Origin of the sequence: Thermobifida alba (genome assembly GCF_023208015.1) — a bacterium.
GTDB lineage: Bacteria > Actinomycetota > Actinomycetes > Streptosporangiales > Streptosporangiaceae > Thermobifida > Thermobifida alba.
This window is the reverse complement of record NZ_CP051627.1, coordinates 2,341,643-2,398,561: the sequence shown is the minus strand read 5'-3', so window position 1 is coordinate 2,398,561 and position 56,919 is coordinate 2,341,643. Positions and strand designations below refer to the sequence as shown.

At 72.4% G+C, this 56,919-nt stretch carries 53 protein-coding genes and 7 tRNA genes (2 of these 60 only partly in view); 40 read left to right on the top strand and 20 right to left on the bottom strand.

Going from position 1 to position 56,919, the window contains the following annotated elements; all coding sequences use genetic code 11:
* The 4 genes from FOF52_RS10650 to FOF52_RS10635 all read left to right on the top strand — a co-directional run.
* Positions 1-2,065: the 3' portion of a bifunctional acetate--CoA ligase family protein/GNAT family N-acetyltransferase gene (locus tag FOF52_RS10650; RefSeq protein WP_248593653.1), read on the top strand. Its footprint begins 659 nt before the window's first position; 2,065 of the gene's 2,724 nt are visible here — the last part of the coding sequence; its start codon lies off the left edge, out of view; its stop codon occupies positions 2,063-2,065.
* A gap of 337 nt (positions 2,066-2,402) precedes the next feature.
* Positions 2,403-2,978, top strand: coding sequence for a DUF5998 family protein (locus FOF52_RS10645; protein ID WP_248593652.1), 576 nt, complete (start codon positions 2,403-2,405; stop codon positions 2,976-2,978).
* The gene (locus tag FOF52_RS10640; protein ID WP_248593651.1) at positions 2,975-4,153 is read left to right on the top strand and encodes an alkaline phosphatase family protein; all 1,179 of its coding nucleotides are present in this window, start codon (positions 2,975-2,977) and stop codon (positions 4,151-4,153) included. Before FOF52_RS10645 ends, FOF52_RS10640 begins: the two co-directional genes overlap by 4 nt.
* A gap of 58 nt (positions 4,154-4,211) precedes the next feature.
* Positions 4,212-4,865, top strand: a complete 654-nt coding sequence (locus FOF52_RS10635) for an MBL fold metallo-hydrolase (RefSeq protein ID WP_248593650.1) — start codon at positions 4,212-4,214, stop codon at positions 4,863-4,865.
* A 10-nt stretch (positions 4,866-4,875) separates the two neighbouring features.
* Here FOF52_RS10635 and FOF52_RS10630 read toward each other — a convergent pair whose 3' ends face one another.
* The 4 genes from FOF52_RS10630 to FOF52_RS10615 form a co-directional block, all read right to left on the bottom strand.
* Entirely contained in the window at positions 4,876-5,376 is a 501-nt protein-coding gene (locus FOF52_RS10630) for a DUF5709 domain-containing protein (protein ID WP_248593649.1), read from the bottom strand.
* 56 nt (positions 5,377-5,432) lie between these two features.
* Entirely contained in the window at positions 5,433-7,694 is a 2,262-nt protein-coding gene (locus FOF52_RS10625) for a CHAT domain-containing protein (RefSeq protein WP_248593648.1), read from the bottom strand.
* A 260-nt stretch (positions 7,695-7,954) separates the two neighbouring features.
* Positions 7,955-8,383, bottom strand: coding sequence for a hypothetical protein (locus FOF52_RS10620; protein ID WP_248593647.1), 429 nt, complete (start codon positions 8,381-8,383; stop codon positions 7,955-7,957).
* A complete protein-coding gene (locus tag FOF52_RS10615) occupies positions 8,380-8,949 on the bottom strand; it encodes an RNA polymerase sigma factor (RefSeq protein ID WP_248593646.1) in 570 nt (189 codons plus the stop codon). Before FOF52_RS10615 ends, FOF52_RS10620 begins: the two co-directional genes overlap by 4 nt.
* Before the next feature lie 215 nt (positions 8,950-9,164).
* On the opposite strand from FOF52_RS10615, the gene FOF52_RS10610 reads away from it, so the two are divergent.
* Positions 9,165-9,659, top strand: a complete 495-nt coding sequence (locus FOF52_RS10610; RefSeq protein WP_248593645.1) for a DUF3145 domain-containing protein — start codon at positions 9,165-9,167, stop codon at positions 9,657-9,659.
* A gap of 9 nt (positions 9,660-9,668) precedes the next feature.
* On the opposite strand, the gene FOF52_RS10605 is transcribed toward FOF52_RS10610, so the two are convergent.
* The 7 genes from FOF52_RS10605 to FOF52_RS10575 form a co-directional block, all read right to left on the bottom strand.
* A complete protein-coding gene (locus FOF52_RS10605) occupies positions 9,669-10,142 on the bottom strand; it encodes a DUF1707 SHOCT-like domain-containing protein (RefSeq protein WP_248593644.1) in 474 nt (157 codons plus the stop codon).
* A 147-nt stretch (positions 10,143-10,289) separates the two neighbouring features.
* The gene (locus tag FOF52_RS10600; RefSeq protein ID WP_248593643.1) at positions 10,290-10,745 is read right to left on the bottom strand and encodes a DUF1707 SHOCT-like domain-containing protein; all 456 of its coding nucleotides are present in this window, start codon (positions 10,743-10,745) and stop codon (positions 10,290-10,292) included.
* Positions 10,746-10,911: 166 nt separating this feature from the next.
* Entirely contained in the window at positions 10,912-11,541 is a 630-nt protein-coding gene (locus tag FOF52_RS10595; protein WP_248593642.1) for an HAD family hydrolase, read from the bottom strand.
* Between the two features lie 108 nt (positions 11,542-11,649).
* On the bottom strand, positions 11,650-12,186 hold the full coding sequence (locus FOF52_RS10590; protein WP_248593641.1) for a YbhB/YbcL family Raf kinase inhibitor-like protein: 537 nt from the start codon (positions 12,184-12,186) through the stop codon (positions 11,650-11,652).
* Between the two features lie 204 nt (positions 12,187-12,390).
* Positions 12,391-12,465, bottom strand: a tRNA-Val gene (locus FOF52_RS10585).
* Positions 12,466-12,481: 16 nt separating this feature from the next.
* Positions 12,482-12,552 (bottom strand) — tRNA-Cys (locus FOF52_RS10580).
* Positions 12,553-12,593: 41 nt separating this feature from the next.
* Positions 12,594-12,666: transfer RNA gene (locus tag FOF52_RS10575), tRNA-Gly, on the bottom strand.
* A gap of 179 nt (positions 12,667-12,845) precedes the next feature.
* Here FOF52_RS10575 and FOF52_RS10570 point away from each other — a divergent pair.
* A complete protein-coding gene (locus FOF52_RS10570; RefSeq protein WP_248593640.1) occupies positions 12,846-14,072 on the top strand; it encodes a molybdopterin molybdotransferase MoeA in 1,227 nt (408 codons plus the stop codon).
* 14 nt (positions 14,073-14,086) lie between these two features.
* Here the strand turns inward: FOF52_RS10570 and FOF52_RS10565 are convergent, their stop codons facing one another.
* On the bottom strand, positions 14,087-14,599 hold the full coding sequence (locus FOF52_RS10565) for a gluconokinase (protein ID WP_248593639.1): 513 nt from the start codon (positions 14,597-14,599) through the stop codon (positions 14,087-14,089).
* A gap of 171 nt (positions 14,600-14,770) precedes the next feature.
* Here FOF52_RS10565 and FOF52_RS10560 point away from each other — a divergent pair, with 171 nt between their 5' ends.
* Positions 14,771-15,145 carry an FKBP-type peptidyl-prolyl cis-trans isomerase gene (locus FOF52_RS10560; RefSeq protein WP_248593638.1) on the top strand — a complete coding sequence of 125 codons (375 nt, stop codon included), beginning with the start codon at positions 14,771-14,773 and terminating at the stop codon, positions 15,143-15,145.
* A gap of 214 nt (positions 15,146-15,359) precedes the next feature.
* Here FOF52_RS10560 and FOF52_RS10555 read toward each other — a convergent pair.
* The 4 genes from FOF52_RS10555 to FOF52_RS10540 form a co-directional block, all read right to left on the bottom strand.
* A tRNA-Val gene (locus FOF52_RS10555) sits at positions 15,360-15,434 on the bottom strand.
* A 26-nt stretch (positions 15,435-15,460) separates the two neighbouring features.
* A tRNA-Gly gene (locus FOF52_RS10550) sits at positions 15,461-15,533 on the bottom strand.
* Positions 15,534-15,567: 34 nt separating this feature from the next.
* A tRNA-Gly gene (locus FOF52_RS10545) sits at positions 15,568-15,640 on the bottom strand.
* A 158-nt stretch (positions 15,641-15,798) separates the two neighbouring features.
* On the bottom strand, positions 15,799-16,230 hold the full coding sequence (locus FOF52_RS10540) for a roadblock/LC7 domain-containing protein (protein ID WP_248593637.1): 432 nt from the start codon (positions 16,228-16,230) through the stop codon (positions 15,799-15,801).
* Between the two features lie 331 nt (positions 16,231-16,561).
* On the opposite strand from FOF52_RS10540, the gene FOF52_RS10535 reads away from it, so the two are divergent.
* On the top strand, positions 16,562-17,404 hold the full coding sequence (locus FOF52_RS10535) for an aminotransferase class IV (RefSeq protein ID WP_248593636.1): 843 nt from the start codon (positions 16,562-16,564) through the stop codon (positions 17,402-17,404).
* Between the two features lie 190 nt (positions 17,405-17,594).
* Here FOF52_RS10535 and FOF52_RS10530 read toward each other — a convergent pair whose 3' ends face one another.
* A complete protein-coding gene (locus tag FOF52_RS10530) occupies positions 17,595-18,011 on the bottom strand; it encodes an SsgA family sporulation/cell division regulator (RefSeq protein ID WP_248593635.1) in 417 nt (138 codons plus the stop codon).
* Between the two features lie 455 nt (positions 18,012-18,466).
* On the opposite strand from FOF52_RS10530, the gene FOF52_RS10525 reads away from it, so the two are divergent.
* Positions 18,467-18,540: transfer RNA gene (locus FOF52_RS10525), tRNA-Val, on the top strand.
* An 18-nt stretch (positions 18,541-18,558) separates the two neighbouring features.
* Here the strand turns inward: FOF52_RS10525 and FOF52_RS10520 are convergent.
* Both FOF52_RS10520 and FOF52_RS10515 read right to left on the bottom strand, forming a co-directional pair.
* Entirely contained in the window at positions 18,559-18,897 is a 339-nt protein-coding gene (locus FOF52_RS10520; protein ID WP_248593634.1) for a PGPGW domain-containing protein, read from the bottom strand.
* Positions 18,898-19,101: 204 nt separating this feature from the next.
* Positions 19,102-20,193: an FAD-dependent oxidoreductase gene (locus FOF52_RS10515; protein ID WP_248593633.1), complete on the bottom strand. Its 1,092-nt coding sequence runs from the start codon at positions 20,191-20,193 to the stop codon at positions 19,102-19,104.
* Between the two features lie 184 nt (positions 20,194-20,377).
* On the opposite strand from FOF52_RS10515, the gene thrS reads away from it, so the two are divergent.
* From thrS to FOF52_RS10420, 19 genes are all read left to right on the top strand, one after another.
* A complete protein-coding gene (gene thrS, locus FOF52_RS10510; protein WP_248593632.1) occupies positions 20,378-22,357 on the top strand; it encodes a threonine--tRNA ligase in 1,980 nt (659 codons plus the stop codon).
* Positions 22,358-22,819: 462 nt separating this feature from the next.
* A complete protein-coding gene (locus tag FOF52_RS10505) occupies positions 22,820-24,487 on the top strand; it encodes a DUF885 domain-containing protein (protein WP_248593824.1) in 1,668 nt (555 codons plus the stop codon).
* 99 nt (positions 24,488-24,586) lie between these two features.
* Positions 24,587-25,369, top strand: coding sequence for a TerC family protein (locus FOF52_RS10500; RefSeq protein ID WP_282574028.1), 783 nt, complete (start codon positions 24,587-24,589; stop codon positions 25,367-25,369).
* A gap of 95 nt (positions 25,370-25,464) precedes the next feature.
* Positions 25,465-26,022, top strand: coding sequence for an HIT family protein (locus tag FOF52_RS10495; protein ID WP_248593823.1), 558 nt, complete (start codon positions 25,465-25,467; stop codon positions 26,020-26,022).
* Entirely contained in the window at positions 26,019-26,393 is a 375-nt protein-coding gene (locus FOF52_RS10490) for a thiol-disulfide oxidoreductase DCC family protein (protein WP_248593631.1), read from the top strand. The genes FOF52_RS10495 and FOF52_RS10490 overlap by 4 nt, the downstream gene beginning before the upstream one ends.
* A gap of 61 nt (positions 26,394-26,454) precedes the next feature.
* Positions 26,455-27,096: a phosphatidylinositol phosphate synthase gene (gene pgsA / locus FOF52_RS10485; protein WP_248593630.1), complete on the top strand. Its 642-nt coding sequence runs from the start codon at positions 26,455-26,457 to the stop codon at positions 27,094-27,096.
* Positions 27,097-27,098: 2 nt separating this feature from the next.
* Positions 27,099-28,022 carry a phosphatidylinositol mannoside acyltransferase gene (locus FOF52_RS10480; RefSeq protein ID WP_248593629.1) on the top strand — a complete coding sequence of 308 codons (924 nt, stop codon included), beginning with the start codon at positions 27,099-27,101 and terminating at the stop codon, positions 28,020-28,022.
* Positions 28,019-29,158, top strand: coding sequence for a glycosyltransferase family 4 protein (locus FOF52_RS10475; protein WP_248593628.1), 1,140 nt, complete (start codon positions 28,019-28,021; stop codon positions 29,156-29,158). Before FOF52_RS10480 ends, FOF52_RS10475 begins: the two co-directional genes overlap by 4 nt.
* Entirely contained in the window at positions 29,155-29,718 is a 564-nt protein-coding gene (locus FOF52_RS10470) for a hypothetical protein (RefSeq protein WP_248593627.1), read from the top strand. The genes FOF52_RS10475 and FOF52_RS10470 overlap by 4 nt, the downstream gene beginning before the upstream one ends.
* A gap of 206 nt (positions 29,719-29,924) precedes the next feature.
* Complete coding sequence (gene pdxS, locus FOF52_RS10465) at positions 29,925-30,836, top strand: pyridoxal 5'-phosphate synthase lyase subunit PdxS (RefSeq protein ID WP_248593822.1); 912 nt, start codon at positions 29,925-29,927, stop codon at positions 30,834-30,836.
* Positions 30,837-31,095: 259 nt separating this feature from the next.
* Complete coding sequence (gene pdxT, locus FOF52_RS10460; protein ID WP_248593626.1) at positions 31,096-31,701, top strand: pyridoxal 5'-phosphate synthase glutaminase subunit PdxT; 606 nt, start codon at positions 31,096-31,098, stop codon at positions 31,699-31,701.
* Between the two features lie 2 nt (positions 31,702-31,703).
* Positions 31,704-32,453, top strand: coding sequence for a YebC/PmpR family DNA-binding transcriptional regulator (locus tag FOF52_RS10455; protein WP_248593625.1), 750 nt, complete (start codon positions 31,704-31,706; stop codon positions 32,451-32,453).
* 116 nt (positions 32,454-32,569) lie between these two features.
* Positions 32,570-33,118, top strand: a complete 549-nt coding sequence (ruvC, locus tag FOF52_RS10450) for a crossover junction endodeoxyribonuclease RuvC (RefSeq protein WP_248593624.1) — start codon at positions 32,570-32,572, stop codon at positions 33,116-33,118.
* A 31-nt stretch (positions 33,119-33,149) separates the two neighbouring features.
* Complete coding sequence (ruvA, locus tag FOF52_RS10445) at positions 33,150-33,761, top strand: Holliday junction branch migration protein RuvA (RefSeq protein ID WP_248593623.1); 612 nt, start codon at positions 33,150-33,152, stop codon at positions 33,759-33,761.
* A 14-nt stretch (positions 33,762-33,775) separates the two neighbouring features.
* Positions 33,776-34,831 carry a Holliday junction branch migration DNA helicase RuvB gene (gene ruvB / locus FOF52_RS10440; protein WP_248593622.1) on the top strand — a complete coding sequence of 352 codons (1,056 nt, stop codon included), beginning with the start codon at positions 33,776-33,778 and terminating at the stop codon, positions 34,829-34,831.
* 139 nt (positions 34,832-34,970) lie between these two features.
* Positions 34,971-35,345: a preprotein translocase subunit YajC gene (gene yajC / locus FOF52_RS10435; protein WP_282574027.1), complete on the top strand. Its 375-nt coding sequence runs from the start codon at positions 34,971-34,973 to the stop codon at positions 35,343-35,345.
* A gap of 90 nt (positions 35,346-35,435) precedes the next feature.
* Entirely contained in the window at positions 35,436-35,966 is a 531-nt protein-coding gene (locus tag FOF52_RS10430; RefSeq protein ID WP_248593621.1) for an adenine phosphoribosyltransferase, read from the top strand.
* Positions 35,967-36,466: 500 nt separating this feature from the next.
* Positions 36,467-38,635, top strand: coding sequence for a RelA/SpoT family protein (locus FOF52_RS10425; RefSeq protein WP_282574025.1), 2,169 nt, complete (start codon positions 36,467-36,469; stop codon positions 38,633-38,635).
* Positions 38,636-38,683: 48 nt separating this feature from the next.
* Complete coding sequence (locus FOF52_RS10420; RefSeq protein WP_248593619.1) at positions 38,684-39,067, top strand: cupin domain-containing protein; 384 nt, start codon at positions 38,684-38,686, stop codon at positions 39,065-39,067.
* 75 nt (positions 39,068-39,142) lie between these two features.
* Here the strand turns inward: FOF52_RS10420 and FOF52_RS10415 are convergent, their stop codons facing one another.
* The gene (locus tag FOF52_RS10415; protein ID WP_248593618.1) at positions 39,143-40,375 is read right to left on the bottom strand and encodes a DUF349 domain-containing protein; all 1,233 of its coding nucleotides are present in this window, start codon (positions 40,373-40,375) and stop codon (positions 39,143-39,145) included.
* A 437-nt stretch (positions 40,376-40,812) separates the two neighbouring features.
* Between FOF52_RS10415 and FOF52_RS10410 the strand changes: the two genes are divergently transcribed.
* From FOF52_RS10410 to FOF52_RS21915, 12 genes are all read left to right on the top strand, one after another.
* Positions 40,813-41,487 (top strand): MBL fold metallo-hydrolase, encoded by a 675-nt coding sequence (locus FOF52_RS10410; protein WP_248593617.1) that lies wholly within the window; start codon positions 40,813-40,815, stop codon positions 41,485-41,487.
* Positions 41,488-41,682: 195 nt separating this feature from the next.
* Positions 41,683-43,422 (top strand): aspartate--tRNA ligase, encoded by a 1,740-nt coding sequence (gene aspS / locus FOF52_RS10405; RefSeq protein WP_248593616.1) that lies wholly within the window; start codon positions 41,683-41,685, stop codon positions 43,420-43,422.
* Positions 43,423-43,574: 152 nt separating this feature from the next.
* Positions 43,575-43,853 (top strand): hypothetical protein, encoded by a 279-nt coding sequence (locus tag FOF52_RS10400; protein ID WP_248593615.1) that lies wholly within the window; start codon positions 43,575-43,577, stop codon positions 43,851-43,853.
* Between the two features lie 41 nt (positions 43,854-43,894).
* Positions 43,895-44,620: a HesA/MoeB/ThiF family protein gene (locus FOF52_RS10395; RefSeq protein ID WP_248593614.1), complete on the top strand. Its 726-nt coding sequence runs from the start codon at positions 43,895-43,897 to the stop codon at positions 44,618-44,620.
* Positions 44,621-45,164: 544 nt separating this feature from the next.
* Positions 45,165-45,620, top strand: coding sequence for an SSI family serine proteinase inhibitor (locus FOF52_RS10390; protein WP_248593613.1), 456 nt, complete (start codon positions 45,165-45,167; stop codon positions 45,618-45,620).
* A 368-nt stretch (positions 45,621-45,988) separates the two neighbouring features.
* Positions 45,989-46,537 (top strand): septum formation family protein, encoded by a 549-nt coding sequence (locus FOF52_RS10385; protein WP_248593612.1) that lies wholly within the window; start codon positions 45,989-45,991, stop codon positions 46,535-46,537.
* Positions 46,538-47,011: 474 nt separating this feature from the next.
* Positions 47,012-48,958, top strand: coding sequence for a SpoIIE family protein phosphatase (locus FOF52_RS10380; protein WP_248593611.1), 1,947 nt, complete (start codon positions 47,012-47,014; stop codon positions 48,956-48,958).
* 5 nt (positions 48,959-48,963) lie between these two features.
* Positions 48,964-49,644, top strand: coding sequence for a phosphatase PAP2 family protein (locus tag FOF52_RS10375; RefSeq protein WP_248593610.1), 681 nt, complete (start codon positions 48,964-48,966; stop codon positions 49,642-49,644).
* Between the two features lie 9 nt (positions 49,645-49,653).
* Complete coding sequence (locus FOF52_RS10370; RefSeq protein WP_248593609.1) at positions 49,654-50,979, top strand: replication-associated recombination protein A; 1,326 nt, start codon at positions 49,654-49,656, stop codon at positions 50,977-50,979.
* 512 nt (positions 50,980-51,491) lie between these two features.
* The gene (locus tag FOF52_RS10365) at positions 51,492-52,556 is read left to right on the top strand and encodes a hypothetical protein (protein WP_248593608.1); all 1,065 of its coding nucleotides are present in this window, start codon (positions 51,492-51,494) and stop codon (positions 52,554-52,556) included.
* Entirely contained in the window at positions 52,556-54,001 is a 1,446-nt protein-coding gene (locus tag FOF52_RS10360) for a hypothetical protein (RefSeq protein WP_248593607.1), read from the top strand. Before FOF52_RS10365 ends, FOF52_RS10360 begins: the two co-directional genes overlap by 1 nt.
* An 11-nt stretch (positions 54,002-54,012) precedes the next feature.
* A protein-coding gene (locus tag FOF52_RS21915; protein ID WP_282574023.1) for a hypothetical protein crosses the window boundary here: on the top strand, positions 54,013-56,919 show its 5' portion. The gene runs 27 nt beyond the window's last position; the window shows 2,907 of its 2,934 coding nt (coding positions 1-2,907); the start codon lies at positions 54,013-54,015; its stop codon lies off the right edge, out of view.

The window sequence follows — 56,919 nt, the reverse complement described above, 5'->3', positions numbered from 1 at the left end:
CCTCAACGGCGACTTCCGCGGCCCCGTCTTCCCTGTCCACCCCGAGGCCAGGGCCGTGGCCGGGGTGCGGGCCTACCCCAGCGTCCTGGACATCCCCGACCCGGTCGACCTCGCCGTCGTCGCGGTCCGCGCCGACATGGTCGCCGAGGTGGTCGACCAGTGCGCGCGCAAGGGCGTGCACGGACTCGTCGTGGTCAGCTCCGGCTTCGGCGAGGCCGGCCCCGAGGGCAGGGAACGCCAGGAGCAGCTGGTGCTCGCCGCGCGCGCCGCCGGAATGCGCGTGGTCGGCCCCAACTGCCTGGGCGTGGCCAACACCGACCCGAGGGTCTCCCTCAACGCCACCCTCTCCCCGCACCTGCCCCCGCGCGGACGGATCGGCTTCTTCTCCCAGTCCGGCGCGCTGGGACGGGCCATCCTCGAACGCGTCACCCAGCGCGGCATGGGGCTGTCCACCTTCGTCTCCGCGGGCAACCGCGCCGACGTCTCCGGCAACGACCTGCTGCAGTACTGGGAGGAGGACCCGGCCACCGAGGTCGTCCTGCAGTACCTGGAGTCCCTGGGCAACCCCCGCAAGTTCACCCGGCTGGCCCGCCGCCTGGCCCGGCACAAGCCGGTGGTCGTGGTCCGCAGCGGAGGCACCGTGCGCGGCGTCCCGGTGGGCCACGCCGCGGGCACGCCCGCCCTGCCCGACTACGCGGTCACCTCCCTGTTCGAACAGTCCGGGGTGGTGCGGGTGGAGGACATCACCCAGATGTTCGACGTGGCGCAGCTGTTCGCCTACCAGCCCCTGCCCCGGGGCCCCCGGGTCGGCATCATCGGCAACTCCGCCTCCCTGGCGCTGCTCGTCAAGGACGCCTGCGTGCGCGCGGGACTGCGGCCGAACGAACCGGTGGACCTCGGACCCAACGCCACCGACCAGGACTTCGCCGACGCGCTCGACGCCACCCTGGCCGACGACTCGGTGGACTCGCTGGTCGTGGTGTTCATCCCCGCCCTGGCCCCCATCTCCAGCGGCGTGGCCGAGGTGCTGCGCGAACGCTCGGCGCGCTCCGCCAAACCGATCGTCACCGCCTACCTGGGCCACCAGGGCATCCCCGAGGAACTGCGGCTGGTCGGGGAGGACGGCGAGACCCTGCGCGGCTCCGTGCCGTCCTACCCCGCGCCCGAGGACGCCGTGCGCGCGCTGGCGCACGCCACCCGCTACGCCAGGTGGCGGCAGCGCTCCCACGGACGCCACCCCGAACTCTCCGACATCGACAGCGCCCGGGCCCGTGCCCTGATCACCAAGGCCCTCGCCGACGCCGAGGCGGCCGGGACCGCCGAGCACTCGGTCTGGTTCACCAGCGAACCCGTCCACAACGAGGAGGCCGCGGTCCCCGTCGAGACCGCACGGGAACTGCTCGGCTGCTACGGCATCCACGTCGAGCCGTACCTCCCGGTCGGCTCCGAGGAGGAGGCGGCGGCCGCGGCCGAGCAGCTCGGCTACCCGGTCGTCGTCAAGGCCAACTCCCCGGACCTGCGCCTGCGGGCGGGCGGCCGCGGCATCCGCCTGGAACTGCACTCCGCGGAGGACGTGCGCACCGCCTACACCGCGCTGCACGAGCGGCTCGGCGACGACGCGATGCTCGTGGTGCAGCGCATGGTCGCCCCCGGCGTGCCCACCCTCGTCCGCGCGGGCGAGAACCCCTCGTTCGGCCCGGTCATCGCCTTCGGGCTGGCCGACGTCACCGCCGAACTGCTCGACGACCGCGCCTACCGGCTCGCGCCGCTGACCGACGCCGACGCCGCCGACCTGGTCCGCGCGGTGCGCTCCTCCCCGCTGCTGTTCGGCCTGCCCGCGGGCACCTCGTCCCTGGCCGAACAGCCCGACGTGGACGCGCTGGAAGAGGTGCTGGTCCGGGTCTCCCGCCTGGTCGACGCGCTCCCCGACGTCGCCTACGTCGACCTCGACCCGGTCATCGTCAACTCCACCGGGGCCCACGTCATGGGGGCGCGGGTGTGGCTGCGCGAGGCCCCCGAGATGCGGCCCGACGCCGGCCCCCGGCGGCTGCGCGTACCGTTCTGAGCCGCAAGGCGCCCGTCACACCGGGTCGGGGCCGGGCTCCGGGTTCGGCACCGGACGCTCCGGAGGGACCGGCCCCGGAGCGGGCGGCTCCGGCACGGGCATCGGCGGCTCCGGAGGAAGCGGAGCGGGCCCGGGACGCTCCGGCTCCGGCGGCACGGGCCCGGGCGGCCTGGGGCCGGGTCCCGGCGGTTCCGGGACCGGCGGAATCGTGGCGTCCATACCACCGCACTGCCCCGTCGTGCCCCGGGTACACGCCTGCGCCCCCGGTCAAGAGCGGACCGAGGTGCGTGTGACCAGTCCGAGAGGGCAGGATGGACACATGAGGAAAACGCGTGCAGTGTCCACCGACTGGCGCCTGGAGATCGAGCGCAGCGGATACTACCCCGGGCTCGTGACCGACGCCGTGGCCACCGCCCTCGGCAGCGAGACCGCCGAAGCCTTCGTGGTGCACCACGAAGCCACCTTCGACCCGGGAATGGAGGTGCGGCGACACATCAGCGTGCTGCTGCTCACCTCCACCCGGCTCATCGTCTGCCACACCGACGAACATCCCCCCGAGGCCCCCGACGGTCGACCGCACGCCTCCACCACCACCGACTCCGTCCGCCTGGACAGCATCCACTCCGTCGCACTCACCCGCGTCGTCCCCGACCCCGCCGCCTACGTTCCCGGTACCCTGCCCAGCGAGGCCGTCCTCAGCATCAGCCTCACCGTGAACTGGGGGTCCATCGCCCGCATCGACCTCGAACCCGCCGCGTGCGCCGACGAGTCCTGCGAACTCGACCACGGCTACACCGGAGGGGTCACCGCCGAGCCCCTCACCCTGCGGGTGAGCCAGGCCGCGGACGGCCCGGACGCGGTCGCCAACCTGCTCGACTTCGCCCAAGCCCTGTCGGAGGCCACCGCCCGATGACCACCGCCCAGCCCCCCGCCGGCCCGCCCCTGGAGACGCCCCGCTACGGCACGGCCTCGCTGGCCGACCTGGGCCCCTCCGTCCTCGCCTCGTTGGGGGTGGCGGGCGAACCCAACATCCTCGGACTGCCCGACACCCGCCGCGCCTGCGTCCTGCTGGTCGACGGCCTGGGCTGGCAGGCGCTGCTCGCCAACCGCGCCCACGCCCCCTTCCTGGCCTCCCTCGTGGAGGCGTCGACCCCCATCACCGCCGGGTTCCCCAGCACCACCGCGACCTCCCTGACCACGGTGGGCACCGGCGCCGCCCCCGGCCGCCACGGCGTCTTCGGCTACCAGGTGGCCCTGCCCGGCGACGGCGCCGTCTTCAACCACCTGCGCTGGACGGCCGACATCGACCCGCTCACCTGGCAGCCGTGCCGCACCACCTACGAGCGGGCCGAGGCCGCGGGGGTGGCCACCGCCTACATCGCGGCCTCGGCCTACGAGGGGGGCGGTTTCACCCGGGCCTCCGCGCGCGGCAGCCGCTACGTCCCCGCCGACACCACCACCGAGCTGGTGGTCCGCGCGGAAGCCGCCCTCACCGCCGCCGACCGCGCCTACCTCCTCGTCTACCACTCCGAGCTCGACCTGCTCGGACACCTGCACGGCGTGGACTCCCCGCACTGGCGGCACCACCTCGGCCAGGTGGACCGGCTCGCCGAGCAGCTCGCCGCCGTGCTGCCCGCCGACGCCGTCCTCTACGTCACCGCCGACCACGGCATGGTCGACACCGACCCGCAGGGCCGCATCGACGTGGAGAGCGACCCGGACCTCACCGCGGGAGTGCGGGTCCTCGCCGGGGAACCCCGCGCCCGCCAGGTCTACACCAGGCCGGGCGCCGAGGCCGACGTGCTCGCCGCGTGGCGGGAACGGCTCGCCGGACACGCCACCGTGGTGAGCCGCGCCGAGGCCGTCGAAGCCGGCTGGTTCGGCCCGCCCCCCACGGTCGACCACGAGCTGCTGGTGCGGGTCGGCGACGTCCTGGCCGTCGCGCACGGCACCACCGCGCTCGTCGCACCGCGCCGCGAACGCGTCGAGTCCCAGCTCGTCGGCCACCACGGGTCGCTCACCCCGCAGGAACTGCACGTGCCCCTGCTGCGCAGCGGGCCGCTCTCCGGGCTGGGGCCCCTCGGCTGAGAACCGGCCGGGGCCGGGCGCCGTCGGGCCCCTTGCCCGCACCGGGCACAATGGGGGCGTGCCTTACACCGGAAACACGCACGTCGGAGGCCCCGCCGACGTGCGGCAGCTACCTGAACTGACCATCAGCAAACTCGCGGTCGGCCCGATGGACAACAACGCCTACCTGCTGCGCTGCACGCGCACCGGGGAGGCCGTGCTCATCGACGCCGCCGCCGAGGCCGACCGCCTGCTCGACCTGGTGGGCGGCGACGGTCTGGCCCGGGTGATCACCACCCACCGCCACCGGGACCACTGGGGCGCCCTCGCCGATGTGGTCGGGGCCACCGGGGCGAGGACCGTCGCCCATCCCGCCGACGCGCCGGAACTCCCGGTGTCCACCGACGAACCGGTGGAGCACGGCGACACCGTCCGCGTGGGCGCCTGCACGCTCTCGGTGATCCACCTGCGGGGGCACACCCCCGGCTCCATCGCCCTGTGCTACGACGACCCCGCCGGCCACACCCACCTGTTCACCGGCGACAGCCTCTTTCCCGGCGGAGTCGGAAAGACCTGGAGCGACGCGGACTTCCGCAGTCTGATCACCGACGTGGAGACCCGCCTCTTCGACCGGTTCGACGACGACACCTGGGTCTACCCGGGGCACGGCCGGGACACCACCCTGGGGGCGGAGCGCCCCAGCCTGCCCGAGTGGCACCGGCGCGGCTGGTAGCCCCCGCGCCTCACGGCTCCTCGCGCTCCCGGACGGCGCGCTCCTCGGGAGCCAGCCCGCCCCGGTCCACACCGGCGTCGTCGGCGGTCGCCTCGGCCTCCCGGTCGGGGCGCACCCCCTCGTCCTCGGCGACGAGCTCTCCCGCGGAGGGAGACGCCTCGGCCGTGCCCTCGGCCACCGGCTCTCCCTCCCGCTCCCAGACGTCGGGTTCCTCCCGGGACAGCGCCACGTCCAGCGGCTCCCCGGCCTCCTTGTCGGTTCCGGTGGTGCCGAACTCGTCCATCGCGGCGGGCCGGTCGCCGGGCAGGACGGTGTCCTCGGTGGTGTCCGCCAGCGCGGGCTGGCCGGCGTCCTCGTAGTCGGAGTCCAGCGCGTGGATCGGATCCTCGACCCGGTCGCGGCGGGTCTCCTCCTCCGACGGGGCGGTCCGCGCCTCCGGGACCACGGTGCTCTCGTCGAGGTCCTCCGCCAGCACCGGGTCCGTCCTGTGGTCGTCACGCATCTCAGCCATGCCCGCCCTCTACCCCCGGCCCGTCGATCATGCCCGCCGGGGCCGCGCTGCGGCGCTCAACCGGCGCCGAAGCACACGAAACCGCTGTCGGCCAGGTGCTCGGCGACCACGGCCGCCGGCGGCTGGCCCGCCCGCAGCGCGCCGTGGGCGCGCACCATCGCCGCGGCGGTCGCCTCGTCGGACACCGGGAGCACGCTCGCCACCACCGTGGCGCTGCCGCGGGCCAGCAGGGAGGCCACCATGCCCAGCGGAAGCCCCGACGCGGCGGGCACGGAGCGGCCCGAGCCGCACGAGGAGAGCACCACCAGGGAGGGGAGCCGACGCACCCGCTCCAGGTCGTAGGCGAACAGCGGGCCGTCGTCGAGCCACAGTCCGGTGCACATCGGGGCGCCGTCCCACTCGAACCCGTGCGCGCTGAGGTGCGCCAGGTCGGCGCGGGCGAGACCGCGCAGCACCGTACGGGAGCGGGCCTCGCCGCCGACCACCGTCCGCGCCCCCGGGTGCAGCCGGGCCACCGCGGCGATCTCGGCCTCGGCCGCGGCCAGGTGCGGCCCTGCCACCAGCAGCACCCGCGGACGCCGCCGCCGGAAGCGGAGCGCGCGTTCCCGGCAGCGCAGCCAGACCTGCCCCGACGGCACCACGCTGACCGGACGTCCCCGCAGCGCGGGCAGCAGCCCCCACGGGAGGGTCTGGGTGGCGGCGCCCGGCGCGACCACCAGGTCACGGTCGCCGATCGCGGCGGCCACCGGGGCCACCAGGAGCCGGTGCACGTTCTCGGCCCGCTCCGCCAGCAGCCGCGCGGTCTGGGCGCGCAGGGCGACCGCCTGCATCCTGGCCAGGTGCTCGAAGGCGGCCACGGCGTCGGCGACCGTCCGCGCGTCGGCCAGTTCGTGCAGTCGGACCCTGCCGTCCACCAGGGTGATCGCCACCGGCGCCGCGGCCAGGTCCGGGTAGTGCACCAGGGCCCGGGAACCGAGCTTCGCGGCCAGTCCGGTCAGCAGATCTCCGCCGTCGGGGGAGGAGGGCGCGCCGCGGCGGCAGCAGGGGTGCCACTGGTCCACGGCGAGTTCCACCTCAAGCCGGGCCAGCCGGTGGCGGGCCCGGACCACTCCCCGCGCGGCCTCGGCGTGCGCGGCGCGGTAGTGGTCCAGCAGGGCCGCCCACCTCTGGTTCCGGCAGGTGTGGGAACCGGTGGAGACGGTCCGGGTCCGTTCCAGGTGCCGCAGCGCGGCCGCGGCGTCGCCCGCCCGCAGCGCCGCGGCGGCGTCGTGCAGTGCCCGCCTGGTGCGCGGGGGGTGGGCGTGCGCGGCCAACTCCAGGTGGGGGGAGGCCGCGGGCGGAGGAGTGCCCGCCGGCTCCGGCGCGCTGCGCGCCGCTGGGACGTCCCCGAAGTCCCCGGTGATCCGTTCGGCCGTGCGCAGCCACGACGACCCGGTGCCGAAGATCCGCCGGAGCCGGTGGAGCACGGCCGCGGCCGCCGCCGTGTCGCCGCGCGCCGCAGCGAGTTTCAGCGACAGCAGTTCGGCGAGCGCCCGGTGGGCTCCGCCGCCGCGCACCGGGCCGAGGGAGCGGCGCAGGAGTCCGGCCTCGCGGAGCATGCCGGCGTCGGCGAGGGCGTGGGCGCGGTCCAGGGTGAGCGCGGGATGCCGGGTCGGCGACCCCAGCAGCGGCGCCGCCGCGTCGAAACGCTCCATGGCCAGTGCCGTGTCGCCCCGGCAGGCCGCCAGGCAGCCCAGGTTCTGGGTGATGGCGGCGCCCAACCGGGGGAGGACGTACCGTTCGGCCAGCGCCAGTCCGCGGTGCAGGACGTCCTCGGCCTCCGCCAGCCGTTCGGCGTGCAGCAGGGCCAGTCCCTGGCTGCACAGCAGCCCCGGGAGCAGACGCGGGTCGGAGGCGGTGCGGAACGCGGGTTCGGCCGCGGTGAAGGCGGCGACGGCGTCGTCGAAACGGCCGTCCTGGCAGGCGGCCACGCCCTGGGCCAGCAGCAGGATGGCCGAGCCGCGGGAGGAGTCGGGCAGCGGTGCGGGGCCGCCGCCGTGGCGGGACAGCACCCCGGTCCGGGAGGCCCGCGCCAGCGCGGCCTCGTCGGCCAGGTCGGCGCGTACCGCGACACGGACCGCCGCGGTCAGCCGTTTCCGGGCCTCCTCGACGAGGCCCAGCTCGTAGGCGGCGAGGCCGCTCACGCGCAGGGCGGAGGCCCGGGTCCGCGGATCGGCGGAGCCGGCCAGCAGCCGGTCGGCGCGCCGCCGCGCCTCGACGGGATCGCGTGCCACCAGTGAGACGGGCAGACGGCCGGAGGGCCGGTGCGGGTCCGCCATGCGTTATCGCCTTCCGTGGGGGATCGGTCGGAGGAATAACGGGGAAACGGAGCGGCGAACCGTCCGGAGAGGGGACTCGCAGACGTTCGACGCCTTTGGTGAAAACGGCACACCAAGTAATAGCAGCCCGCCTCGGAAAAGGCGAGAGAGGCGGAAGAACATCCATTTTTCTAGGGGCGTGAATTATTTTTCGTGAAATGGATGATTAGTTACCGGTGTGGTGGTGCGGGTGATTTGTGAACGATGGCGCGGCCGGCGGATCACAGCAGCGTCCACGGCACGGTCAGGCCCGGACCAGCCGAATCGACGGGAAAGCAGACGAGGCTGACCGGTCCCCGCGGTACAAAACGCGCCACGAAGGCGCCGCCCGGGTCGCTGGAGTGCGACGCCACCCCTCCGGCGTGCCGCAGCTGCACCGCGAAGCGGCCCGCGGGGACGAACTGGCCCACCAGATCGCAGGTGTCGCCCCGGGCCGTGACATGCAGGTGCAGTTCCGATTCCGCGGCGCGGAAGGCGAGCAGCCGCGGCCCCGACTCCGGTCCCCTGCGCAGCCCCGGGAGCGCATCGGCGGCGGAGTCCGCCAGTGGGGTGGCGAGCAGTGTGTCGGGGCGGCGCGACCGGTAGGCCGCCCGGGCCGCCTCCAGCACCCGCTCGGGCGGGCGCTCCGCGGGGTCCGAAGTGTCGCTCAACAATCCTCCTCAGGGCCGAGCAGTCGGTGCAGTCGGCGCCGCGCCCGGCGCCGCGCCCGCAGCAGCTCCTCCACGGACACGCCCGCCAGACGGGCCGCCTCCCTCGGCGGCAGTCCGGGACGGTACAGGTCCACCCGGGCCACCTCGCGCTCCGGGGACTCCAGCTGCGCCACCGCGGAGCGCACCCGGTCGACGTCCTCGGCCGCCAGGCTGATCGACTCGGGCGTCCGGTGGTCCGGACCGTCCAGCTCCTCGGTCGGAAACGGCCGGTCCCTGCCGCGAATCCGCAGGTGGCGGCGGCATTCGTTGTGGGTGACCGTGGCCAGCCACGCCCCCAGCCGCTCGGGGTCGCGCAGCCGGGTGAGGTGCTCGGCGAGATTGCACAGCACCGTTTGGGTGATGTCCTGCGCGTCGTGGAAGGGCAGGAGGTAGGAACGCGCGATCCCCCAGACCAACCCCGAGTACCGGTCCAGCAGGGCGTCCCAGGCCGCCTCGTCGTTGTGCGCGGCACGCCGGACGAGTTCCTTGACACAAGAAGCCTTGCGGGTCTGGCCACCCAAGGGCACCCCCAGTAAAATCACACATCCGGCCATGCCTGGAGAAACACGGTAACCGCCGGGCCTGCGGGATGTGGACCTTTTTGGCATTTTCGGTCTTCTGAACCCTGGTGCTGCTGAGGTGCATGGGACACAATGGAAAGAGGAGAAGACCCAGCAACGGACATCTCCTCTGGGGGTACGGGGGCGTCGGGGAAGCGCACTCGTTCGTATCAGGAGGTTCGGTGTCCGCACGTGGCGTCTTGTACGTCCACTCCGCGCCCGCGGCGCTGTGTCCCCACGTCGAGTGGGCGGTCGCGGGCGTTGTCGGCGTACCTGTGAAACTGGACTGGCAACCGCAGCCGGCGGCTCCCAGCACCTACCGGGCAGAACTCAACTGGCAGGGGGCGCCCGGGCTGTCCGGCGCGATCGCCTCGGCCCTGCGGGGCTGGCAGCGGCTGCGCTACGAGATCACCGAGGACGCCACGCCCGGTTGTGACGGGGTGCGCTACAGCTACACCCCCGCACTCGGCTTCTTCAGCGCGGTGACCAGCGCCTCCGGCGAGGTCCTGGTGTCGGAGGCCCGACTGCGCGACGCCATGGAGCGCGCCGCCACCCACGGACTCGACCTCGCCGAGGAACTGGACAAACTGCTGGGCCGCGCCTGGGACGAGGAGTTGGAGCCGTTCCGCTACGCGGGTGACGGCGCCCCGGTGCGGTGGCTGCACGCCACCGGCTAGCCCGCGGCGTCAGTCCTCGCCGGCGGAGCGGTCCCGGCCCCGCCGCGGGGACGAGGATCCGGTCAGGGAGTTGGCCGCGGTGATGACCAGCATGATCCCCAGCGGCCACGTGGGCCAGAAGTACAGCAGCTCCCCGGCCATCACGCTGGTGACCGCCCAGATCCCCACCAGGATGATCGAGATCCCGGCGAAACCGCGCCACGGCTCCAGCCGGTCCCGCCACGTCGGCGCCGGGGCGTGGGCGGAGCCGACCTCGGCGAGGTCCACCGGGGCGCTTGCCGAGCCGGGGACCGGGGGCAGGTCCTCGGTCAGCCCGGCGAGCTCCCCCACGGTCTTGGCGCGCATCGCCGCGGAGAGCCGCTCGTCGTATTCGGTCAGGTCCAAACGGCCCTCCGAGAGGGCGAGGGCCAGCCGTTCGGCGGCCGCGTCCCGGTCCGAGTCCGAGGCACGCATCCGCTCCGCGGGGAGGTGGTCGTCGCTCATGTCCGCCCTCGATTCCTGTCTGCCGATCAATCTAGAGGAGTTGGGGGAACGCCGGCCCCGCCGGGGCCCCGAAGCAGCGGGCCGCGACCGGACGGCGTCTCCCGGCGCGCTCCGCGGCGCATCCGGCCCCCGCTACTCGGACGGATCTCAGCGGCGACGGGATTCATCATTCGGCCACACGGCCGCGGCGAGGAGGATCGCCGCCCAGACACCGAGCGGAATCAGCGGCCAGAACGGCAGCAGCGCCCCGCCGATGATGCTCGTGACCCCCCAGATGCTGCTCATGATGATCGCGCCGCCCAACCACCACCGCCACTCGTCGACCCACTCCTTCCACGCCGAGGAGGAGGCGGGGGCGGGCTCGCGGGAGTCGGCGGAGTCGGCGGGGACGACCTCGTCGCGAGCGGGTTCGGGAAGGTCGGCGACCAGCGGCAGCAGATCGCCGATGACCACGGCGTTCATCGCCAGGGTCAACCTGCGGTCGTACTCGGCCAGGTCGAGACGGCCCTCGGTCAGGGCGACCGCGAGGCGCTCCGCGACAGCGTCCCGATCGGCGTCCGAGGCGCGGATCCGCTTCGGCGGAACACGGTCTTCGTCCTGCATCCCCTTTTCCCCCTTCGCGTGACCGACGGGGTCTCAATCACGATACGTCGGGATGCCCGGGGAGAACAGCAGCCGACGTCCCCCGCGTCGCCCGGAGGACCGGCGGCGCCGTACGACGGGGCGGTCCGGAGACGACAGGAGCGGGGACTACCCGCCGATCGCCGGGTCAATCCCGCAGCAGCTGCTGGAGCAGCCCGGCCAGCTCGGCCACCCCGGTGTGGTGGTGGACGCGGATCCCCAACTCCGCCGCGGCGCGCACGTTCTCCTCCCGGTCGTCGACGAAGAGGGTCTCACCGGGTTCGACGCCGAGCTCCCGCAGCACGTGCTCGTACACCGCGGGATCGGGTTTGCACAGCCCGATCTCGCAGCTGAAGAAGAGGGAGTCGAAGCCGCGCAGCAGCGGCGCGCGGCGCAGCGCGCCGGCCAGGTCGTGGGGGGCGTTGGACAGCAGGGCCAACCGGGTCGGGCCGGCGGCGAGCCGGGCGACCAGGGCGGCGGCCTCCGGGTCGGGGAGCAGCCAGCCGCCCACGTCGGTCGCCCACAGTTCCTGCCGTACCGCGGGCTCCCACGACACGCCGAGCCGGGCGCCGACGCGGTCCCAGTACTCGCGGGAGTCGAGCCCGGAGTCGTAGGCGCGCCGCTCCTGCCAGTAGGCGTCCCAGAACTTCTCGGCCGCAACGGCGCTCAGCTCCTCCAGGCGGGCACGCACCGCGGGCGGCGGCGGCACCGAGAGGACCTCGCCGTAGTCGAGGACCACCGTGGTGACGGGGGAGTGCTGGTCGGGAGCCGGCGTCACGTCGCCTCCTCCGGTTCGGCGTGTTCGGGCGGCGGGCCCTTCGACGATATCCCGGTTCCCGCGGTCGGGGGAGGGCCGCTCCGCGGAGCGGCCCGGGCGCCGCACGGGTCAGGGGACCTCGTAGGTCGGCACGACCATGCCCCGTCCCAGCGTGTGGAAGAACAGGTTGAAGCCGAGGACGGCGGGAGAGGTCGAGTCGTCGAGTCCGAGGCTCTCCACGGCCACGGCGTGCACGACGAAGAAGTACCGGTGCGGACCGTGCCCCGACGGAGGGGCCGCCCCCACGTACGCCTTGCTTCCGGCGTCGTTGCGGAGCATCACCGCGCCCGGGGGCAGACCCGCGCCGCCCTCCGCGCCCGCCCCGGTGGCCAGCTCGGTGACCCCGGCGGGGATGTCGCACACCGCCCAGTGCCAGAACCCGCTGGCCGTGGGCGCGTCGGGGTCGAAGCACGTCACCGCGAAACTCCGGGTCCCCTCGGGGAAGCCGCTCCACGTCAGGTGCGGGGAGACGTCCTCGCCGCCCGCGCCCATCACCCCGCTGACCTGCGGTCGGGCCAGCGGTTGGCCGTCGGAGACGTCGTTGCTGGTGACGGTGAAGGCGGGAACCTGCGGCAGGAAGTCGTACGGAGACGGCGGTCGAGCCATGAAGAACCTCCCGAACGGTCGTTGTGCGGGCGTCTGCCCTCTGTCCAGGCCAGTATGGTCGGATCCGGCGAGATCCGCCGCGTTTCCGCGGGTGCGGCGGGCCACCGGACGCCGATGACGGGGAGGGAAGGACAGGCCGCGGAGGCCGCGAAAAACCGGACGGCCGACCCTCTGCAGAAAGGTCGGCCGTCCGGTACCGATGACTGGTGGGCGATACTGGGATTGAACCAGTGACCTCTACCGTGTCAAGGTAGCGCTCTCCCACTGAGCTAATCGCCCCGGTCAGGGGAGTCAGAGGTGGAGACGGGATTTGAACCCGTGTGGACGGCTTTGCAGGCCGCTGCCTCGCCTCTCGGCCACTCCACCGGACAAAACAACGGTGGGAAGAACCGCACCGCCGATCTCCGAGCGGACGACGGGATTCGAACCCGCGACCCTCACCTTGGCAAGGTGATGCTCTACCAACTGAGCCACGTCCGCGTGCCGTTCGGTACCGGACCGGAACACCGGCCCCGCACCCTCGTGCATTAAGAACTGTAGCGGAATCTGCCGAGACGGCAAATCGAATACGCCGCCGGTGTCTCCCGGACGGGCCCCGTGACACGGCCGGACACCGGCGCCGCACGGCCCCGCGGAGACCGAGGGGATATAAGGGAGACGTGCGACGACACGGCGACCCCGCCGCGGCGGGGACGAGAGGCGGACCGCCCGGAGCAGCCCTGCCCTGGCCGGCGGCCCGAGAGGCGGCGCGGTCCCTGGGACGGCGCTGCGGCCCCGGCGCGGCGCGCTGGGAGGCCCTGGCCGACGCCCTGGGCGGGGTGCTCGCCGAAGACCTGCGGGCCCGGATTGCCGCTCCCGCCTACGACGCGGCGGCCATGGACGGCTACGCGGTCTGCGGGAGCGGCCCCTGGACCGTTCGCGGACGTGTGCTGGCCGGCCACCCGCACGACATCGTGCTCTCCGCAGGACAGGCGGTGGAGGTCGCCACCGGAGCGCGCGTTCCGGAGGGCACCGGCGCGGTCCTGCCCTACGAGCACGCCCGGCGGGACGCCGACACGCTCACCGGGGCCGTCCGGCCCGGCCGCCACGTGCGGCGCCGCGGCGAGGAGACGGCCGAGGGCGCGACGGTGCTGCCCGCCGGGACCGTCGTCACCCCCGCGGTCCTCGGACTGGCCGCGAGCCTGGCCCACGACCGCCTCCCCGTCCACCGGCCCCGGGTGCGCGCCGTGGTCAGCGGCGACGAACTGGTCCGCGCGGGGGTTCCCGCCCCCGGAGCGGTACGCGACGCCATCGGCCCCATGCTGCCCGGCCTGGTGGCCGCGGGCGGCGGCGTGCTCACCGCGCTGCGCGGCGTCCCCGACGGCTTCGGGGCGCTGGTCTCGGCCCTCGCCGAGGGCGACGGCGAGTCGGTGGTCGTGGTGTGCGGCGCTTCCTCGGTGGGGCCGGCCGACCACCTGCGCGGCGCACTCGCCGAACTCGGGGCCGAGGTCCTGGTGGACGGTGTGCGCTGCCGTCCCGGCCATCCGCAGCTGCTCGCCCGGCTGGGCGGGGGAGCGCGCCCCGGACCGGTGGTGGTGGGACTGCCCGGCAACCCGGGCGCGGCGCTGGCGGCGGCCCTGACCCTGCTGCTCCCGCTGCTGCGCGCCATGACCGGACGGCCCGGGACCGAGCCCGGCCGCGCGGCGCGGTGCCGTCTGGACGGGGACGTGGCCGCGCACGAGCACGACACCCGCCTGGTCGCGGTCCGGGTCGTCGGGGACCGCGCTCGCCCCGTGGGGCACGACCGCCCCGCCTCGCTGCGCGGCGCCGCCGCGGCCGACGCCCTGGCCGTGCTGCCACCGCAGTGGCGCGGCGGCGACGTCGAGGTGCTCTGGCTGCCCGGCTGAGCGCTCCGCGGCCCTCAGCGCCGTTCGGCCAGGAGTCCGGCGGCGGTCCGCGCCGCCTCCGCCACCAGCTCCTCGGGAGCGGCGGCGACGTCCAGGACCACGCCCGCCTCGTCGGGGCCGAGCGGTTCCAGGGCCGCGAACTGGGAGTCCAGGAGCCCGGGAGGCATGAAGTGGCCGCGGCGGCGGCGCAGCCGCTCCCCGATCAGCTCGGCCGGGCCGTGCAGGTGGACGAAGAAGACGCCGGGGGCGCCGCCGCGCAGGATGTCGCGGTAGGAGCGGCGCAGCGCCGAACAGGCCAGGACCGAGGAGTCGCCCCGCTCCTCGTGCTCGCCGATCCAGGCCGCCAGCGACCGCAGCCAGGGGAGCCGGTCGGCGTCGGTCAGCGGGACGCCGTTGGCCATCTTGGCGACGTTGGCCTCGGGATGGAAGTCGTCGGCGTCCGCGAAGGGGATCCCCAGCCGCTGGGAGACCCCGCGCGCCACGGTGGTCTTGCCGCTCCCGGAGACCCCCATGAAGACGAAATGCATGCCCGCTCCCTCGTCGAGACCGTCCGCACCGGCGCGACTCCGCAGGCTCGCACAGCCGGAGCCGTTCCGCAAGGCGGTGGGCCCGGGGCGGAGTCCGCGGGACGGGTCGGAGCGGGGTGCGCGACCTCCTATGCTGATGACCCTGTTGCCAACCACGACAGGGGGAGCCTCATGGCGCTCGAACGTCCCGAGATCGACTACATCGACGGTCCGCCGCCGGCCGAACTGGAGGTCACCGACATCACGGTCGGGGACGGCGCGCAGGCCGGGCACGGTTCCGTGGTCACCGTCCACTACGTGGGCGTGGCCCACTCCACGGGGGAGGAGTTCGACGCCTCCTGGAACCGCGGGGAGCCGCTGCGGTTCCCCCTGGGGGCGGGACGGGTCATCGCGGGCTGGGACCAGGGCGTGCTGGGCATGCGCGTGGGCGGACGGCGCAAGCTGGTCATCCCGCCGCACCTGGGGTACGGCCCCCGGGGCGTGGGCGGGGTCATCAAGCCCAACGAGACCCTGGTCTTCGTCGTCGACCTGCTCGGGGTGGACTGAACCCGCACCGCGGTCCCGCGCGGCGGCGCCGAGTGGACGGTCCGGGGTGCGGCCGCGCGGCCCGTCCGTGCGGAGGCGGTCGGCGGCATCGTCGTCCCGCCGGCGGTTCCGGTGCGGCGGCCGCCGCACCGGAACCGTGTGGCCAGGGGCGAGCCCCTGAGGAAACGCAGAGGGGTCCCTCCCGTGACGGGAGGGACCCCTCTGCGTTCTGCTGTGGTGGGCGATACTGGGATTGAACCAGTGGCCTCTACCGTGTCAAGGTAGCGCTCTCCCACTGAGCTAATCGCCCCGGAGACCCTGTCGCGGTCTCTGCCGAGCGGACGACGGGATTCGAACCCGCGACCCTCACCTTGGCAAGGTGATGCTCTACCAACTGAGCCACGTCCGCGTGGTGCGTGAAGCTCCACATCTGCGTTACTTCGAGCGGACGACGGGATTCGAACCCGCGACCCTCACCTTGGCAAGGTGATGCTCTACCAACTGAGCCACGTCCGCGCGGAAGAGACCGTTTCCCCCTCGTGGAGGGCGTCTCTTGCTGCGCTAAGAACTGTAGCGGATTCCGGCGGTCCTACAAACTCGACAGCCTCGGCAGCGGGGAAACGGCGGGTGTGCCGTCCGGTCGGCGAGTGGGGACCGCCGACCGAACGGGCGGTTCAGCGTTCGGTCGGTCCGGGGGAGAGGGGGATGTCCGGGCGCGGCGGGGCGGCGAGGTACTGGCCGACGCGTTGGATGACCATGTTCATCTCGTAGGCGACCATGCCGACGTCGCACTCGGCGTCGGCGAGGACGGCCATGCAGGCTCCCTCGCCGGCGGCGGCGACGAAGAGGAACGCCTTGTCCATCTCGATGATGCTCTGCCGCACGTTTCCGGAGCCGAAGCGCCGGCTCGCTCCCCCGGCCAGGCTCTGCAACCCGGAGGCGATGGCGGACAGCTGCTCGGCGTCGGAACGTTCCAGCTGGCTCGACGAGGCCATCAGCAGGCCGTCGGTGGACAGCACGATCGCGTGGTGCGTGCCCTCCGCACGGGTGAGGAGGTCGTCGAGCAGCCAACTCAGTTCGCCAGGGGCGGTGCTCCGTGGGGTCATGGCTCTCTTGATCTGTGTCGTCGTGTGGAAGTGGACGGACCGAAGCCGGAGGCGGGGTCCGGTGGTCACCGGCGGTTGGTTGTCAGTGGTCCTACGAGCGTTGCCCAGATGATAGCCATTTGTGATGTGTTTGGGGATCCGGTGTGGTCGTCTTCCGGTACGGGCGGGCGAAGGAGGCGGAACGTCCCACACCGACTCGCTACCGTACTCCCGTATCCGCGGCCCCGGGGGGCTCCGGCCGGAGCCGGTCAACCTGTTGACGGTGGCGCGGGTACGCGGTCCGGAGGAGCGGGGCGTCCTCGGGACGAGAGGGACGAGGGAAGGGACGGGCATGAGGATCTGGATCGCCGGAGCCGGTTACGGCACCGGCCGTGTGGTGGACGAGAGCGAGGCGCGGATTCCCGTCCTCGACCACGGCGTCACGGTCGGCGACGGGGTTTTCGAGACGGTCAAGTCGGTGGGCGGCCAACCGTTCGCGCTCACCCGGCACCTGCGCCGACTGGCGCGGTCGGCGCGCGGCCTGGGACTGGGGGAGGTCGACCTCGACCTCATCCGCGACGGGGTGCGCCAGGCCCTGGCGGCCAACCCGGACACCGATCCCGGCCGGGTGCGCATCACCGTGACGGGGGGACCGGGACCGCTGGGCTCGGAACGCACGGGCGGGGAGCTGACCGCGGTGGTGGCCGTGGGGCCGTTCGCCCGGCCCGCGCCGACGGTGGACGTGGCCGTGGTGCCCTGGAGCCGCAACGAGAAGGGCGCGCTGAGCGGGCTGAAGACGACCTCCTACGCCGAGAACGTGCTCGCCCTCGACCACGCGCGCCGACGCGGCGCCGGTGAGGCGATCTTCGCCAACACCGCGGGCAACCTGTGCGAGGGGACGGGAAGCAACGTCTTCGTGGTCCTGGACGGCCGGCTCGTGACGCCTCCGCTGTCGGCGGGGCCGCTGGCGGGCATCACCCGCGAGCTGGTCCTGGAATGGGTGGGCGGTGTGGAGGAGGACGTGCCGATGGCGGCGCTGTCGGAGGCCACCGAGGCGTTCCTGACCTCCACCGGGCGGGACGTGCAGCCGATCCGCGCCGTCGACGGCCGGGCGCTGCCCGAGGCTCCCGGCCCCGTCACGGCCGAGGCCATGAGGGTGTTCGCCGAGCGCAGCGCGGCCGACATGGACCCCTGAGCGGTCCTCGGACGCGGAAAGCGCCGCGGTTGCGGGAACCGCGGCGCTTTCTGTGGCCTGCCGCATATCGCGGTTTAGTCGGGAGGCGGCCGGGTAAGCCCCTGATCGGGAACTTTCGGAGGGTCCCGGTCGCCGGACGCACGTGGGACAGCGGCGTCCGGGCCGGCCAGGGGCGCCGACCGCGGCCCGGTCAGCTGAGGTGCTCGGTGATCTCGGCGTCCAGGTCGATGTAGTCGCCTTCCTGGCCGGCCGGGACCAGTTCGTAGGTGCGGTGCAGGAACTCCGACAGGGGTGCCACCTGCGCGTCGAACTGCGCCTGGCCGAAGGGCGAGGACAGCGCGATGTTGACGGTGCGCTTCCCCTCTCCCTGGGAGGGCCAGACGCGGACGTCGCCCTCACCGGCCGCGCGGACGATGCCGACGGTCAGCAGTTCCCGCGCGAAGATCCACTCCACGGGCTCGTCCTCACCCACGTGGAAGGCGGCCTTGATGGCGTAGGGATCGCTCACGGAGTAGTCGAGCCGGGCGACCAGGGGCACGGGGGCGCGGTCGGGGACGATCAGTCGCAGACCGAGTTCGCAGGTGACAGAGGTGCCGCTGCTGTTCATAAGCCAAACCTTCTCTCGTCCGGTCAGATGCGTTCGGATGGCCGGGCTTCCCCAGGCGTCGGGGACTGCCATCTCGTCCGCTCGACGGGCCGGACGATCAGTGACGCGTTACCGGGGAACTTTTCGATTGGAGGTGAGGCGGCGTCGCGCCGGGACTTCCCACACTCTTCGGCCAATGTAATGAGCTGGGGAAACGAAGAATTTCCGGAGGGCCTGTGGGCCGCATCACCCTTGGGGTGGCGTGTGGGGGTCCCCGGGTCGGGGTAGGGCCCACATCGCCGGTATATGAGGGGCTTTCACATTTTGTGTGCGTTGACCTCCCCTTGCGCAAGTATTATGTGACATCGACCACACTCATTGTCGAGGGGGCGCGCGTCCGAGTGGATCACCCACCCCCGCGGATGCGCTAGAGTTTTCCTTGTCCGGTTCACCGCACGGGGAACAGGACCCAGGCAGGGCGATTAGCTCAGTTGGTTAGAGCGCGTCGTTCACACCGACGAGGTCACTGGTTCGAGTCCAGTATCGCCCACGAGCCCCAGGTTACCTACTAGTCTTTCAGTAGATCACCTGGGGCTTTGTGATGTCCAGACAGGTTCGGGACAGCATCGGGGACCACCCGCGCGCCCGCGCGGGAGGACGACCGCAGCCGGTGCTCCCGGATCTTCTCGGCCGCCTGGGACCGCACCCGGGAGGCGTAGCGGCGGGCCCGCCACAGCAGGCGGCGCGCCCACGAGAACTCGGTGGCCAGGATCGCCAGGCCCACGATGACCCCTCCGATCCCCGGACCGGGAGTCACGCACATCACCACGCCGCCCAGCAGGACGACCGAGCCGACCAGGCCGACCGTGAACCGCCAGGTCAGGTGAAGCGCCGGATGGGAGTGCATGCGCCTGCGCCACAAGCGCGCGTGGACGCGGAGCCTCCGCCATCGGCGGACTCTGCTGCGGCTGCGGAGCTGCGGTGCCGCGGGAGGCACACCGTCCGAACCGGTCGCTGGGTGGGCGGACATGGTCACCACGATAGCTGCCCCCGGGACGGCGGTCGGTGGAAAACACCACGTCGCACCCTGCCGACCCGGCGGACGGGGCGGTCAGCGGCCCTCGGTCCCGACCCCCGCGGCGCGCAGTTCGAGCAGCGAGTCCAGCCGGTCCGGGGTGAGGTCCACGGCGGGGCCGACCTGTCCCCGCCGTGCCGCCGCGTACCGCTCCAGCACCTTCTCCACCGTCGGGCCGGTGGCCGTGCGCAGCAGCCCGGCCAGCACCACGGCGTCCTCGACCGACTGGGCCAGTCCCTGCGGCAGGAACGGCAGCTCCGGATGGGCCGCGTCGCCGATGAGCGCCACCCGGCCCCGGCACCACGCGCGGGACGGGGAGTGCCGGTGCGGGGTCCACACGCCGATCCACTCCGCGGCAGCGACCAGGTCGGTGACCTCCCCGCTCCAACCGGCGAAGGCGGCGAGCAGGTCGCCGACCCGTCGGCCGGGGACCCAGGACTCCAGCCGCCCCGGTTCGCCGGGCAGGACCGCGCCGAAGCTGACGGTGCGCCCGCCCTCCACCGGGTAGCAGGCGAAGTACCGGTCCGAGCGCGGCCACACCCTGATCCGCAGAGCGTCGGCGCCCGGCACGAGCACGGCGGGCGTCCGCCCCCGGCAGATCCGCAGGGGTGAGGGGCGGGACACGGCGGGGAGCACGGCCTGGCGCACCGTCGAGTGGGCCCCGTCCGCGGCGACCACCGCCTCGGCGTGCACCCGCTTGCCGTCCGCGCAGTACAGGGTGACCACGTCGACGCCGTCCAGCACGTCGGTGACGTAGCGGCCGGTGTGCACCGTCCCGGCGGGCAGCGCGTCCAGCAGCGTCGCGTGCAGCTCCGAGCGGAGCATCGTGTAGTAGGGCGCGCCGAACCGGCGTTCGCAGTCGGGGCCCAGGGGCAGCGAGTCCAGGACGGAGCCGTCCCGCCAGTCCAGGACGTCGACTCCTGCGGGACGGACGCCGCGGCGGTCCAGGGCTCCGCCCAGGCCCAGCGCCCTGAGCCGGTGGACCACGGAGGGGGGAACCTGGATCCCGGTCCCGGGCGGAACAGGGCGGTGCGACTGCTCCAGAACGACCGGGGCGATGCCGTGGCGGCGCAGCGCGACCGCGAGAGTGAGTCCGGCGATTCCCGCCCCCACGATGACGATGCGCACCTGTTCTCTCCCTCTTCGGTGAGGTCTCGACGGAAGATCTACCCGCGAGATCCGCCGATGCACCACCGGGTCGGCGGTGCGGCGCGCGCGGCCGGAGGCCGCTAGCATCGGAACGACGGGACGACCCCGCCGCCGGACCCGCCGGTCCGGTCGACAGCCGACGAGAACTTTTCGAGGAGACACCGTGTCCGCCGTGCCTGAACTGCGTATCACCCTCGCCGGAACCGAGCGTGCGGTGGCGGCGGGCACCACGGCGGGCCAGGCGTTGGAAGCGGACGGGCGAACCGTGATCGCCGCCCTGGTCAACGGGGAGCCGCGGGACCTCGCCCACGAACTCGCCGACGGCGACGTGGTGGAGGCGATCCGCATCGACTCCGAGGAGGGGCGGGCGATCCTGCGCCACTCCTGCGCGCACGTGCTCGCCCAGGCCGTCCAGGAACTGTTCCCCGAGGCCAAGCTGGGCATCGGCCCGCCCGTGGAGAACGGCTTCTACTACGACTTCGACGTCGCCGAGCCGTTCACCCCCGAGGACCTCAAGCGCATCGAGAAGCGGATGCAGGAGATCGTCAAGCAGGGCCAGCGCTTCTCCCGGCGCGCCGTCACCGACGACGAGGCCCGGGCCGAGCTCGCCGACGAGCCCTACAAGCTGGAGCTGATCGACCTCAAGGGCGGCGCGGGCGAGGCCGCCGAGGGGGCCAGCGTCGAGGTCGGCGCGGGACAGCTCACCATCTACGACAACCTGCACCCCCGCACCGGCGAGGTGTGCTGGAAGGACCTGTGCCGCGGCCCGCACCTGCCCGACACCAGGGTCATCCCCGCGTTCCGGCTGATGCGCACCGCCGCCGCCTACTGGCGCGGCAGCGAGAAGAACCCGCAGCTGCAGCGGATCTACGGCACCGCCTGGGAGACCAGGGACGCGCTCAAGTCCTACCTCACCATGCTGGAGGAGGCGGCCAAGCGGGACCACCGCAAGCTCGGCGCCGAGCTCGACCTGTTCTCCTTCCCCGACGAGCTCGGGTCGGGCCTGGCCGTGTTCCACCCCAAGGGCGGGGTGGTGCGCAAGGAGATGGAGGAGTACTCGCGCCGCCGCCACGAGGAGGCCGGGTACCAGTTCGTCAACACCCCGCACATCTCCAAGGCCAGGCTGTTCGAGACCTCCGGCCACCTGCCGAACTACGCGGACGCCATGTTCCCGCCCATGCAGTTCGAGGGCGCCGACTACTACCTCAAGGCCATGAACTGCCCCATGCACAACCTGATCTACCGGGCACGGGGCCGTTCCTACCGCGAGCTGCCGCTGCGGCTGTTCGAGTTCGGCACCGTCTACCGGTACGAGAAGTCCGGCGTGGTGCACGGCCTGACCCGGGCGCGCGGGTTCACCCAGGACGACTCGCACATCTACTGCACCAAGGAGCAGATGCCGGCGGAGCTGGACAGCCTGCTCACCTTCGTGCTGGACCTGCTGCGCGACTACGGCCTGAGCGACTTCTACCTGGAGCTGTCCACCCGCGACGACTCCCCGAAGTTCCTGGGCGAGCCGGAGGAGTGGGAGGAGGCCACCGAGATCCTGCGGCAGGCCGCCCAGAAGCAGAACCTGGAACTGGTCATGGACCCGGGCGGGGCCGCCTACTACGGCCCGAAGATCTCCGTGCAGGCCAGGGACGCCATCGGCCGCACCTGGCAGATGTCCACCATCCAGGTCGACTTCCAGCAGCCCAAGCGCTTCGAGCTGGAGTACCAGGCCGCCGACGGCTCCCGGCAGCGCCCGGTGATGATCCACCGCGCCCTGTTCGGCTCCATCGAGCGCTTCTTCGCGGTGCTGCTGGAGCACTACGCGGGCGCCTTCCCCGCCTGGCTGGCCCCGGTGCAGGCCGTGGGCATCCCCATCGCCGGCGAGCACGTGCCCTACCTGGAGGAGGTGGCGCGCCGGCTGCGCGAGCACGGGGTGCGGGTCGAGGTGGACTCCAGCGACGACCGGATGCAGAAGAAGATCCGCAACGCCCAGAAGCAGAAGATCCCCTTCATGCTGCTGGCCGGTGACGACGACGTGAGCAAGGGCGCGGTCTCCTTCCGGTACCGCGACGGCTCGCAGAACAACGGCGTCCCCGTCGACGAGGCGGTCGCCGAGATCCTCGCCGCGATCCGGGAGCGCCGCCAGGTGTGACCGGAGCAGGCTCCCGGCGGGGCCGGAGGCGTGCAGCCTCCGGCCCCGCCGGGGTCCCGGAGGCGGGTTCGGTTCTCCAACTCACCGGGTGTCAGGCTCCTGCCGTCCGGTTGGTTGGAATTCCGACTCACGTGTTCCGCGTGCCCGGGGAGCCCCCGTGACGACGGTGGCCCCCGACCCCCGCTGAGGGCCGACCGCTCCTGGTGGTCGTGGAACGGCGTCCACGGCGGCCCGCCCGCCTCCCACAAGGGCGACCGGGTGCGCGGCCTCCGGGGGCCCGCCGGTCCGCCGGGGAGACGATCACCCTCCCCGAGCCCTTCGCATCGACCCTCGGCACCGCCGCGTTCCCCACCGAGGACTGACACTCCGCGCGATGTCCGGTCCCGGGGGTGGGGCGCTGGCAGGATGGAGACGATGACTCCGCCAGCCGAACCCCAGCGTCCCGACCCCGGCGTCAACGCCATGACCGACCGGTTCCGCGCCACCGCCGAGAAGATCCTCGACCGGCTGCTCGCCGACCACCCCGAGTGGGCCCTGCACCTCGGCGACACCCGCCGCGCCGGACAGCTCGCCGACCGGTCGCCCGGGGCCTGGCAGGACCGCGCCGACGTCCTCGCCGACGGGTTGCGCGCCCTCGACGACATCGACGACACGCTGCTGCCCGTCGCCGACCGCGTCGACCTGGAGATGCTGCGCACCCGCCTCGGTGCGGACCTGTGGCGCACCACCGAACTGCGCCCGCACACCTGGGACCCGCTGCACACGCTGCCCGGCGACGCGCTCTACGCGATCCTGCACCGCGGCCCCCTCGCCCCCGCCGAACGCCTCGGTGCGCTCACCGCCTACTGCTCGGCCCTGCCGGACGCGCTGCGCCAGTCGCGCGCCCTGCTGGCGGACGGCCCCGGCATGCCCCGCGTGCACGTCGAGACCGCCATCGGCCGTGCCCGAAGCGCCGCCGCGATGCTGGGCGCGGACGTCGACCGGCTGCTCGCCGCCCACGGGGGGCACCGCTCGGGACTGGCCGACCTGCGCGACACCGCGCACCGCGCGTTCACCGAGCACGCCGCCTGGCTGGAGTCCCGCCTCGACGGGGCCACCGCCGACCCGCGCCTGGGGGAGCGGGACTACGCCGCGCAGCTGTGGTACACCCTCGACTCCGAACTGGACCCGCAGACCCTGCTCACCCGTGCCGAGAGCGACCTGATCGCCACCGAGGAGGAGATCGCCGAGGTCGCCGCCGCCTACGAGGGCCGGCCGCGCCGCGCGGGCCAGGTCCGCGCGGCGCTGGACCGGCTCGCCGCCGAGGCGGCGTGCCCGCCCGAGGAGGTGCGGCCGCTGTGCGCACGCGCTCTCGACCACCTGGTGGCCCGCACCGCCGACCTCGGCCTGGTCACCGTCCCCGACCGGGAGGTGCGCGTCGTCGCCATGCCCGAGGTCCGCCGCGGTGTGGCCGTCGCCTACTGCGATCCGCCCGGACCGCTCGCGCCTCCCTCCGACGAGCCCACCCTGGTCGCCGTGGCCCCGCCGCCCGACGACTGGCCGAGCGGGCTGCGCGCGTCCTTCCACCGCGAGTACCACGCCTTCGCGCTGCGCAACCTGATGGCGCACGAGGCCGTGCCCGGGCACGCGCTGCAGCTCGCACACGCCGCCGCGCACCGCGGCCCCACCCGGGTGCGCTCCGTGCTGCGCAGCGGCTCCCTGATCGAGGGGTGGGCCGTCTACGCCGAGGAGGCGGTGGCCCGCGCGGGCTGGACCGGCGACGGCGGAGCCGACGACCTGGCCCTGCGCCTCGCCCAGCTGAAGATGCGGCTGCGCACCGTGCTCAACGCGATCGTGGACGTGCGGTTCCACGTCGGGGACATCGACGAGGCCGGCGTTGTGGCCTTGCTCACCGGACGCGGCCACCAGGAGGAGGGCGAGGCCGCGGGCAAGTGGCGGCGCGTCCAGCTCACCAGCGCCCAACTGGCCACCTACTATGTCGGATACCGGGAGGTCAGCGACATTCTCCGGGACCTGGCGGCGCGGCGTCCGCACACCGACCGGCGGAGCCGGCACGACGCGCTGCTCGCGCACGGCACCCCGCCGCCGCGTCACCTGCGCGCCCTGCTGGGGGTGGAGCACGATTCCTGACCGTCAGTTTTATACGAAGCTTATTTTCTCTCCCCTAGAGTCCTTCCGTTTTCTGACCGTGCCCCGTACCCGTCCTCACTCCCGGAGTCGCGCGAATCCATGACCGCTGATCTCATCGTCGGATTTCTGACGCTGACGCTGTTGGAGATCGTGCTCGGGATCGACAACCTCGTCTTCATCTCGATCCTGTCCAACAAGCTCCCCGAACACCAGCGCAGCAAGGCCCGGAAGACGGGGATCGCCCTGGCACTGATCACCCGCCTGATGCTGCTGGGCTCCATCAGCTGGATCGTCCAGCTCACCACCCCGCTCTTCGCGATCGGCTCCCTCGAATTCTCCGGCCAGTCGATCATCCTGCTCGGCGGCGGATTCTTCCTGCTGGCCAAGGGCACCTACGAGATCCACGAGAGCCTCGAAGGGGAAACCGGCCACAAGAGCGCCAAGGGAGGCGCCGTGTTCGGCGCCGTGGTGGCCCAGATCGTCGTCCTCGACATCGTCTTCTCGCTCGACTCCGTCATCACCGCGGTGGGCATGATCAACCCCGCCGGCCTCGGTATCTGGGTGATGGTCGCCGCCGTCGTCATCGCCGTCGTCGTCATGCTCTTCCTGGCCAACCCGCTGGCGGAGTTCGTCAACAGGCATCCCAGCGTCAAAATGCTCGCCCTGGCGTTCCTGCTGCTCATCGGCATGAGCCTGGTCGCCGAGGGCTTCTCCTTCCACATCGAGAAGGGCTTCATCTACGCCGCCATGGGCTTCTCGGTCTTCGTCGAGGCCCTCAACCTCCTGGCCTCCCGGCGCCGCAGGAAGAAGCGCGAGGCGGCCGCCGCACCGGTCCGGCTGCACAGCCGCTACGCCGAGGACGAGGCCCCCGGAGTCGCCTGACTCCCGAGACCGGCCGTGCCGGGCCGCCCCGACCACTCGGGGGCGGCCCGGTTCTATGCTTGCGTTGCAAGGACGAGAAAGGCGGGTCGGTGAGTATGCAGCGGGAAACCCCGGACGACGGCGAGGGCCGGCAGACGCGCGGTCCCGACGGACTCCAGCGGTTGTGGACCCCGCACCGCATGGCCTACATCAAGGGGGAGAACAAACCCAGCGGGACGGGACCGGGCGACGGCTGCCCGTTCTGCCGGGCCCCGGAACTGCCGGACGCGGAGGGACTCGTACTGGCCCGCGGCAAGACCGCCTTCGCGCTGCTCAACCTCTACCCCTACAACAGCGGACACCTCATGGTCTGCCCCTACCGGCACGTCGCCGACTACACCGAGCTCGACGAGGACGAGACCGCCGAGATCGCCGCGCTGACCCAGGCCGGCATCACCGCACTGCGCTCCGCCTACGGCGCCCACGGCTTCAACGTCGGCATGAACCTGGGCGTCGCCGCGGGCGCGGGCATCGCCGCCCACCTGCACCAGCACGTCGTCCCCCGGTGGGGCGGCGACACCAACTTCATGCCGGTGGTGGGACAGACCAAGGTGCTGCCCCAGCTGCTCGACCAGACCCGGGAACAGCTCGTCGCCCACTGGCCGAGGCCATGACCGCCCCGGTGCTCGCCTACGACGGGGACTGCGGCTTCTGCGTCTCCTGGGTGCGCGTGGCCGAACGCCGCGTCATCGACGGCAGCGGAGTGCGCACCGCGGCCTGGCAGGACCTCGGGCTCGACGGGCCGCTGCGCCGCCGCGCCCGCGAGGAGGTGCTGCTGCTGCACCCCGACGGGCGCCGCGTCTGGGGCGGGGTGGACGCCGCCGCGGTGCTCCTGCTCAACAGCGCCCACCCGTACTGGTGGCCGCTCGGCTCACTGCTGCGCCGCCCGCTCCTGCGCGACGCCGCCGGGGCCGTCTACCGCTGGATCGCCCGCAACCGCGGCAGGCTCCCGGGAGCCCCGGCAGGCTGGACGACCGGGACGTGAGCCCCGCGGCCAGGCGCTGCAGTTCCGAGACCGAGCCGAACCCCACGACGATGAAGAGACCATGCTGAGAATCCTGCGTCCCGCCACCGCCCGACTGCTCACCCCCATCGGCCGCGGCCTCGTGCGCATCGGCGTCACCCCGAACACGGTCACGCTCGTGGGGACCGCCGGCGTCGTCATCAGCTCGCTGGTGTTCTACCCCCTGGGGGAGCTCTACATCGGCACCGTCGTCATCGCCTTCTTCGCGCTGTTCGACATGCTCGACGGCGCGGTCGCCCGCGCCTCCGGGGAGACCAGCCCCTGGGGGGCGTTCCTCGACTCCACCCTGGACCGGCTCTCCGACGCGGCCGTCTTCGCGGGCCTGCTGGTATGGCTTATGGGCGGCGGACGCGACGAGGTCCTCGCCTGGCTGGCGCTGTTCTGCATGATCAGCGGCTTCGGGGTGTCCTACATCAAGGCGCGCGCCGAGTCCCTGGGCGCCAACTGCGACGTCGGCATCGCCGAGCGGACCGAACGCCTCATCCTCGTCCTGACCGCCACCGGCCTGCACGGGCTGGGGGTCCCCTACGTCCTGGCCGCCGGACTGTGGCTGCTGTCCTTCCTCAGCGCCGTCACCATCGTGCAGCGCCTGGTGGAGACCCGCATCCGGCTGACCGGCCCCGAGAACAGGACCACCGAGAAAGCAGAGACCGAGACTCCCTGACCATGCGTCCAGGCACCACGGACCGCGCCGTCGCCGCGGCCTACTCACTGGGCTGGACCCTCGTCCGGCACCTGCCCGAACGGACCGGGCAGTGGGCCTTCACCAGGATCGCCGACCACGCGTGGCGGCGGCGCCTGGGCGGGGTCCGCCAACTGGAGGCGAACCTGCGCCGCCTGTTGGGCCCCGACGCCACCCCGGCCGAACTGCGCGCCCTGTCCAGGGCCAGCATGCGCTCCTACCTGCGCTACTGGTACGAGCTGTTCCGGCTGCCCTCGATGGACCGCGACGAACTCCTCGACCGCACCCGCAGCAGCGGGATCGAGGCCCTTGAGGCCCACCTGGAGGCGGGCCGCGGCGTCGTCGCCGCCCTGCCGCACATGGGCAACTGGGACCACGCGGGCGCCTGGATCGCCCTGCGCGGCACCCCGCTGACCACGGTCGCCGAACGGCTGCGCCCCGAAAGCCTGTTCCGGCGCTTCACCGCGGTCCGCGAGCAGCTGGGCATGGAGGTCCTCCCCCTCAGCGGGGGCGCCGGCCACACGGTCGGCACCCTCGCCCGCCGGCTCCGCGCGGGCGGCCTGGTGTGCCTGCTGGCCGACCGCGACCTCACCGCCCAGGGGGTCGAGGTCACCCTCTTCGGAGAGCGCGCACGGATGCCCGCGGGCCCCGCCGCACTGGCGCTGGCCACGGGCGCGGCGCTGATGCCCGTGTCGCTGTGGTTCGACGGACCGCACTGGGGCATTCGGGTACACGAGGAGATCGCACCGCCCTCCCAGGGAGACCGCGCCGCCCGCATCCGCGCGATGACCCAGGAGCTGGCGTGCGTCTTCGAACAGGAGATCGCCGCACACCCCGAGGACTGGCACATGATGCAACCCGTGTTCACCGCCGACCTCGCCGGACCGGCAGGAGGGGCGAGCCGATGAGGGTCGGTCTGGTCTGCCCCTACTCCTGGGACGTCCCCGGCGGGGTCCAGCAGCACGTCGGCGACCTCGCCGAGGCGCTCATGGAACTGGGCCACGAGGTGTCGGTGCTGACCCCCTGCGACGCCGACACCGAACTGCCCGCCCACATCGTCTCCGCGGGCCGCGCCGTCCCGGTGCCCTACAACGGCTCGGTGGCCCGCCTCGCCTTCGGGCTGCGCACCGCCAACCGCGTCCGCCGCTGGGTCCGCGACGGCGCCTTCGACGTGCTGCACGTGCACGAACCCGCCGCGCCCAGCCTGTCCCTGCTGGCCTGCTGGGTGGCGGACGGCCCCATCGTGGCGACCTTCCACACCAGCAACCCCCGCTCCCGGGCCATGGCCGCCTCCGCCGGCATGCTGCAGACCGCGCTGGAGAAGGTCAACGGCAGCATCGCCGTCTCCGAGGCCGCCCGCAAGACCCTGGTCGAGCACCTCGGCGGAGACGCCGTGCTCATCCCCAACGGGGTGTGGACGCGCCGCTACGCCGACGCCGAGCCGCTGCCCGGATGGCCCGGAGAGGGCGGGGCGATCGGCTTCCTCGGCCGCATGGACGAGCCCCGCAAGGGCCTGGCCGTGCTCCTGGAGGCCTTCAACGACCTGGGACGCCGCCGCCGGGGCCTGCGGCTGCTGCTCGCCGGTCCCGGCGACGCCGCGGAGGTGCGCGCCCGCGTCGACCCGGACCTGCGGGACCGGGTGACCGTCCTGGGACGGGTCAGCGACACCGACAAGGCACGCGTCTACCGCTCCGTCGACGTCTTCTGCGCCCCCAACCTGGGCGGTGAGAGCTTCGGGATCGTCCTGACCGAGGCCATGTCCGCGGGCGCGACCGTCCTGGCCAGCGACATCCCCGCGTTCCGGCACGTGCTGCGCGGCGGCGCGGCCGGGGAGCTCTTCGCTGTCGGCCGGGCCCGCTCGCTCGCCGGACGGGCCGCCGCGCTGCTGGACGATCCGGCGCGGCGGGCGGAACTGTCCCGGGCGGCGCTCCGGGCGGTCCGCGCCTACGACTGGCCCGCGGTCGCCGCCGACGTGGTGCGCGTGTACGAGACGGTGCTGCCCGTCGGGGCCGGCGGACTGGTGGGGACGGGGAGCGACCGGTGACCGAGGCGCTCGCCGTCGTCTGCACCCTGCTGGTACTGCTGTCGGTCTCCTTCTACCTGTCCTGGCGGGCCAGTCGGCTGGACCGCCTGCACACCCGGTTGGAGACCGCGCAGGCCGCGCTCGACGCGGCGCTGGCCCGCCGCGGCGCGGTGGTGGGCGAAGTGGCCGCCTCCGGGGTGCTGGGGCCGGCCGCCAGCGTGCTGCTCTCCGACGCCGCGGCCCGGGCCCGGCGCGCCGGGGAGCGCGCCGACCGCGAGGTGGCGGAGAGCAACCTCTCCCGGGTCCTGCGCGCGGTCCTCGCCGAGACCGGCGCCGTGGCGGACGGCGGCGACCTGCTCGCCGAGACGTACGCCGCCGCCCGGCACGTCCACATCGCCCGCCGCTTCCACAACGACACCGTCACCGCCATCCACACCGCCCGCTCCTCCCGCCTGGTGGGCGCGCTGCACCTGGCCGGACACGCGCGGCTGCCCGCCTACTTCGAGATGGACGACGAGCCGCCCGCACCGCTCGACCAGCACTGGCCCGACCTGCCCGGGGGAGGCGGGAATGAGCGGTGACGGCGCGGTGTTGTGCCAACGGGTCGCCACTGTGGCGTACAACCGCCTCCCCTGACTCCGGAATGTCCGTAAAAGCGGACAAAACCGGATCTACCATGAAGGGGTGGAGAGGGGAGGCCGCCGTACACCGCGCCCATCCCACCCAATAAGATCCTCCTCGCATCGAGGCGATAGCCGTGTCCACCGAGAACCTGGAGTCCGAAGCCGTGACCAACACCGCCGAGAACACAACCGAAAGCACGGTCGGCACCGTCCGCGTCAAGCGCGGATTGGCCGAGCAGCTCAAGGGCGGTGTGATCATGGACGTGGTCACGCCGGAGCAGGCCAGGATCGCCGAGGACGCCGGCGCGGTCGCGGTCATGGCCCTGGAGCGGGTCCCCGCCGACATCCGCCGCGACGGCGGCGTGGCCCGCATGTCCGACCCGGACATGATCGAGGGCATCCAGAACGCCGTGGAGATCCCCGTCATGGCCAAGGTCCGCATCGGCCACTTCGTCGAGGCGCAGGTCCTCCAGGCGCTGGACGTGGACTTCATCGACGAGTCCGAGGTGCTCACCCCCGCCGACGAGGCCAACCACATCAACAAGTGGGACTTCACCGTGCCGTTCGTGTGCGGCGCCACCAACCTGGGCGAGGCGCTGCGCCGCATCGCCGAGGGCGCGGCCATGATCCGCTCCAAGGGCGAGGCCGGCACCGGCAACGTCGTCGAGGCCGTCCGCCACATGCGGCAGATCCGCGCCGAGATGCGGCGGCTCACCCAGCTCGACGACGCCGAGCTGTTCGCCGCCGCCAAGGAGCTGCGCGCCCCCTACGAGATCGTCCGGGAGGTCGCGCGCGAGGGCAGGCTGCCCGTCCCGCTGTTCTCCGCCGGAGGCGTCGCCACCCCCGCCGACGCCGCGCTCATGCGCCAGCTGGGCGCCGAGAGCGTCTTCGTCGGCTCGGGCATCTTCAAGTCCGGCGACCCGGCCAAGCGCGCCAAGGCCATCGTCGAGGCCACCACCGCCTACGACGACCCCGCCGTCATCGCCCGGGTCTCCCGCGGCCTGGGCGAGGCCATGGTCGGCATCAACCTCGACGAACTCGACGCCTCCCAGCGCTACGCGGGACGCGGCTGGTAGGCCCGTTCCCGCAGGCGGGGCGCCCGGTGCCGGCACCGGGCGCCCCGCCTGTCCGGGGCACCGCTCCCGGTGCCCCGGGAACTCCCCGGCACGGACAGCGGCGCCGCCGAATCCGACGCCGGCGACCTCCGCACGGTCCCTCCCGTCCCGCCGCACCGCCTACCCTGGAGAACGCGGGACGGCGTCTCGGGCCCGGCCCGCGCCGCCGAACTGCACGTCGGCGGACCGAGCAGCACGAGCAGCCAAGCGAGGTCGCCCCTTGTCATCCGCCCCACCCGTCATCGGAGTGCTCGCGCTCCAGGGCGGTGTCCGCGAACACGTCCGCGCCCTGGAACACGCGGGCGCCCGCGCCCGCGGCATCCGCCGCCCCGACGAACTCGACTCGGTCGACGGCCTGGTCGTCCCCGGCGGGGAGTCCACCACCATGTGGCGCCTGGCCGTCGCCTTCGACCTGCTCGAACCGCTGCGTGAACGCATCGCCTCGGGACTGCCCGCCTTCGGCACCTGCGCGGGCATGATCATGCTGGCCGACCGCATCGAGGGCGGAGTCCCCGGTCAGCAGACCATCGGCGGAATCGACATGACGGTGCGGCGCAACGCCTTCGGACGCCAGAACGCCTCCTTCGAGGCGCCGGTCGAGGTGACCGGAGTGGACGGCGGACCCGTCGAGGCGGTCTTCATCCGCGCCCCCTGGGTCGAGTCGGTCGGCCCGGCCGCCCGGGTGATCGGGCGCGTCCCCCGAGGAGACCAGGCCGATAGGATCGTTGCGGTGCGGCAGGGGAGGCTGCTGGCGACCTCGTTCCACCCCGAACTCACCGGTGACACGCGTGTCCACCGGCTCTTCGTCGACATGGTGAAAGGATAGGCATGGCCGGCCACTCCAAATGGGCCACCACCAAGCACAAGAAGGCCGTCATCGACGCGAGGCGCGGCAAGCTCTTCGCAAAGCTGATCAAGAACATCGAGGTTGCGGCGCGCACCGGCGGCGGTGACCCCGACGGCAACCCGACGCTCTACGACGCCATCCAGAAGGCCAAGAAGAACTCGGTCCCGCTGGACAACATCGAGCGCGCCCGCAAGCGCGGCGCCGGCGAGGAGGCCGGCGGCGCCGACTGGCAGACCGTCATGTACGAGGGCTACGCCCCCGGCGGTGTCGCCCTGCTGGTCGAGTGCCTCACCGACAACCGCAACCGCGCCGCCTCCGAGGTGCGCGTGGCGGTCACCCGCAACGGCGGCTCCATGGCCGACGCGGGATCGGTGTCCTACCTGTTCAACCGCAAGGGCGTGGTGATCGTCCCCAAGGAGGGCACCACCGAGGACGACGTCACCCTCGCGGTGCTCGAAGCCGGCGCCGAGGACGTCAACGACCTGGGCGAGGCGTTCGAGGTCGTCTGCGAGGCCAGCGACCTCGTCGCGGTGCGCACCGCCCTGCAGGACGCCGGGATCGAGTACGAGTCCGCCGAGGTGAGCTTCCTGCCGAGCATGGAGGTCCCCCTCGACGAGGAGGGGGCCAGGAAGGTGCTGCGCCTCGTCGACGCCCTGGAGGACTCCGACGACGTGCAGAACGTCTACACCAACGCGGACATCCCCGACGACGTCATGGCGAAGATCGCCTGATCCGCCGCCTCTCACGCGCGCCCCGGCCCGCGCCGGGGCGCGCGTGTTCCCGGGTACGCCCGAGGACGCCGCGGAGGGTAGGCTCTGCGAACGAGCGTTCGAGAAACGGGGGAACCGTGCGCGTACTGGGAATCGACCCGGGACTGACCCGGTGCGGCGTGGGCGTGGTCGACGGCGCCGTCGGCCGCGCGCTCACCATGGTCGCCGCGGGAACCGTGCGCACCCCCGCCGAGGACGAACTCCCCGCGCGGCTGCTCGGCATCGAACAGGGCATCGAGCAGTGGCTCGACGACTACCGGCCCGACGCGGTCGCCGTGGAACGGGTCTTCGCCCAGCACAACGTCAGCACCGTCATGGGCACCGCGCAGGCCGGCGCCGTCGCCGTGGTCTGCGCCGCCCGCCGCGGCCTGCCCGTCGCCCTGCACACGCCCAGCGAGGTCAAGGCCGCCATCACCGGAAGCGGGCGCGCCGACAAAGCCCAGGTGGGCGTCATGGTGGCGCGGATCCTGCGGCTGGACGGCCCGCCCCGGCCCGCCGACGCCGCCGACGCGGTGGCCCTGGCCATCTGCCACCTGTGGCGCGGCAACGCCCAGGCCCACCTCGCCCGGGCCCGCCAGGAGTTCGCCCGCAGAATCGAGACCGCCCGCCGGGCGGGCGGTCGGTGAAGCACCGCAGAGCAGCAGGGAGACCAGCACCGTGATCGCGTTCCTCAGCGGCCGGGTCGCGTCCCGCGGAGCCGGGACCGCGGTCATCGACGTGGGCGGGGTCGGCATGACCGTGCACTGCACCCCGGCCACCCTGGCCCGGTTGCACGTGGGTGAGGAGGCCACCGTCGCCACCGCACTGGTGGTCCGGGAGGACTCCCTCACCCTGTTCGGTTTCGCCGACGACGACGAACGCGACACCTTCGAGCGCCTCCAGACCGCCAGCGGGGTCGGACCGCGCCTCGCCCTGGCCATGCTCGCCGTCCACACCCCCGACGCGCTGCGCCGCGCCGTCGCCGCGGAGGATACCGCGGCGCTCACCCGGGTACCGGGTATCGGGAAGAAGGGCGCCCAGCGCATCGTCCTGGAACTGAAGGGCAAACTCGGCGAGCCCGTCGGCGGCGACGAGTCGGCCGCCGCCGGACGGCCGTCCCCGGTCGCCTCCCTGCCGTGGCGCCCGCAGGTGGTCTCCGGCCTGGTCAACCTGGGCTGGTCGACCCGTGAGGCCGAGGCCGCCGCCGACGCCGTCGCCGCGGAGGCGGGCGAGCAGACCGACGTCGCCGCGCTGCTGCGCAGCGCCCTGCGCAGACTCAGCCGGGCCTAGAGGAGGGCACGCCGATGAGCGAACACGAACGGGACCTGGTGTCGCCAGAGGCCGACCTGGACGAGCACGCCATCGAAGGCGCCCTGCGCCCCCGCACCCTCGACGAGTTCGTCGGCCAGGACCGCGTCCGCGAACAGCTCTCCCTGGTGCTGCGCAGCGCCCAGCAGCGCGGCAGGGCGCCCGACCACATCCTGATGTCGGGCGGCCCCGGACTCGGCAAGACCACCCTGGCCATGATCATCGCGGCCGAGCTGGGCGCCCCGCTGCGCATCACCTCCGGCCCCGCCATCGAACGGTCCGGGGACCTCGCCGCGGTCCTGTCCACCCTGCGCGAGGGCGAGGTGCTGTTCCTCGACGAGATCCACCGCATGGCCCGCCCTGCCGAGGAGATGCTCTACGTCGCCATGGAGGACTTCCGGGTCGACGTCGTCGTCGGCAAGGGACCGGGAGCCACCGCGATCCCCCTGGACATCGCCCCGTTCACCCTCGTCGGCGCCACCACCCGGGCCGGGATGCTGCCCGCCCCGCTGCGCGACCGGTTCGGGTTCGTCGCGCACATGGACTTCTACCGGCCCGAGGAGCTGGAGGTCATCCTGCGCCGCTCCGCCCGCCTGCTGGGAGTCCACCTGGCCGACGACGCCGCGGCCGAGATCGCCCGCCGCTCCCGCGGCACCCCCCGCATCGCCAACCGGCTGCTGCGCCGGGTCCGCGACTACGCCGAGGTCCGCGGCGACGGACGGCTGACCCTGGACAGCGCCCGCGCCGCGCTCAACCTCTACGAGGTCGACGACGAGGGGCTGGACCGCCTCGACCGCGCCGTGCTGGACGCGCTGCTGCGCCGCTTCCGGGGCGGCCCCGTGGGCCTGTCCACCCTCGCGGTGTCGGTGGGGGAGGAGCCCGAGACCGTGGAGGTCGTCGCCGAGCCCTTCCTCGTCCGCTCGGGCTTCGTCGCCCGCACCCCGCGCGGCCGGGTCGCCACCCCCCAGGCCTGGACGCACATGGGGCTCACCCCGCCGCCCGACGCCGCTTTCGGGGCGGCCGCCCTGTTCGACACCGACGAGGAGCCGTAGGCTGGCAGCACAGGCGACCGCACGCGCCCCGCTCGGAGGGGAACCTCCGGGCCGAACCGTTCGTTGACGGCGAGCGTGCCTCCGGCCGCAGCCGCGTCCACCGGTCGGCGCGGCCACGAAGACCCAGAAAGGACGCCCCGTGCAGGGCCTGATCACTCTCGCAGAACAGCAGCCGCAGAACCAGAGCGCGGGCCTGGTCAGCCAACTGCTGATGTTCGCCCTCATCATCGTCGTCTTCTACCTGCTGTTCTTCCGCCCGCAGCAGAAGCGCCGGCAGCAGGAGATGCAGATGCAGAACTCGCTGACCCCGGGGACCGAGGTGCTGACGAAGGCGGGCATCTACGCCACCGTCGTCGAGGTCCACGACGACGACGTCGAACTGGAGATCTCCCCGGGGACCCGCATCCGCATGGTCAAGGGCGGAGTGGGGGAGATCATCTCCCCCCAGGAGCCCGACGACACCACCCCGCCGGAGGACCGCCCCGACTTCGGCGGCGGCCGGGACGGCGCCTGAGCGGCCGCCCCGCACCGCAGTCCCCGGTACCGGACCGCACCCGGCGACCGGTACCGCCCACCCCCACCAGACCGAGAAAGCCGTCCACCCATGACCGCTGACGTGAAGACGCTGATCGACCGGTACGTCCGTGACGTTCCCGACTATCCGCAGCCCGGTGTGGTCTTCAAGGACATCACCCCGCTGCTCGCCCATCCCGCCGGCCTGGCCACGGTCGTCGACGCCCTCGTCGAACCGCTGCAGGGCAGGGGGATCGACCTGGTCGCCGGACTCGAAGCACGCGGTTTCATCTTCGGCGCGCCCGCGGCGGTGCGGCTGGGGGCGGGGTTCGTCCCCCTGCGCAAAGCGGGGAAACTTCCCGCGCAGACTCTCGCCGAGTCCTATGATCTGGAGTACGGTACCGCCACCGTCGAGATGCACGCCGACGCGGTCACCCCGGGAAGCCGAGTGCTCGTCGTCGACGACGTGCTCGCCACCGGAGGCACTGGACGGGCCGCGGTGGACCTGATCCGACGGGCAGGTGGTACCGTCGTGGAATTCTCGGTCCTCCTGGAACTCGGATTCCTCAAGGGACGCGAGAGACTGGCCGACGTCGACCTGCGGGTACTGGCTACGGTCTGATCCCGGCAGGGCACCGCCCACCACCTGGTGCGGGGGCCTAGACTGGGAATGACGGTACCGCGGCATCGCGTTGGAAGGACATACGGGCGCCCAGGCGCCCGCACGCTCATCGAACCGGTGCGTCGAATGGCGACAGCCACGTCCCATCGTCTCGGCCTGTACGAACCGTCCGGCGTGGTGGCGGCCTCGCCGGCTCAGCCGCGGGAGGGTGCCCAATGCGTAGTGAAACGGTATCGACCCACACCGAACCGGTGCGCCCCGAGCCTTCCGCCCCCGCGGCCCAGACGCCTGCGGGGGCGTTCCCACAGGACCGGAGGCACGGAGACGAAGGCCGAAAGGGCGCTTCCGCCCCGCAGGAGCGCCCCGCCCCTGCCGCCCCCGGCGCATCCGAGGCCCACGGCGACGCCCCGCGTCCCGCACCCGCACCCCATCCCGGACCGTCGTCCACGGTACGGGTCCGACGCAGGCTCGCCCGACTCGGCGCTCAACGGGGAACGACCATGAACCCGGTCCTCGAACCACTCGTCAAGACCGTCCGCGCCACTCACCCCAAGGCGGACATCCGGCTCATCGAACGCGCCTACGAGGTCGCCGCCCACCACCACAGGGAGCAGAGACGCAAGAGCGGCGACCCCTACATCACCCATCCCCTCGCGGTGGCCACCATCCTCGCCGAACTCGGCATGCAGGAGGCCACCATCGCCGCGGGGCTGCTGCACGACACCGTCGAGGACACCAGTTACACCCTCGACCAGCTGCGCGCCGACTTCGGCGACGAGATCGCCGAACTCGTCGACGGCGTCACCAAACTCGACAAGGTCAAGTACGGTGAGGCCACGCAGGCCGAGACCGTGCGCAAGATGGTCGTGGCGATGTCCCGCGACATCCGGGTCCTCGTCATCAAGCTCTGCGACCGCCTGCACAACATGCGTACCCTGCGCTACCTGCCGCAGGCCAAACGCGAGAAGAAAGCACGGGAGACCCTGGAGATCTACGCCCCCCTGGCCCACCGCCTGGGCATGAACACCATCAAGTGGGAACTGGAGGACCTCGGGTTCGCCACCCTGTACCCCAAACGCTTCGACGAGATCGCCCGCCTGGTCTCCGAACGCGCCCCGCGCCGCGACGTCTACCTCCAGGACGTCATCGAGGCCGTCTCCGCCGACCTGAGAGAGGCCAAGATCAAGGCCACGGTGCGCGGCCGCCCCAAGCACTACTACTCGATCTACCAGAAGATGATCGCCCGCAACGTCGGGTTCGACGAGATCTACGACCTCGTCGGCATCCGCGTCATCGTCGACAGCGTCCGCGACTGCTACGCGGCGCTGGGGACCATCCACGCGCGCTGGAATCCGGTGCCGGGACGGTTCAAGGACTACATCGCGATGCCGAAGTTCAACATGTACCAGTCCCTGCACACCACCGTGATCGGCCCCGAGGGCAGCCCGGTGGAGCTGCAGATCCGCACCCGCGCCATGCACCGGCGCGCCGAGTACGGCATCGCCGCGCACTGGAAGTACAAGGAGGACCGCAACGCCGGCGGGAGCAAGGCCAAGAGCGCCTCCACCGACATGGCCTGGCTGCGCCAGCTCATCGACTGGCAGCAGGAGACCAAGGACCCGGGCGAGTTCCTGGAGTCGCTCCGCTTCGACCTGTCGGTGCAGGAGGTCTTCGTCTTCACCCCCCGCGGCGACGTCATCTCCCTGCCGCAGGGCGCCACGCCCGTCGACTTCGCCTACGCGGTGCACACCGAGGTCGGCCACCGCACGGTGGGCGCCCGGGTCAACGGCCGCCTGGTCTCCCTCGACAGCGAACTGCACAACGGCGAGACCGTCGAGGTCATCACCGCCAAGACCGACGACGCCGGCCCCAGCCGGGACTGGCTGGAGTTCGTCAAGAGCGCCCGCGCCCGCAACAAGATCCGGCAGTGGTTCACCAAGGAGCGCCGCGAGGCCGCGATCGAGCAGGGCAAGGACGCCATCGCCAAGGTCATGCGCAAGCAGGAGCTGCCGGTCCAGCGGCTGTTCACCGGCGAGTCGCTGATCGCGCTCGCCCACGACCTGCGCTACCGCGACCTGGACGCGCTGTACGCGGCCGTCGGCGAGAACCAGATCAGCGCCCAGCGGGTCGTCGACAAGCTCGTCGAGTCCCTGGGGGCGCTGGACAACGCGGAGGACATCGCCGAGGCCACCACGCCCATCCGGGTGCCCCGCAAACGGATCACGAGCAACCCCGGAGTGGTGGTCCAGGGCGACCCGGACGTGTGGGTCCGGCTGTCCAGGTGCTGTACCCCGGTCCCCGGGGACGCCATCGTCGGCTTCGTCACCCGCGGCGCCGGTGTCTCGGTGCACCGCAGCGACTGCGTCAACGTCGACCACCTCGACCCCGACCGCATGGTCCCGGTGGAGTGGCAGCCCACCGGCAACTCCATGTTCCTGGTGGCCCTGCAGATCGAGGCGCTGGACCGCACCCGCCTGCTGTCGGACATCACCCGGGTGCTGTCCGACCAGCACGTCAACATCCTGTCGGCGACCGTGCAGACCAGCCGCGACCGGGTCGCGCTGAGCCGGTTCACCTTCGAGATGGCCGATCCCGCCCACCTGGGGCACGTCCTCCGGGCGGTCCGCGGAGTGGACGGCGTCTACGACGTGTACCGGGTCCGGAACTGAACGGAGTGTCACATTCTGTCCGGCGAGGCCATCGCGCAGACTGACGGTATGCAGAAACTCTCACTGGACGCGCTCGCCGACCACCAGCTCCGACTCGCCCTCGACTCCTCGGCGGGACGCAGCGCCAGCACCGTCTACGGGGGGCACGAGCGCTCCCTGCGCCAGACCGTGATCGCGATGCGGGAGGGAGCGGAGTTGTCCGAGCACCCCAATCCCGGGCAGAGCACCCTCCAGGTGCTGCGCGGCAGGGTGCGTCTCACCGCCGGGGACGACGCCTGGGAGGCGCGCTCCGGGGACATGATCATCGTCCCGGAGGCCCGGCACGCGGTGGCCGCGCTGGCCGACTCCGCGATCCTGCTGACCGTGGTGATGAACGACGAGCCCCCCGAGGAGGTCAGCCGCCGCCGACGCCAGGAGCAGCAGGCCACGTGACTGCGCGGCGGCGACGCGGTGGACCGCGTCCCGCCTCCGCGGACGCGGTCCACCACGGATCGTCGCGAGCGGCTCCTAGCTCATCTCCGCCAGCGCCCGCTCGGCTTCGGCCAGCCACGCCCGCCGGGCGTCCAGCGACTCCTGCGCCTGGCTCGCCCTGCGCTCGTCGCCGGCCTCCCGGGCGTCGGCCAGCTGCTTCTCCAGCGTCTCGATGGAGTCGCGCAGCTGCGCGATGGTCGCCTCGGCGCGGGCACGCGCCTCGGGATTGGTGCGCTGCCACTCCTGCTCCTCGGCCCTGCGCACCGCCTCCTCGATCCTGCGGAAGGCCCCCTCCAGGCGGTCCCGGACGTCACGCGGTGCCGGACCGGCCTCCTCCCAGCGCTCCTGGAAGTCGCGCAGCCTCACGCGGGCTTCGCGCGGGTCGGTCACCGGAAGCAGCGCCTCCCGGGCCTCCTCCAGCAGCTTCTCCTTGATCTCGGCGTTGCCGCGCAGCTCCGCGTCGCGTTCGGCGAACACCGCGTTGCGGGCCGTGAAGAAGCGGTCCTGGGCGCTCTTGAAGCGTTCCCACAGCGCGTCCTCGGTGGCGCGGTCGGCGCGGCCCGCGGACTTCCACTGCTGCATCAGCTCGCGGTAGCGGCCCGCGGTGGGGCCCCAGTCGGTGGAGTCGGCGATCGCCTCGGCCTCCGCGACGATCCGCTCCTTGACCTCGCGCACCTGCTCACGCTGCTCGTCCAGGCCGGCGAAGTACGCCTTGCGCCGCTTGGAGAAGGCGTTGCGCGCGGCGGACATGCGCTTCCACAGCGCCTGCTCGGTGGCGCGGTCGGCGCGCGGCGCGGCCTTCCACTCGTCGATGAGCTGGCGCATGCGCTCACCGCCGGTCTTCCAGTGCGTCGTCTCCTCGGCCACCCGCTCGGCCTCGGCGACGATGCGTTCCTTGATCTCGCGGGCTTGGGCGCGGGCCTCCTCCTGGGCCTGCTTCTGCTCGATCCGGCGCTGCTCGACCCGTTCGGTGAGCACGTCCAGGCGCCGGGCCAGGGAGTCCAGGTCGCCGACGGCCTTCGCCTCGGTCACGGCGTCACGCAGCTTCTGCACGCTCGCCAGCGCCTGCGCGGCGGACAGGTCGGTGGTGGCCAGACGCTTCTCCAGCAGTTCCACTTCGGTCAGCAGCGATTCGTACTTGCGCTTGAAGAAGGCGAGGGCCTCCTCGGGCGCCCCCGCCTGCCATGACCCGACGACACGTTCGCCCTCGCTCGTGCGCACATAGACCGTGCCGTCGTCGTCTACGCGGCCCCAGGGGTCCGTGGTCACCGTGTCCTCCTGATGTGATGAGCCTGATGCTCGTCAGGTCCGTATGGTCGTGGCAGCGTGCCACCAGCACTGCGGCCGAGACGTGATCTCCCGCCGGAGCGACGGCGCGTTGGCACGTGTATGGGAACGAATCTACCCGTATCCGCCGGATCGACCTGTGATGTCGCCGCCCGGGCCGGCCGTTCGGCCACACGTGGTCCGGGCAGGGACCAATATGACACCGTCACGGCGTTTGGCAAAGAGTCACGGGCAGCGTGGTGACCGAATGGTGATGAATTGGGGCAGCAGAGTGACCAGTCCTGGGTATGCCCGGCCCGCCGGTTCCGTCCCGCTCCGCGCCGACCGGCCGTACCAAGTCGCCACAACCGTCACCGCGTCGGTACGCTCATGAGGTAACCGACAGCGTCCCCGCTCTGGAAACGAGGTCAGCGCAGACCGTGCTCATCGCAGACTTCCCCGCCGGACCGCTCGCGGCGAACTGCTACGTGGTCGCCCCGGCCGCGGAAGCGGAGTGCGTCATCGTCGATCCGGGCCAGCAGGCCGCCGAGGGAGTGGCCAAACTGCTGGACGAGTACGCGCTGACCCCGGCCGCGGTCCTGCTCACCCACGGCCACTTCGACCACGTGTGGTCGGCCGCCCAGGTGTGCCGGACCCACGACGTCGCGGCGTACGCGCACGCGGCGGACCGCCCGCTGCTGAGCGATCCGGCCCGGGGCGTGGACCCGGGACTGGCCGCGCAGCTGGCGGCGCTGTTCGGCAACGAGCAGTTGCGCGAACCGGAACGGGTGGTGGAGGTCGCCGACGGACAGGTCCTGCGCCTGGCGGGCCTGGAGATCACCGTGGCGCACGCCCCCGGGCACACGCCCGGGTCGGTCGTCTATGCGCTGCCCGCGACCGGGGACACCCCCGAGGTGCTGCTCACCGGCGACCTGCTGTTCGCCGGGTCCATCGGCCGCACCGACTTCCCCGGCGGCGACCACGCGGAGATCCTGCGCAGCCTCTCCCGCGTCTGCCTGAGCCGCGCGGACGACACCGTGGTCCTTCCCGGACACGGCCCGCGCACCACCGTCGGCCGCGAACGCGCCACCAACCCCTTCCTGCGCGGACTGTAGGCACCACATCCGCCCCGCGCAGCGCAAGGACCGGAAGAACAGACCATGACCAGCAGCATCGCCTCGCATGCGGTGTCGGGAGCACAGCCGCCGCGGAGACGAGATACCGGCACCGGCTTCGCGGCCGCGAAGCCGGTCGACCGCACGCATCAGGCAACCACTGCGACATTCCGAGACCGCTGAAGGAGAACCCCGTTGATCCGCACACACGAGGCGGGCACGCTACGCGCCGAACACGTCGACGAGACCGTGGTCCTGGCGGGCTGGGTGGCCCGCCGCCGCGACCACGGCGGAGTGGTCTTCCTCGACCTGCGTGACGCCTCAGGTGTCGTCCAGGTCGTGGTCCGCGAGGACGAACTCGCCCACGACCTCCGTTCGGAGTACTGCGTCAAGGTGACCGGTACGGTCCGGGTCCGGCCCGAGGGCAACGAGAACCCCGACATCCCCACCGGCGCGATCGAGGTCGTCGCCTCCCGCATCGAGGTCCTGAGCGAGGCGGCGCCGCTGCCGTTCCCGCTCGACGGGACCCAGGAGGTCTCCGAGGAGGCCCGGCTGCGCTACCGCTACCTGGACATGCGCCGCCCGGAGACGGCCGAGGCGCTGCGCGTCCGCTCCCGGGCGACCTACATCGCCCACCAGGTCATGAACGAGAACGGTTTCGTGTACGTCGAGACGCCGTACCTGACCCGTTCCACCCCCGAGGGGGCCCGGGACTTCCTGGTGCCGGTGCGTCTGCAACCGGGGCACTGGTACGCCCTGCCGCAGTCCCCGCAGCTGTTCAAGCAGCTGCTCATGGTGGGCGGCATGGAGCGGTACTACCAGCTGACGCGCTGCTTCCGGGACGAGGACTTCCGCGCGGACCGGCAGCCGGAGTTCACCCAGATCGACATCGAGATGAGCTTCGTCGACGAGGAGGACCTCTTCGCGATCGGCGAGACGCTGTTCACCCGACTGCTGCGGGACATACGCGGCATCGAACTGCCTCGACCGTTCCGGCGCATGCCGTTCGCCGAGGCGATGGACCGTTTCGGCTCCGACAAGCCCGACCTGCGTTTCGGGCAGGAACTGACCGAGCTCACCGAGTTCTTCGCGCACACCCCCTTCCGGGTTTTCCAGGCCCCCTACGTGGGGGCGGTGGTGATGCCGGGCGGTGCGTCCCAGAGCCGCCGGGAACTGGACGCCTGGCAGGAGTGGGCACGGTCGCGTGGCGCGAAGGGACTCGCCTACGTGCTGGTGCAGCAGGACGGGACCCTGGGCGGCCCAGTCGCCAAGAACCTGACCGAGCAGGAGCGTGCCGGACTGGCCGAGCGCGTCGGTGCCGAGCCCGGGGACGCGATCTTCTTCGCCGCCGGAGAGCGGAGGGCCTCCCAGGAGCTGCTGGGCGCGGCTCGTCTGGAGATCGGCAGGCGGTGCGACCTGATCGACCAGTCTGCGTGGGAGCTGCTCTGGATCACCGACATGCCGTTGTTCGAGAAGAACGACGAAGGAGGGTGGGCGGCGGTGCACCACCCGTTCACCGCTCCGGCGGAGGAGGTCGCCGAAACCTTCCAGGACGACCCGGCAACAGCCAAGTCCAGGGCTTTCGACCTGGTGGTGAACGGCTACGAGCTGCTTTCGGGTTCCATCCGTATCCACCGCGCCGAGATGCAGCAGCGCGTCTTCGAGACGCTGGGCATCAGCAAGGCAGAGGCCGAGGCGAAGTTCGGCTTCCTGCTGGAGGCCTTCAAGTTCGGCCCTCCGCCGCACGGCGGCTTGGCCGTGGGGTGGGACCGCCTGGTCATGCTGCTGGCGGGACAGCACACCATCCGCGAGGTCATCGCCTTCCCCAAGACCGCTTCGGGAGGCGACCCGCTGACGGGCGCGCCCACCCCGATCACGGCGGAGCAGCGCCGGGAGGCGGGCGTCGACGCCGTCCCGGAGGAGGCCGGGGCCTGACCCCAACCCTTTGAACAGGTGAAACCGCTGGGTCTGGATATCCCTAGGATTTCCTCGCCCAGCGGTTTCGGGTTTTGTTTTCCTGTCCTCGGGGCTACTGCAAAGCACGGCGCTCTTTCCTAGGCTGGACTAGTCTGAGCCAAGGAGGGCGCATGAGCAGGACGTTGAAAGTTCGACTGCGGGGTTACCCCGAAGCGGTCCTGGCCGATGACTCCGTCCTCGTGCCGACAGGACGCACGACGACGGGCACTGACGTGATCGACTACGTCAGCAGACTCGACCGGAGGATTCAGGAAGCCCTGCAGCACCGGGACGGAACGCCACGCCGGTCCACGCGGCTGCTTGTCGGTTCCAGGGTCCTGGAGCACACCCAACGGATTCCGGAAACCGGAGAAGTGGTGCTGCTTGCCGCGCTTCCCTGTGACGGCTGATCTGACTGTCGGTTCTGCTGCGACACCTCTCTGGAGCCGGAATGCGATTCGTCGACAGTCGGTACAACCGTCAGGAACTCATGCCGCAGATCGGCTCTCAAGGACAGCGGAGGCTTCGAGCCACCAGTGTGGTGTCCATCGGAGCCGGGGGAGTCAAATCCTCACTCCTCTACTATCTGGTCGCTGCGGGTGTCGGACGGATCCGGATCATCGACTTCGACCGGGTCGAGCTGTCCAATCTCAATCGGCAGATCCTCTTCACCACCGAAGACATCGGTCGCAACAAGGCTGAGTGCGCCAAACGCAGGTTGGGTCTGCTGAACGAGGAAGTCGCGATTGAAGCACTGCCGCAGCGGGTGGACGAAGGCAACATCGACGCGTTGCTGGCCGGATTCGACGTTGTTGTCGAGGGGGGAGACTCCCTGGCTGGGCGGCTGCTCGTCAACAGGTACTGCGTGAAGACCAAAGTGCCGATGGTGCATGCCAGCGCCCAGTACAACTACGGTTATGTGCTGACTGTCCTGCCGGGTAGGACTGCCTGTTTCGAATGTGTCTTCCCGGACCTGCCTGCGGGGCATGGCGGAAGTGTGCCGGTTGTGGGAGTTGCGACCGGTGTCGCCGGGGTCTTGGGAGCCAACGAAGTCATCAAGTTGGCCACGGGGGCAGGAAGCCCTGTGACAGACGGTGTCCTGGCTTTCACCGGATTCCAGAGCGACTTCCGGTTCGTGCCTTCGCCAAGGCGAGAAGAATGTGCGAGCTGCGGATAGTGCCCCGATCCCCTGCCGGTCAGGGGTGTCGTGGTGCATCCGCCGCTGCTGCCCCTCGACACGGTCGAGAACATCCCGCGGCTGGGAAGCCGTGCTCCACGGGGCTCGGGCGATGCCTGTGGAGGCCGATGCCGGGCTGCGGGAGGCTTTCCGTCCTGCGGTCGGTGAGAAAGCAGAACCGCTGCGATGAAGCAGTCCGGGGTCCGCTGCGGGCGCGCCCACCCCGATCACGGCGGAGCAGCGCCGGGAGGCGGGCGTCGACGCCGTCCCGGAGGAGGCCGGGGCCTGACCGTCCCGCTCGACGGGGCCGGGGCGGACGGCCGTCGTCCCGTCCGCCCCGAACGTGTCGGAAAAAGTTTTTCCTGCGTCCGGTGAAACGGTTCGAGGGAAAAGCTTTTTCCGGTCGCGTCCCCCTTTTCTTGCTCTTTTCCGCTCACTAGAGTGATCGTGCGTCGCGGACTGGTTTCCGACAGTGACGCACGTGCTGTCGGCCAGTGGGGAGCACCCGCGCCGTGTGTTCCGGAAGAACCAGCGAAAGGTCCCCATGCACACGACAACGCTCCGACGGTCCCTGGCTCTCCTCGCGGCCACCGCCTGCGCCGTTCTCGGCTTCAGCTCCGGTGCGGCCGCCGACCCCGTGATCGGACCGCAGCCTCCGGTCAAGGCCGAACTCGTGCTCGCCATCGCCCCCAGCCCCGGATTCGGGACCTACCCCGGCGACGACGTCGTGAATCCGCCGCGGACCAGGGAGGTGACGCTGACGTGCAACCCCGACGGCGGCACTCACCCCTCCCCGAAGGAGGCCTGCGACTCGCTGCGCGCGGTCAACGGCTACTTCGAACGCCTGCCCTCGATCCCCGGCGTGTACTGCCCCGCGGTCGTGGACCCGGTGGACGTCACCGCGACCGGCACCTGGGGGAACCGCAAGGTCTCCTACCGGGAGACCTTCGGCAACTCGTGTGAGGCGTTCGTCGGCACCGACGGGGTCTTCTCCTTCTGATCCGCTCCGCCCCCGAGGAGCGCACCCGAGGGCCCGGACCGTGCGTCCGGGCCCTCATCCGTACCAGAACGGCCCAATTGTGTGATCCAAGTCACTCGAACTGTCGAGGGGGCTGGTGGATCGGACGGGGTGAAGTGTTGACCGGTGGGCGGAATGGTGGGCTGTGCCGTACAGCGTCCCCCTGTCGTAAGCGGGTGTTAGGGTCGCTCCACCAGACGCCGCCTGTACTTGGCGTGGCGGTCCGGGCCGGCCATGACCCCGCATGTGGCCCGGGACCGGAGTGGGGCCCCGCGAGACCGAAGTCCTGACGCCCCGCACCACCCACCGGTCGGTGTGCAACCCCCGTTCTGAACAAAAGTGGAGATTCAATGACCCTGGGTTCGTCCCGGTGGGGGCTCGGCCGTGCCGCCGCCGCCACCGCGATCGCCGCTGCCACCCTCGCGCTGTCCGGCTGCGGACTGCTCCTGCGCGGCGGGGGAAGCGGCCTGGACCAGGCCCTCCAGGACCTGGAGCAGGGCCTCGACGAGATGGAGACCCCCAGCGGGACCACCGAGGAGGACGTCTTCGACATCGGCGTCGGAGACTGCCTTCCCTCCGAGGAGACCGAGGTGGAGGGAGAGGTCTCGACCGTCCAGACCGTCCCCTGCAGTGAACCGCACGGCGGCGAGGCCTACGCGGCCGGAGACATGCCCGACGGCGCCTATCCCGGGGAGTTCGAGATCCAGGAGTTCGGCGACGAGTTCTGCATCGACGAATTCAACCTCTTCGTCGGCACCTCCTACGAGTACTCCGAGCTCGACTTCACCTACTACTTCCCGACCGACCAGTCCTGGGCCAACGGCGACCGCGAGATCCTGTGCATCGTCTACGACCCGAACGGTGACGTCACCGGGACGCTCGAAGGCGCCGCTCGCTGACCGATCCCCGAGGGGCCCCGCCGCGGCTCCGGAGCCGCGGCGGGGCCCCCTCGCATGCCCGGGAGAAAACAACCGACGTCGCAGCGGGTGGCCGGGGGAGCCGAACCGCTAGAATTGTGGACGGTGTGCCGAGAAACCCGTTGCGGCCAGGCAATGGAAAGGTCAAGGGCTCGGCAAAAAATGACCCGCCGGAGCGGGCGGACCGCGGTGAATTACGGGGAGGGACGGCCCTCCGCCCCCGACGCGGATTATCCACGTGCGACCGGACGGAGCGAGAGTTTCCCCTCGGTTGATGACCTGCACAAAGGGGGACGTTTCGTTAAAATGGGCTGAAACGGATGTTCGGGAGGGGTCCGCCGGTGCGGACAGGACATTCGCGACGACACGGGGAAGATCTATTACGTGAACGGATCGACCGGCACAACGGACGGCTTCGCCGGTTCTGGAGGAAAGACTGACGCTCTCGTGGCCAGAATGGACGACCCGGCGGGCACAGCCTTCCGGCACGCTCCCACAGCGATGCTCGTGGCCGACCGGACCGGAGCGGTCCTTCTGGCCAACCAGGCGCTCACGGCCCTTCTGGGACACCCGTCCACCGAGATTGCGGGGCGTCCCTGGCCCGAACTGTTCACCCCCGACGACCACGGCCGAGCCTGGGAGCAGCACGGCAGGGCACTGCGGGGAGCCGCCCCCGGCCCGTGGCCCGACCTGACGGTCCGCACGGCGAAGGGCCGGTCGCGGCGCACCGTCGTGCAGACCCGTCCCCTTCCCGCCCCGGAAGGCGACGAGGCCGTCGGCGTCGTCATCCAGCTGTCCCTCGTCAACCGCGACGAGGAGACCCTGCGCATCGTCACCGAACTGCGGCTGCGGGAGGCCGACACCGCCCTGTGGTCCCTCGACCTCACCAGTGGCAGACTGGCGGAGCTGTTCGGCCCCTCCCCGCTGGGCCGGATGCTCGCCGGTGAGGCGTGCACCCTCGAAGAGTGCCTGGCCCGGGTGCACCGGGACGACGTGGCCCGGCTGCGCGACGCCCTGGAGACGTCCTACCAGGGACGCGACTACGAGCAGCGGTTCCGCATGTTCGACCAGGTGGGCGACGAGCGGTGGCTGTACGCGCGCGCCGCCTACGTCGGTGGGGAGCGCCCCCGCCTCGTCGGCGTCGTCGACGACATGACCGAACACGTCCAACTCGTCCGCCGTCTGGCGGACCGCCGCCGCATCGAGGCGGCCCAGGGCCGCCAGGTCAACGAACTGGCCGCCAAACTGGTCTCCGCCACCACGGTGCAGGAGGTCACCGACCTGCTCAGCAGGGAGTTCATGCCCATCTTCGGCGGTGACGACGCCCACGTCATGCTGCTGGACCAGGACGAGCTACACGTCCACCCCGCGGCCGAGGAGGCCTCCGGGAGGTGGCTGCACCCCGGGGACCACCGGGACGCCTCCCATCCCACCGGGGCCGTCCTCGACGACCGGCAGCCGCGCTTCTTCGAGAGCCGCTCCGAACTCCTGGAGCGGTTCCCCGCCGTGGGGGAGGCGCTCCAGCAGACCGGGAGCCACTCCTGGGCCTTCGTCCCGGTCTTCGGGGACGCCAAGGTGACCCTGGGGGTGTGGGTGGTGGCCTGGACGCAGCCCCACCACGCCACCCCGGACGAGCGCGCCCTCATGCTGACCCTGGCCGGACTGGCCGGACAGGCGCTGCAGCGCGTCAACCGCCAGAGCGCGGAGCTGGAACTGGCCGACGCCGTCCAGAAGCGCATGCTGCCCCCGCAGCCCCCGGACTTCTCCGAACTGGACGTGGCCGTGCGCTACCTGCCCGCGCGGGCCGGCTGGCGGGTGTGCGGCGACTTCTACGACGCCATCAGGCTGCCCGGGCGGCGTATCGGCCTGGTCGTGGGCGACGTCCAGGGCCACGGGGTGGAGGCCGCCGCGGCCATGGGCCAGATCCGGATGGCGTTTCGGGCCTACGCCAGCAACCAGAGCGACCCCGGCACGGTCCTCACCGAGACCAACCGGCTGCTCACCGAGACCGGGGAGATCGTCTTCGCCACCTGCGGCTACCTGGTGATCGACGTCGACCTGGGACAGATCCAGGCCGCCTGGGCGGGACAGCCCCCCGTCGTGCTGGCCACCGAGTCGGGCTTCGAGGTGTGGGAGCCCGAGACCGGACCGCCGGTCGGGGTGGACTCGGCGGCGAAGTACCCGGTCAGCTCCCGTTCGCTGCCTCCGGGAAGCACCCTGCTGATGTGCTCGGACGGGCTGGTGGAGAGCTCGGAGGTGAACATGGACGACGGTCTGGCCGCGGTCGGCAGCGAACTCAGCGCGAAGGCCACCGACGTCCACGGCGCGGCGACTGCCCTGGCCGAACTCGCGCCGGCCGGGCGCGGCGACGACATCGCGATCCTCGTCGCCCGCGTCCGCTGACCCCGATGGCACGGCTCGGGGCGGGGGCGCTCGGGCTGCTGGGCGCCTTCGTCCTCCTGGCGCTCCCCCTGACCGTGGACGTGGACCCGCCCGCCCTGCGCGCGTGGGACGTCGCGCTCACCGAGGCGGTCTCCGGGGAGCGGAGCCCCTCCGAAACCGGAGCGGCGGTCCTCCTCCACCGCCTCGGGGCCTGGCCGTGGGGCGCTCTGCCGGTGGCGGGGCTGCTGCTGCCGCTGGCGCTGCTGCGCCGCTGGGCCTCGGTGCTGCTGGTGGCGTCCGCCTGGGCGGCCACGTCGCTGGTCGCGGTCCCGCTGGCGAAGGGGGTGCTGGACCGTCCCCGTCCGCTGGACCGGCTGGTGGTCGAGGACACGGCGGCCTATCCGTCCGGGCACACCGCGTTCGCCGCGGTGCTGGTCGTCTGCGCCGCGGCCGTCTGCCCGGAGCGCATCCGCGTTCCCGTGCTGCTGGTCGGGGCGGCGTTCACCGCGGTCATGGCGTGGAGCCGGATGTACCTGGGGGTGCACTGGTTCTCCGACACCGTGGGGGGAGCGCTGCTGGGCGGCGGGATCGGACTGGCGGCCTGGTGGCTGCGGCGCCTGGCGTCCCGGCGGTCCCCCCGGGACGGCGGGGTGGGTCCCGGCCGCGGCGGGGAGACGCCGCCGGAGCCGGACGGGGCGGCGGACTAGGCTGGAGCCGTGTCCGAAACACTGTTCGACGACGCCGGAGCCGAGGCCCACCGCTCCCAGGAGCCGCTGGCGGTACGGATGCGCCCCCGCACCCTGGACGAGGTGGTCGGGCAGCGGCACCTGCTCGGCGAGGGCAGTCCGCTGCGCCGACTCGTCGAGGACGACGCCCCCATGTCGCTGCTGCTGTGGGGGCCTCCCGGCACCGGGAAGACCACGCTGGCCACGGTGGTCAGCCGGGCCACCCGGCGGCGCTTCGTGGAGCTGTCGGCGGTCACCTCCGGGGTGAAGGACATCCGCGCGGTGGTCGACGAGGCCCGCCGGGAACTCGGCATGCGCGGTGTGCGCACGCTGCTGTTCGTCGACGAGGTGCACCGCTTCAGCAAGACCCAGCAGGACGCCCTGCTGCCGTCGGTGGAGAACCGCTGGGTCAGCTTCATCGGCGCGACCACCGAGAACCCGTTCTTCTCGGTCATCAGCCCGCTGCTGTCCCGTTCGCTGCTGCTCACCCTGGAGGCGCACGGCGACGACGACATCCGCACCGTCGTGCGGCGCGCGCTCACCGACGAACGCGGCCTCGGCGGACGCCACACCCTCACCGAGGAGGCCCTCGACCACCTGGTGCGGCTCGCCGGGGGAGACGCCCGGCGGTCGCTCACCTACCTGGAGGCCGCCGCGCTGGTCGCGGGGGAGCGCGCCGAGATCACCGTGACCGACGTGGAGCGCGCCGCCGACCGCACCGCCGTGCGCTACGACCGCTCCGGCGACCAGCACTACGACGTGGTCAGCGCGTTCATCAAGAGCATGCGCGGCAGCGACGTCGACGCGGCTCTGCACTACCTCGCCCGCATGATCGAGGCGGGGGAGGACCCGCGTTTCATCGCCCGCCGCCTCGTGGTGCACGCCAGCGAGGACGTGGGCATGGCCGACCCCACCGCGCTGCAGGTCGCGGTCGCCGCCGCCCAGGCCGTGGACCTGGTCGGCCTGCCCGAGGCGCGCATCAACCTCGCCCAGGCGGTCATCCACATCGCGCTGGCCCCCAAGTCCAACGCGGTGATCACCGCCATCGACCGGGCCATCGGCGACGTGCGGGCCGGACGGCTCGGCGCGGTCCCCGCCTACCTGCGCGACAGCCACTACCGGGGCGCCGCCGACCTCGGCCACGGCGTCGGCTACCGCTATCCCCACGACCACCCGGGCGGGGTGGTCGCCCAGCGGCACCTGCCCGAGGAGGTGGACGGCGCCGAGTACTACCGGCCCACCACCCACGGGGCCGAGCGCCGGTTCGGCGAGGTGCTGCGGCGGATCAGGGAGGTGCTGCGCGGCGGTGCGGACTGACCGGTCCGCCGGACCGGGCGGGGCACGACGCGGCGGTCCGCCCCGGTGACCGGAACCGGTCACCGCACCGGTCCCGGTGCGGGCCTGCGCGGTGCGGTCGGCGCTGCCGCCGCGTCCCGAAGGGGGCCGGGCCGGGGCCGGTGCATCCGGCCGGAGGCGGCATTCCCCGCGCCGTGGGCGCGGACCACGGTTGATGAATATCCCATTGTGAGTGCTTTGGGGGTATTCGCACTCGGGAAAAAGGCGGCGCCCGGCGGAATGTGAGAAAAAAGAGAAAACAATCGCATTGTGTGCGGTGGGCTGCCGCGTGGTACCGGTGCGCCGATGGGTGCCGGCGGGGACTGTCCGAGTGGACGGCTGGGGAGCGGTAGAGGCGACACCTGTCCCGAATGAATCCCCAAAAAAGGGGATAGGGTGGTTCGATATGAGCCATTATGGTTTCGCGCGGCAAATTTTCGGGTGAACGACACCGGACACCCGACAGCGGACCTGAACGGGGCAGGAACCACTGGATGACCGAGTACGCCACCGGGCCGGTGCAGGAGGACGGCTTCTACCGCTATTCTTTCCGGGCCGACAACAGCGGTGACCCGAGGCGGGCCGAAGTGGTCATCGAAGCGGTCGACCCCGAATCCGCCGAGCGGCTGGCCGCCGAGGCCGCCAGAGCGGAGCAGGCCACCGGCGCCGTCATCGGCGGGACCGGTGGACCGTTCCCGCGCAGCCTCGCCGAGTACGTCCCCACGGGGCACCCCGGCCACCGCGCCCCGGCCGCACTCGTCCTGCGCGTCCCCAGGGGGAAGGGCGGGATCTTCTACCTGGAGCCGGCGATCCAGGAGGCCCCCGGCCTCCTGCCGGTCCCGCCCAGAGCGATCCGCAAGATCGCCGTCAACGTGTACGAGGCCCTGACCGTCCTGCACCGCGTCGGCTACGCCCACGGCGCAGTCAACACCTCCAGCCTGCTGTGGAACCAGCGCGAGGCGGTGCTCGCCCGCTACCACCGGGCGAGCCGCGACCCCGACGGGAGGCAGCGCAGCACCGACGTCGCCGACGCGGCCCGGCTGCTCTACCACGTCGCCACCGGACGCCCCCTCAACGGCGACCTGTCCCACAGCGCCCGACGGGACCTCAACAGCCGACTGTCCGGCCTGGGAGACCTCCTCGCCGCCGCACTGGAGCCGCAGGACCGGCGGATCAACGCGTTCGAGGCCCTGGAACGGGCCGGCCACCTGGTGCTGCCGAGGACCGGGGACAGCGGCACGGCCCCCGTACCGCAGCGGCAGGACACCGCAGAGGAGGCCGAGGCACGGCGGAAGTTCCGCAGCCTCAGGGCCAAGCACGAGGACATACGCCGCAGACGCTATCCCCCGCCCCCTCGGGAACCGTCGCTCCCGTCCATTCCGGACGAGCTGCCACCGCGGTCGCCGTGGCGGGTCATGTGGGACGAGGGGGCGGCGCGCGCCGCACGCCACCTGCTCGGCCGCCTCGACCGGTGGGACACGACGACCCGCTGGTTCGCGATCGGCGCCGTGGCCGTGGCGACGACCGTCCTCGGGGTGCTGCTGGGAAGGATGCTGTGATGAGCCACCCGGGCCGGCCGGCGGACCTGCCGCCGACGGTGAACTGCCCGTACTGCCTCGCGCAGATCGACACCTCGCGGGCCAGGAGCGTGATCCGCGACATCGCCACCCAGGAGGTGCAGGGCGACGTCACCGACGCGGTCCGGCAGCGCGGGCTGCTGGGGGTCGCGGCCTACAACCGCGGCAACACCTACCTGGAGTGCCGCAGGGAGGCGCGCCTCGACCCCGCCGGCCAGGCGGACCCCGGATACCACGCCGACCCCTTCGACCACCCCACCGACGTCCTGGACGGTTCCACCGCCGTCTTCGCGGCCGGCGCGGGGGACGGTGCCCCCACGACCGTCTTCTCCGGCGGGATCGACCTCGACGACCCGGAGGACGAGCCCGCCCGGTCCCCCTTCGCGCTGGCGGAGGACGCCGACGACGGAGACGACTGGGAGAGCACCACCGGGGCGCAGCCCAGGCCCGTCCTCGACCCCCAGCCGGACGAGAACGAACTGTCCGAACCGCACTACATCCCCTACGAGTACTGCCAGATCCGCCGCACCCTCAACATCGGACTCATCGGGACCACCCGCTCCGGCAAGTCGCACCTGCTGGCGGCGATGCTGCACCGCCTGCAGGAAGAGGAGGAGGAACTCGCCGCGCTCGGCGTGTACGTCCAGCCCTTCGCCGAGATGTGGGAGCACTACATGCAGCGGGAGGACGTGGCCGGGTTCCTCGCCCCCGACCAGCGCACCGCCCTGCGCCGCACCAACCGGACCGACCCCGTCGAGTTCCGCATGGCCTACACGGTCACCAGCACCTGGAACGGCGAGGAGACCGACTGCGTGGTGAGCTTCTTCGACGTGGCCGGGGAGCTCTTCCTGGACTCCAAGGCACGCAGCCGCCTCCAGTTCATCTACGGGCTGGACGCCTACATCTTCGTCGCGGACGGCCAGTCGCTGTACGGCTGGGACGGCAAGCGCCGCGGACTGCTCCACCCCTCGGGGTTCGGCAACGTGATCAACAAGCTCCGCCAGGACGAGCGGCTGGTGGCGCGCGCGTCGGGACAGCGCAAGCACCCGCTGCCCAAGCCCGCGGTCGTGGTCCTCGCCAAGGCCGACCTCCTCCTCGCCCAGGAGGAGTACTGGGTCAGCAGGTGGCTGGAGCGCGACGACGAATTCCACCTGGAGACGGTCGACCAGGAGAGCGAGGACGTCTACGTCTACTGCGCGACCAACGGCGCCAGGGAGTGGCTGCAACCGGTCAACGCCTTCGAGGACGCCACCCTGCACTTCGCCTCGGCCACCGGCTGCGAGGAGCGGGACGGACGCTACAACAAGCGGAAGTTCCGCCACATGCGCGTCCTGCGCCCGCTGCTGTCCCTGTTCGCCATGACAGGACTCATCGACCCGCAGACGATCAACCACGACTACGTGCGAGGCGTGCGCGAGCCGACGTGAAAGGGGACGGGGTGAGCACAACCCGCGGAGAGCGGGACACGCGGATCCACCAGGTGGTGTTCCGCTGGACCGACCAGCACCTGCTGGGCGGACGGGGCGTCGGCCCGGTGGGAACGTCCCTGTCGGACCAGCGGGACCTCGCCCGGTGGAGCGACCTGCTGGACAACGGGGACCTGGTCGGGCCGCTGCGCCCCGACCGCCCCGCGCTCGGCCTGCTGCGCCCGCGGTCCCGCCCGGGCCTGGCCGTGGTCGTCCGCGCCGACGCGGTACCGACCTCCTCCAGAGGCTCCCACCAGGTGCACGCGCTGCTGGGAGCGGACGAGGTGCTGACCGCCCGGCTCGCCCTCGGCCTGCGGCACTGGGCGGGGTGGCTGCCCCCCCAGGACGGACCGCTGCCCGACCCGCACCTGCCCGCGCTCGACCCCGCGGACCTGGACACCGCGTCCACGGTCCCCGGCCGGGCCGACCCGCAGGAGGTCGCGGCGCTGCTGCGGCACGTGCTGCACCACCCCGACTACCACTTCCACTTCGCCGGGGCGCACAGCGACCCCTACGCCCTCGGACACGCGCTGGCCTGCCTGCTGGACGTCTCCCTGGTCGTCGAGGGGGACGTCCAGGCGGCGTCGGCCCAGCCGCGGATCGCGGTCACCGCGGAGAAGACCAGGCTGCACATCCCGCCCTCCCACTGGTACCGCAAGTCCCCCGCCAGCCGGGCGCCGCTGGAGGAGTGGGCCGACGACATCGGCTACCTGGTGGACCGGGCGCTCGCCGACCCGTCGCGGGCCGTCCCAACCAGCCCGGAGGAGCGCCGGCGCGGCCTGTCCGACCTGCACTACCAGCGCGAGGGCCTGTACCGGTTGCTGCTGCGGGCGCTCCAGGGGGACGCCTCGGCCCGCCGCTACCTGGCCCAGGAGGACACCCTGCGCTGGGCGCGGCAGGAGTTCGCCGCGCTGGGCCCCGACGAACTGGCCAAACTGTGCCGGGCCTGGGGAGGCTGGCCCCGCGCCCCCCGGGGCCTCACCGCGCTGCTGCGGGACCGGGTCGCCGGCCTCGCCCTCGACTGGCGGGACGACCCCGACCTCGACGACCTGCGCGGTGCGGGCAGGCAGGTGTTCTCCCCTCCCGTCCCGGAGCGGCCGGAGGAGCGCCACGCGCAACTGCGCCCGGTCACCGACCGGGTGCGCCACCTGTGGCGCGACCGCAGCGGCCGCCCCGCCGCCGACTTCGACACGCTGCTGTGGCACGCGCACCAGCTCGCCCGGCTGTCCACCGCCGAGGTCCGCGACCTGCTGACCGGCCTGGGGGTCCCCGCCGCGACCCTGGTCACGCTCGCCGGCAGCCACACCGGGGACGTCATGGCCCGGGAGTTCCGCCGCGGGATCCTGGCCGCCCTGCAGGAGTACCCGGACCTTCCGGAGGACCGGCCGGAGGTGCGCGCCGCGCTGCGGAAGCGGGGCTTCCTGCTGGACGCGCTGGCCGACGAGACCGCGGAGCGGCGGCAGGCGGTCTTCGCGCACCTGCTCGGACTCGGCTACGGCCCCCCGGGCCCCGGCCGGACCGACTCCCGGCTGTCCGACCGGTTGCCGGAGGACCTGGCCGCCGTCGACACGCACCGGCTGCTCCCCTCCCTCCTCCCGGTGGCGGCCCGGTACCTCTCCGTCAAGGAGCGCCTGCGGCTCTGGTACAGGCTGAGAGGTTTCCTGGCGGACCGCGAAACCGCCGCACTGCTCGACGGCGCGCTCCCCTACCTGGTGGACCGGCTGGCGGGGGCCCCGACCCTCCGGGAGTTCCGCGGGATCGTGAAGACCCTGGTCGAACTGCGGCGCGCCGACGCGCTGCCGGTCGAGGGCTTCCAGCGGATGTGCCGGGAGCACGGACACTTCCAGGAGGAGCTGTACGCCCTGCGCGGCAGGGACCGCTACGGACAGGCGGGACAGGAGATCATCCTCGCCTTCGCGGACCTGATGTGGCTGGCCAGCGGAGAGGTGCCGCCGCTGGCCGACGGGCGCACGCCCCCGCCTCCCGGCAGCCGCGCCCTCCCCGAGAGGAAGGTGGAGGAACTGGAGCGGGCGGAACTGTACCCCCGGCCCGCCTACTTCCGGTTGGCGCTGATCCGTGTCTCCCGCACCGAGAGCGCCCACACCCCGGCCTCCGAACGCCTGTGGCGCGTGTTCTCCCCCGAAATGGTGGAGAGCCTCCAGGACCGGCCCGACCTCATGACGATCGTCGGACGGCCGCCCGCCACCGCCGACAGCGGTACGCGGCCCGGACGGCTGCGGTCGCTGCTGTCGCGGAGCAGCACCGGGGCGAAGAAGGCGGCTCCTCCGCTCGCCCTGCCGTCCCGCGGCCCCGTGGAGGCGGAGGACGGCGATCCCGGCCGCGACGAACCGTCGATCCCGGAGCCGCCGTACGCCTCCTCCGGGAGCACCGCGCGACAGCACCGCCCGACGGCCCGGGACGGAGCCGACCACGACACCGCCCGCCCGAGCTTCGCGTCCACCGACGAGGAGCCGGACGAGGCCCCCCGAACCCCGCGGCAGGCGGCGGAGGGCACCGGCGCCGCGCCCCGCCCCGGCGAGCCCGCCCCCCAGTGGTACGAGGACGTGGCCGAGCAGCCCGCACCGGCAGAACCGGAACCGGAGCGGGCCCGCCCGGACGGGAGGGACCGCCGGGGGGTGTGGGGCCACCCGGGACGGGGACCGACCGACAGCACCTTCGTGGGCGAGGGCAGGGGATGCCGCAGCCCCGTCCTCCGGACGCTGCTCTTCGCCGTGTTCCTGGCTGTCCTCCTCGTGCTCGTGGTCGTCCTCGTCGTGGTCGCGGTCGTCGGGAGCGGCGGGAGCGACTGGTCCTCCCCGCCCGAACAGAGCGGCCCCGCCGTCTCCGCCCCGCCCCAGGACACCCCCGCCTCCCCGTCG

Coding starts and splice junctions, on each gene's coding strand:
- FOF52_RS10640 (WP_248593651.1), top strand. CDS start 2,975: ATGACCACCGCCCAGCCCCCCGCCGGCCCGCCCCTGGAGACGCCCCGC.
- FOF52_RS10630 (WP_248593649.1), bottom strand. CDS start 5,376: ATGGCTGAGATGCGTGACGACCACAGGACGGACCCGGTGCTGGCGGAG.
- FOF52_RS10625 (WP_248593648.1), bottom strand. CDS start 7,694: ATGGCGGACCCGCACCGGCCCTCCGGCCGTCTGCCCGTCTCACTGGTG.
- FOF52_RS10605 (WP_248593644.1), bottom strand. CDS start 10,142: ATGAGCGACGACCACCTCCCCGCGGAGCGGATGCGTGCCTCGGACTCG.
- FOF52_RS10600 (WP_248593643.1), bottom strand. CDS start 10,745: ATGCAGGACGAAGACCGTGTTCCGCCGAAGCGGATCCGCGCCTCGGAC.
- FOF52_RS10590 (WP_248593641.1), bottom strand. CDS start 12,186: ATGGCTCGACCGCCGTCTCCGTACGACTTCCTGCCGCAGGTTCCCGCC.
- FOF52_RS10565 (WP_248593639.1), bottom strand. CDS start 14,599: ATGCATTTCGTCTTCATGGGGGTCTCCGGGAGCGGCAAGACCACCGTG.
- FOF52_RS10560 (WP_248593638.1), top strand. CDS start 14,771: ATGGCGCTCGAACGTCCCGAGATCGACTACATCGACGGTCCGCCGCCG.
- FOF52_RS10540 (WP_248593637.1), bottom strand. CDS start 16,230: ATGACCCCACGGAGCACCGCCCCTGGCGAACTGAGTTGGCTGCTCGAC.
- FOF52_RS10535 (WP_248593636.1), top strand. CDS start 16,562: ATGAGGATCTGGATCGCCGGAGCCGGTTACGGCACCGGCCGTGTGGTG.
- FOF52_RS10530 (WP_248593635.1), bottom strand. CDS start 18,011: ATGAACAGCAGCGGCACCTCTGTCACCTGCGAACTCGGTCTGCGACTG.
- FOF52_RS10520 (WP_248593634.1), bottom strand. CDS start 18,897: ATGCACTCCCATCCGGCGCTTCACCTGACCTGGCGGTTCACGGTCGGC.
- FOF52_RS10505 (WP_248593824.1), top strand. CDS start 22,820: ATGACCGACCGGTTCCGCGCCACCGCCGAGAAGATCCTCGACCGGCTG.
- FOF52_RS10500 (WP_282574028.1), top strand. CDS start 24,587: ATGACCGCTGATCTCATCGTCGGATTTCTGACGCTGACGCTGTTGGAG.
- FOF52_RS10495 (WP_248593823.1), top strand. CDS start 25,465: ATGCAGCGGGAAACCCCGGACGACGGCGAGGGCCGGCAGACGCGCGGT.
- FOF52_RS10490 (WP_248593631.1), top strand. CDS start 26,019: ATGACCGCCCCGGTGCTCGCCTACGACGGGGACTGCGGCTTCTGCGTC.
- pgsA (WP_248593630.1), top strand. CDS start 26,455: ATGCTGAGAATCCTGCGTCCCGCCACCGCCCGACTGCTCACCCCCATC.
- FOF52_RS10480 (WP_248593629.1), top strand. CDS start 27,099: ATGCGTCCAGGCACCACGGACCGCGCCGTCGCCGCGGCCTACTCACTG.
- FOF52_RS10475 (WP_248593628.1), top strand. CDS start 28,019: ATGAGGGTCGGTCTGGTCTGCCCCTACTCCTGGGACGTCCCCGGCGGG.
- FOF52_RS10455 (WP_248593625.1), top strand. CDS start 31,704: ATGGCCGGCCACTCCAAATGGGCCACCACCAAGCACAAGAAGGCCGTC.
- ruvB (WP_248593622.1), top strand. CDS start 33,776: ATGAGCGAACACGAACGGGACCTGGTGTCGCCAGAGGCCGACCTGGAC.
- FOF52_RS10430 (WP_248593621.1), top strand. CDS start 35,436: ATGACCGCTGACGTGAAGACGCTGATCGACCGGTACGTCCGTGACGTT.
- FOF52_RS10425 (WP_282574025.1), top strand. CDS start 36,467: ATGAACCCGGTCCTCGAACCACTCGTCAAGACCGTCCGCGCCACTCAC.
- FOF52_RS10420 (WP_248593619.1), top strand. CDS start 38,684: ATGCAGAAACTCTCACTGGACGCGCTCGCCGACCACCAGCTCCGACTC.
- FOF52_RS10400 (WP_248593615.1), top strand. CDS start 43,575: ATGAGCAGGACGTTGAAAGTTCGACTGCGGGGTTACCCCGAAGCGGTC.
- FOF52_RS10395 (WP_248593614.1), top strand. CDS start 43,895: ATGCGATTCGTCGACAGTCGGTACAACCGTCAGGAACTCATGCCGCAG.
- FOF52_RS10390 (WP_248593613.1), top strand. CDS start 45,165: ATGCACACGACAACGCTCCGACGGTCCCTGGCTCTCCTCGCGGCCACC.
- FOF52_RS10385 (WP_248593612.1), top strand. CDS start 45,989: ATGACCCTGGGTTCGTCCCGGTGGGGGCTCGGCCGTGCCGCCGCCGCC.
- FOF52_RS10380 (WP_248593611.1), top strand. CDS start 47,012: ATGGACGACCCGGCGGGCACAGCCTTCCGGCACGCTCCCACAGCGATG.
- FOF52_RS10375 (WP_248593610.1), top strand. CDS start 48,964: ATGGCACGGCTCGGGGCGGGGGCGCTCGGGCTGCTGGGCGCCTTCGTC.
- FOF52_RS10365 (WP_248593608.1), top strand. CDS start 51,492: ATGACCGAGTACGCCACCGGGCCGGTGCAGGAGGACGGCTTCTACCGC.
- FOF52_RS10360 (WP_248593607.1), top strand. CDS start 52,556: ATGAGCCACCCGGGCCGGCCGGCGGACCTGCCGCCGACGGTGAACTGC.